At 67.3% G+C, this 56034-nt stretch carries 54 protein-coding genes and 1 tRNA gene (2 of these 55 cut by a window edge); 25 read left to right on the top strand and 30 right to left on the bottom strand.

Going from position 1 to position 56034, the window contains the following annotated elements:
- From ACTZWT_RS17155 to murJ, 8 genes are all read right to left on the bottom strand, one after another.
- Nucleotides 1–324, bottom strand: the beginning of a protein-coding gene (locus tag ACTZWT_RS17155) for an HAD family hydrolase (protein ID WP_444770878.1). Its footprint begins 330 nt before the window's first position; only the first 324 of its 654 coding nucleotides appear in the window; it begins with the start codon at nt 322–324; its stop codon lies beyond the left edge, outside the window.
- Nucleotides 325–506: 182 nt separating this feature from the next.
- Nucleotides 507–938, bottom strand: coding sequence for a Fur family transcriptional regulator (locus ACTZWT_RS17150; RefSeq protein ID WP_444770877.1), 432 nt, complete (start codon nt 936–938; stop codon nt 507–509).
- Nucleotides 939–999: 61 nt separating this feature from the next.
- A complete protein-coding gene (gene rimI, locus ACTZWT_RS17145; protein WP_444770876.1) occupies nt 1000–1485 on the bottom strand; it encodes a ribosomal protein S18-alanine N-acetyltransferase in 486 nt (161 codons plus the stop codon).
- Between the two features lie 24 nt (nt 1486–1509).
- Nucleotides 1510–2202, bottom strand: coding sequence for a tRNA (adenosine(37)-N6)-threonylcarbamoyltransferase complex dimerization subunit type 1 TsaB (tsaB, locus tag ACTZWT_RS17140; protein ID WP_444770875.1), 693 nt, complete (start codon nt 2200–2202; stop codon nt 1510–1512).
- Nucleotides 2203–2355: 153 nt separating this feature from the next.
- On the bottom strand, nt 2356–2922 hold the full coding sequence (locus ACTZWT_RS17135; RefSeq protein ID WP_444770874.1) for a NifU family protein: 567 nt from the start codon (nt 2920–2922) through the stop codon (nt 2356–2358).
- A 150-nt stretch (nt 2923–3072) separates the two neighbouring features.
- Nucleotides 3073–3567 carry a universal stress protein gene (locus tag ACTZWT_RS17130; protein WP_444770873.1) on the bottom strand — a complete coding sequence of 165 codons (495 nt, stop codon included), beginning with the start codon at nt 3565–3567 and terminating at the stop codon, nt 3073–3075.
- A 231-nt stretch (nt 3568–3798) separates the two neighbouring features.
- A complete protein-coding gene (trpS, locus tag ACTZWT_RS17125; RefSeq protein ID WP_444770872.1) occupies nt 3799–4851 on the bottom strand; it encodes a tryptophan--tRNA ligase in 1053 nt (350 codons plus the stop codon).
- Nucleotides 4852–4904: 53 nt separating this feature from the next.
- Entirely contained in the window at nt 4905–6461 is a 1557-nt protein-coding gene (murJ, locus tag ACTZWT_RS17120; protein WP_444770871.1) for a murein biosynthesis integral membrane protein MurJ, read from the bottom strand.
- Between the two features lie 427 nt (nt 6462–6888).
- Between murJ and ACTZWT_RS17115 the strand changes: the two genes are divergently transcribed.
- The gene (locus tag ACTZWT_RS17115; protein ID WP_444770870.1) at nt 6889–7890 is read left to right on the top strand and encodes an adenosine kinase; all 1002 of its coding nucleotides are present in this window, start codon (nt 6889–6891) and stop codon (nt 7888–7890) included.
- 223 nt (nt 7891–8113) lie between these two features.
- Here ACTZWT_RS17115 and ACTZWT_RS17110 read toward each other — a convergent pair whose 3' ends face one another.
- Together ACTZWT_RS17110 and ACTZWT_RS17105 are read right to left on the bottom strand one after the other, a co-directional pair.
- Nucleotides 8114–9820 carry an AMP-binding protein gene (locus ACTZWT_RS17110; protein ID WP_444770869.1) on the bottom strand — a complete coding sequence of 569 codons (1707 nt, stop codon included), beginning with the start codon at nt 9818–9820 and terminating at the stop codon, nt 8114–8116.
- A gap of 120 nt (nt 9821–9940) precedes the next feature.
- Nucleotides 9941–11128, bottom strand: a complete 1188-nt coding sequence (locus tag ACTZWT_RS17105; protein ID WP_444770868.1) for a serine hydrolase domain-containing protein — start codon at nt 11126–11128, stop codon at nt 9941–9943.
- Nucleotides 11129–11426: 298 nt separating this feature from the next.
- On the opposite strand from ACTZWT_RS17105, the gene ACTZWT_RS17100 reads away from it, so the two are divergent.
- Nucleotides 11427–11753 (top strand): hypothetical protein, encoded by a 327-nt coding sequence (locus ACTZWT_RS17100; protein WP_444770867.1) that lies wholly within the window; start codon nt 11427–11429, stop codon nt 11751–11753.
- 158 nt (nt 11754–11911) lie between these two features.
- A complete protein-coding gene (locus tag ACTZWT_RS17095; RefSeq protein ID WP_444770866.1) occupies nt 11912–13405 on the top strand; it encodes an NAD-dependent succinate-semialdehyde dehydrogenase in 1494 nt (497 codons plus the stop codon).
- Between the two features lie 389 nt (nt 13406–13794).
- On the opposite strand, the gene ACTZWT_RS17090 is transcribed toward ACTZWT_RS17095, so the two are convergent.
- From ACTZWT_RS17090 to ACTZWT_RS17060, 7 genes are all read right to left on the bottom strand, one after another.
- Nucleotides 13795–14277, bottom strand: coding sequence for a type II toxin-antitoxin system VapC family toxin (locus ACTZWT_RS17090; RefSeq protein WP_444770865.1), 483 nt, complete (start codon nt 14275–14277; stop codon nt 13795–13797).
- Complete coding sequence (locus ACTZWT_RS17085; RefSeq protein ID WP_322514807.1) at nt 14274–14516, bottom strand: type II toxin-antitoxin system Phd/YefM family antitoxin; 243 nt, start codon at nt 14514–14516, stop codon at nt 14274–14276. The genes ACTZWT_RS17090 and ACTZWT_RS17085 overlap by 4 nt, the downstream gene beginning before the upstream one ends.
- A 101-nt stretch (nt 14517–14617) precedes the next feature.
- A complete protein-coding gene (locus ACTZWT_RS17080; RefSeq protein ID WP_444770864.1) occupies nt 14618–15337 on the bottom strand; it encodes an AprI/Inh family metalloprotease inhibitor in 720 nt (239 codons plus the stop codon).
- Between the two features lies 1 nt (nt 15338).
- A complete protein-coding gene (locus ACTZWT_RS17075; protein ID WP_444770863.1) occupies nt 15339–16325 on the bottom strand; it encodes a 2-hydroxyacid dehydrogenase in 987 nt (328 codons plus the stop codon).
- The gene (locus ACTZWT_RS17070; protein ID WP_444770862.1) at nt 16325–17149 is read right to left on the bottom strand and encodes an ABC transporter permease; all 825 of its coding nucleotides are present in this window, start codon (nt 17147–17149) and stop codon (nt 16325–16327) included. The genes ACTZWT_RS17075 and ACTZWT_RS17070 overlap by 1 nt, the downstream gene beginning before the upstream one ends.
- On the bottom strand, nt 17146–17952 hold the full coding sequence (locus tag ACTZWT_RS17065; protein ID WP_444770861.1) for an ABC transporter ATP-binding protein: 807 nt from the start codon (nt 17950–17952) through the stop codon (nt 17146–17148). Before ACTZWT_RS17065 ends, ACTZWT_RS17070 begins: the two co-directional genes overlap by 4 nt.
- Before the next feature lie 10 nt (nt 17953–17962).
- On the bottom strand, nt 17963–19087 hold the full coding sequence (locus ACTZWT_RS17060; RefSeq protein ID WP_444770860.1) for an ABC transporter substrate-binding protein: 1125 nt from the start codon (nt 19085–19087) through the stop codon (nt 17963–17965).
- Nucleotides 19088–19240: 153 nt separating this feature from the next.
- Here ACTZWT_RS17060 and ACTZWT_RS17055 point away from each other — a divergent pair, with 153 nt between their 5' ends.
- The 3 genes from ACTZWT_RS17055 (at nt 19241) to ACTZWT_RS17045 (ending at nt 22789) form a co-directional block, all read left to right on the top strand.
- The gene (locus ACTZWT_RS17055) at nt 19241–20053 is read left to right on the top strand and encodes a creatininase family protein (protein ID WP_444770859.1); all 813 of its coding nucleotides are present in this window, start codon (nt 19241–19243) and stop codon (nt 20051–20053) included.
- Nucleotides 20054–20179: 126 nt separating this feature from the next.
- Nucleotides 20180–20440, top strand: a complete 261-nt coding sequence (locus tag ACTZWT_RS17050) for a hypothetical protein (RefSeq protein WP_322514814.1) — start codon at nt 20180–20182, stop codon at nt 20438–20440.
- Between the two features lie 390 nt (nt 20441–20830).
- Nucleotides 20831–22789: a carbohydrate porin gene (locus tag ACTZWT_RS17045; protein WP_444770858.1), complete on the top strand. Its 1959-nt coding sequence runs from the start codon at nt 20831–20833 to the stop codon at nt 22787–22789.
- 119 nt (nt 22790–22908) lie between these two features.
- Here the strand turns inward: ACTZWT_RS17045 and ACTZWT_RS17040 are convergent, their stop codons facing one another.
- Nucleotides 22909–24540 (bottom strand): FMN-binding glutamate synthase family protein, encoded by a 1632-nt coding sequence (locus ACTZWT_RS17040; protein WP_444770857.1) that lies wholly within the window; start codon nt 24538–24540, stop codon nt 22909–22911.
- A 216-nt stretch (nt 24541–24756) separates the two neighbouring features.
- Between ACTZWT_RS17040 and ACTZWT_RS17035 the strand changes: the two genes are divergently transcribed.
- The 3 genes from ACTZWT_RS17035 to ACTZWT_RS17025 all read left to right on the top strand — a co-directional run bounded on the left by ACTZWT_RS17035 (nt 24757) and on the right by ACTZWT_RS17025 (nt 28146).
- On the top strand, nt 24757–25743 hold the full coding sequence (locus ACTZWT_RS17035) for an ATP-grasp domain-containing protein (protein ID WP_444770856.1): 987 nt from the start codon (nt 24757–24759) through the stop codon (nt 25741–25743).
- Nucleotides 25744–27060, top strand: a complete 1317-nt coding sequence (locus tag ACTZWT_RS17030; protein WP_444770855.1) for a bifunctional folylpolyglutamate synthase/dihydrofolate synthase — start codon at nt 25744–25746, stop codon at nt 27058–27060.
- 87 nt (nt 27061–27147) lie between these two features.
- A complete protein-coding gene (locus ACTZWT_RS17025) occupies nt 27148–28146 on the top strand; it encodes an NADP-dependent oxidoreductase (protein WP_444770854.1) in 999 nt (332 codons plus the stop codon).
- Nucleotides 28147–28317: 171 nt separating this feature from the next.
- Here the strand turns inward: ACTZWT_RS17025 and ACTZWT_RS17020 are convergent.
- The 3 genes from ACTZWT_RS17020 to ACTZWT_RS17010 all read right to left on the bottom strand — a co-directional run bounded on the left by ACTZWT_RS17020 (nt 28318) and on the right by ACTZWT_RS17010 (nt 31167).
- Nucleotides 28318–28394: transfer RNA gene (locus ACTZWT_RS17020), tRNA-Arg, on the bottom strand.
- A 237-nt stretch (nt 28395–28631) separates the two neighbouring features.
- A complete protein-coding gene (locus ACTZWT_RS17015) occupies nt 28632–30245 on the bottom strand; it encodes a phosphoenolpyruvate carboxykinase (protein WP_444770853.1) in 1614 nt (537 codons plus the stop codon).
- 187 nt (nt 30246–30432) lie between these two features.
- On the bottom strand, nt 30433–31167 hold the full coding sequence (locus ACTZWT_RS17010) for a HugZ family pyridoxamine 5'-phosphate oxidase (RefSeq protein WP_444770972.1): 735 nt from the start codon (nt 31165–31167) through the stop codon (nt 30433–30435).
- A gap of 212 nt (nt 31168–31379) precedes the next feature.
- Here ACTZWT_RS17010 and ACTZWT_RS17005 point away from each other — a divergent pair, with 212 nt between their 5' ends.
- From ACTZWT_RS17005 to ACTZWT_RS16985, 5 genes are all read left to right on the top strand, one after another.
- Entirely contained in the window at nt 31380–32081 is a 702-nt protein-coding gene (locus ACTZWT_RS17005; RefSeq protein WP_011439364.1) for a response regulator transcription factor, read from the top strand.
- Between the two features lie 223 nt (nt 32082–32304).
- The gene (locus ACTZWT_RS17000; RefSeq protein ID WP_444770971.1) at nt 32305–34035 is read left to right on the top strand and encodes a stimulus-sensing domain-containing protein; all 1731 of its coding nucleotides are present in this window, start codon (nt 32305–32307) and stop codon (nt 34033–34035) included.
- Nucleotides 34032–34559, top strand: a complete 528-nt coding sequence (locus ACTZWT_RS16995; RefSeq protein WP_444770852.1) for an HPr kinase/phosphorylase — start codon at nt 34032–34034, stop codon at nt 34557–34559. Before ACTZWT_RS17000 ends, ACTZWT_RS16995 begins: the two co-directional genes overlap by 4 nt.
- A 131-nt stretch (nt 34560–34690) precedes the next feature.
- A complete protein-coding gene (locus tag ACTZWT_RS16990; RefSeq protein WP_054160899.1) occupies nt 34691–35092 on the top strand; it encodes a PTS sugar transporter subunit IIA in 402 nt (133 codons plus the stop codon).
- Complete coding sequence (locus ACTZWT_RS16985; RefSeq protein WP_444770851.1) at nt 35089–35424, top strand: HPr family phosphocarrier protein; 336 nt, start codon at nt 35089–35091, stop codon at nt 35422–35424. Before ACTZWT_RS16990 ends, ACTZWT_RS16985 begins: the two co-directional genes overlap by 4 nt.
- 144 nt (nt 35425–35568) lie before the next feature.
- Here the strand turns inward: ACTZWT_RS16985 and ACTZWT_RS16980 are convergent, their stop codons facing one another.
- On the bottom strand, nt 35569–37113 hold the full coding sequence (locus ACTZWT_RS16980; protein WP_444770850.1) for a glycosyltransferase family 39 protein: 1545 nt from the start codon (nt 37111–37113) through the stop codon (nt 35569–35571).
- Nucleotides 37114–37256: 143 nt separating this feature from the next.
- Between ACTZWT_RS16980 and lepA the strand changes: the two genes are divergently transcribed.
- Nucleotides 37257–39068: a translation elongation factor 4 gene (lepA, locus tag ACTZWT_RS16975; RefSeq protein WP_444770849.1), complete on the top strand. Its 1812-nt coding sequence runs from the start codon at nt 37257–37259 to the stop codon at nt 39066–39068.
- A gap of 95 nt (nt 39069–39163) precedes the next feature.
- Here the strand turns inward: lepA and ACTZWT_RS16970 are convergent, their stop codons facing one another.
- On the bottom strand, nt 39164–39442 hold the full coding sequence (locus ACTZWT_RS16970) for a DUF2442 domain-containing protein (RefSeq protein WP_444770848.1): 279 nt from the start codon (nt 39440–39442) through the stop codon (nt 39164–39166).
- A complete protein-coding gene (locus ACTZWT_RS16965; protein WP_444770847.1) occupies nt 39429–39701 on the bottom strand; it encodes a DUF4160 domain-containing protein in 273 nt (90 codons plus the stop codon). Before ACTZWT_RS16965 ends, ACTZWT_RS16970 begins: the two co-directional genes overlap by 14 nt.
- Before the next feature lie 95 nt (nt 39702–39796).
- Here ACTZWT_RS16965 and ACTZWT_RS16960 point away from each other — a divergent pair, with 95 nt between their 5' ends.
- From ACTZWT_RS16960 to bchO, 5 genes are all read left to right on the top strand, one after another.
- Nucleotides 39797–40060, top strand: a complete 264-nt coding sequence (locus ACTZWT_RS16960; protein ID WP_444770846.1) for an antitoxin MazE-like protein — start codon at nt 39797–39799, stop codon at nt 40058–40060.
- A 34-nt stretch (nt 40061–40094) separates the two neighbouring features.
- Nucleotides 40095–40991: an alpha/beta fold hydrolase gene (locus ACTZWT_RS16955; RefSeq protein ID WP_444770845.1), complete on the top strand. Its 897-nt coding sequence runs from the start codon at nt 40095–40097 to the stop codon at nt 40989–40991.
- 206 nt (nt 40992–41197) lie between these two features.
- Complete coding sequence (aceK, locus tag ACTZWT_RS16950) at nt 41198–43018, top strand: bifunctional isocitrate dehydrogenase kinase/phosphatase (RefSeq protein WP_444770844.1); 1821 nt, start codon at nt 41198–41200, stop codon at nt 43016–43018.
- Between the two features lie 244 nt (nt 43019–43262).
- Nucleotides 43263–44009, top strand: coding sequence for a sulfate transporter family protein (locus tag ACTZWT_RS16945; RefSeq protein ID WP_444770843.1), 747 nt, complete (start codon nt 43263–43265; stop codon nt 44007–44009).
- A 583-nt stretch (nt 44010–44592) separates the two neighbouring features.
- Nucleotides 44593–45552: an alpha/beta fold hydrolase BchO gene (gene bchO, locus ACTZWT_RS16940; RefSeq protein WP_444770842.1), complete on the top strand. Its 960-nt coding sequence runs from the start codon at nt 44593–44595 to the stop codon at nt 45550–45552.
- Between the two features lie 30 nt (nt 45553–45582).
- Here bchO and cysK read toward each other — a convergent pair whose 3' ends face one another.
- Nucleotides 45583–46581, bottom strand: a complete 999-nt coding sequence (cysK, locus tag ACTZWT_RS16935; RefSeq protein ID WP_444770841.1) for a cysteine synthase A — start codon at nt 46579–46581, stop codon at nt 45583–45585.
- A 282-nt stretch (nt 46582–46863) separates the two neighbouring features.
- On the opposite strand from cysK, the gene ACTZWT_RS16930 reads away from it, so the two are divergent.
- The 3 genes from ACTZWT_RS16930 to ACTZWT_RS16920 all read left to right on the top strand — a co-directional run bounded on the left by ACTZWT_RS16930 (nt 46864) and on the right by ACTZWT_RS16920 (nt 49426).
- On the top strand, nt 46864–47421 hold the full coding sequence (locus tag ACTZWT_RS16930; protein WP_011439379.1) for an HNH endonuclease: 558 nt from the start codon (nt 46864–46866) through the stop codon (nt 47419–47421).
- Nucleotides 47422–48182: 761 nt separating this feature from the next.
- The gene (locus tag ACTZWT_RS16925; protein ID WP_444770840.1) at nt 48183–48770 is read left to right on the top strand and encodes a sigma-70 family RNA polymerase sigma factor; all 588 of its coding nucleotides are present in this window, start codon (nt 48183–48185) and stop codon (nt 48768–48770) included.
- Nucleotides 48767–49426 (top strand): ChrR family anti-sigma-E factor, encoded by a 660-nt coding sequence (locus ACTZWT_RS16920; RefSeq protein WP_444770839.1) that lies wholly within the window; start codon nt 48767–48769, stop codon nt 49424–49426. Before ACTZWT_RS16925 ends, ACTZWT_RS16920 begins: the two co-directional genes overlap by 4 nt.
- Before the next feature lie 61 nt (nt 49427–49487).
- Here the strand turns inward: ACTZWT_RS16920 and ACTZWT_RS16915 are convergent, their stop codons facing one another.
- Nucleotides 49488–50603: an AI-2E family transporter gene (locus ACTZWT_RS16915; protein WP_444770838.1), complete on the bottom strand. Its 1116-nt coding sequence runs from the start codon at nt 50601–50603 to the stop codon at nt 49488–49490.
- 469 nt (nt 50604–51072) lie between these two features.
- On the opposite strand from ACTZWT_RS16915, the gene ACTZWT_RS16910 reads away from it, so the two are divergent.
- Nucleotides 51073–52767, top strand: coding sequence for a methyl-accepting chemotaxis protein (locus tag ACTZWT_RS16910; protein WP_444770837.1), 1695 nt, complete (start codon nt 51073–51075; stop codon nt 52765–52767).
- Nucleotides 52768–52936: 169 nt separating this feature from the next.
- Nucleotides 52937–54010 carry a phospholipase gene (locus ACTZWT_RS16905; protein ID WP_444770836.1) on the top strand — a complete coding sequence of 358 codons (1074 nt, stop codon included), beginning with the start codon at nt 52937–52939 and terminating at the stop codon, nt 54008–54010.
- 2 nt (nt 54011–54012) lie between these two features.
- Here ACTZWT_RS16905 and ACTZWT_RS16900 read toward each other — a convergent pair whose 3' ends face one another.
- The 4 genes from ACTZWT_RS16900 to ACTZWT_RS16885 all read right to left on the bottom strand — a co-directional run.
- Nucleotides 54013–54480, bottom strand: coding sequence for a hypothetical protein (locus ACTZWT_RS16900; protein ID WP_444770835.1), 468 nt, complete (start codon nt 54478–54480; stop codon nt 54013–54015).
- 241 nt (nt 54481–54721) lie between these two features.
- On the bottom strand, nt 54722–55444 hold the full coding sequence (locus ACTZWT_RS16895) for an LrgB family protein (RefSeq protein ID WP_444770834.1): 723 nt from the start codon (nt 55442–55444) through the stop codon (nt 54722–54724).
- The gene (locus ACTZWT_RS16890) at nt 55441–55824 is read right to left on the bottom strand and encodes a CidA/LrgA family protein (protein ID WP_444770833.1); all 384 of its coding nucleotides are present in this window, start codon (nt 55822–55824) and stop codon (nt 55441–55443) included. The genes ACTZWT_RS16895 and ACTZWT_RS16890 overlap by 4 nt, the downstream gene beginning before the upstream one ends.
- Nucleotides 55825–55992: 168 nt before the next feature.
- On the bottom strand, nt 55993–56034 hold the final stretch of the coding sequence (locus tag ACTZWT_RS16885; RefSeq protein ID WP_444770832.1) for a hypothetical protein. 558 nt of this gene lie beyond the right edge of the window; 42 of the gene's 600 nt are visible here — the last part of the coding sequence; its start codon lies beyond the right edge, outside the window; it ends in the stop codon at nt 55993–55995.

The following is a 56034-nucleotide window of genomic DNA, read 5'->3' as shown; positions in this document are numbered from 1 at the left end:
GCCGCTGGAGGCGACGCAGACCGGCTGCACGATGCTGTCGAGCGCATCGTTGATGAAGGGAATCGGTTCGAGGCTTTCGGCGAAGCTGCGCAGCAGATCGGCAACTAACTGCACTTCGAGCTGGTCGTCGAAGGCGCGGCCGAGTTCGGCCTCGATCTCGCGCCTCGCCTCGCGGCCGGAGCGGCCGAGGAAGCGCTCGGCGACCTGTTCGGTGGTGATCGGATAGCCGTGGCGGGTCAGCGTCTGCGCATGGACGCGGCAGGAAATCACTTCGCTGTCGACCAGCACGCCGTCGCAATCGAAGATGACGAGGTCGTAAGTCAATCACGCCCTTTCGTTTCCACCGTCATGCCCGGGCTCGTCCCGGGCATCCACGCCTTTCAGCGCCGGCCAGGTTCAAAGACGTGGATGGCCGGGACAAGCCCGGCCATGACGAGTCGTTCACACAACTATTCGACCTCGTATTCGACCTCGAGCGAGGCTGACAGCGCGCGACGCCCGACGGCTCAGGCCTTGTCGTCGTCGAGCGGGACGCAGTACAGTTCGAGCCGGTGATCGACCAGCTTGTAGCCGAGCTTGCGGGCGATCTCGGCCTGCAACGTCTCGATCTCTTCGTTGGTGAACTCGATCACCTTGCCGTCGCGCAGATTGATCAGGTGATCGTGATGGCTGTCGCGCATCTGTTCGTAGCGGGCGCGGCCCTCGCGGAAATCGTGCCGCTCGATGATGCCGGCGTCCTCGAACAGCTTGACGGTGCGGTACACGGTCGAGATCGAGATCTTGTCGTCGACGGCGACGCAGCGGGTGTACAGCTCCTCGACGTCGGGATGATCGACCGACTCGGCGAGAACCCGCGCGATCACGCGCCGCTGTTCCGTCATGCGCATGCCGGTAGCGGCACAGCGGGCTTCGATTTCAGTGGCCTTCATATCGGACATCGGCGTCAACGCATTGTTGGAATTGGACGGAGCGACGAGCGGTTGTGCCATCGCGCGAAAACTAGGACAAGTCGCGACGCATTATCAATGCGTTCAATTGTTCGCCGTCGGGCTGGCGATAATAGCGCTCGCGGCGTCCGACGATCTCGAAACCGGCGCGCTGATACAAACGCCGCGCCGGCTGGTTGTTCTCCTCGACCTCCAGAAACACTTTGGCGACACCGTGGCCGGCGAGGTGACCGAGATGCGTCAGCAGCAATTCCCGCGACAAGCCGCGGCCACGGTAGCCGGCGGCCACAGCGACCGACAGGATCTCGGCTTCGTCGGCCCCGAATCGCGAGGCGATGAAGCCGATGATCTTACGTCCCATACGCAATCGGTGGACCAGCGTGTTGCGCTGGCTCAAAAGGTCGGCGAATTCCTCCTCGCTCCAGCCCGAATGAAACGACGCGGCATGGAGCTGCGCCAGCTTCGGGCTGTCGCGCAGCGTCGCGGGCTCGACGACGGCGTCGGCGTAACCCCAGAATTCGGCCAGCCAAGTCATCATTTGAGCAGCATCATTTGAGCAGCGTCATGCGGCGGGCTGCGCACGCGCCAGCGCATCGGCCTGCGGCTTCGCATCCGGCGCGCGCAGATAGAACGGCCGCGCCGGCGCGGCTTCGGGCGTCGCGGCGGCGCCGAGCCAGGCGACCCAGAAAATATCCGGGGCGGGCTGCTGATCGATCAGCGGCGCCGGCGGCGTCAGCGCCGGCCAGCGCGCGGCGAGCAGGCCCGCCGCATTGCCGACCAGCCGCGGCGCGCCGTGGCGGACGGTTTCCAGCGCTTCGCCGATCGGGCCGACGCGCGGCGACACCAGACGCGTGCCGTTGCCGCTGACGAGTTGGTAGTAGACCTGATCGTGCCGCGCATCGATCGCCGACAGGATCGGCGTGTCGTCGCGCTCGCTGACCAGCGGCGCGGCGAAGGCGGACAGCGTGGTGAGGCCGACGATCGGCTTGTCGGCGGCGAGCGCGATGCCGCGCGCGGCCGAGAGCCCGACCCGCAACCCGGTGAAACTACCAGGCCCGGTCGTCACCGCGATGCGGTCGAGATCGGCGAAGCCGATGCCGGAGGATTGCATCACGCGGCCGAGCAGCGGCATCAGCGCCTCGGCATGGCCGCGCTGCATCGGCTGCGATTCCCGGGCGAGCAGCCGGTTCGCGCCGGTGTCTAGCACCGCTGCGGCGCAGGCGTCGAGCGCGGTATCGATAGCGAGGATCAACATCCGGCGAGCATATCAGCAATGCAACGCGCGCGTCATGCCCTGACGGACACGATCGACAGAGATTCGCTGACAACGCCACGCATGGCGCGACGCAGCATGCTGCGTCGGGCCGGGCGGCGGTCGGATGCGGGATGGCGCGCGGGCGCGCGCCGCTCAGACCGGGCGGACTTCGACCACTTCTGGCACGAAGTGCTTCAGCAGGTTCTGGATGCCGTGCTGCAGCGTCGCGGTCGAGGACGGGCAGCCGGAGCAGGCGCCCTTCATGGCGAGATAGACGATGCCGTCCCTGAAGCCGCGGAAGGTGATGTCGCCGCCGTCATTGGCGACCGCCGGGCGCACCCGGGTCTCGATCAGATCCTTGATGATCTCGACGGTCTCGGCGTCGCGCTCGGCGAAGAACTCGTCGTCCTCGTCGCTCGCGTCGCCATCCGTCCTGCCGTCGGCCAGGATCGGCGCGCCGGACATGTAGTGCTCCATGATGGCGCCGAGGATCGCCGGCTTGAGATGCTGCCAGTCGCCGCCGTCCTTGGTGACGGTGACGAAATCCGAGCCGTAGAACACGCCGCTGACGCCGTCGACGTCGAACAGCCGCTCCGCCAGAGGCGAGCGCGCCGCCTGGCTGCGGTCGGTGAATTCCATCGTGCCGCTGTCGAGCACGACGCGGCCGGGGATGAATTTCAGGGTGGCGGGGTTCGGCGTGGGTTCGGTCTGGATGAACATGGGGATCTCCGTCGTCGCCGGTTCAAGGCCGGTGCGTAGGGGTGTGTCTAGCAGATGGCGTCGCGGAACGCACGATCAAGCCGGCAGGCCGCGGTGGAAGGCGATTGTCGCTTGAAAGCATTCAACTTTTCGAATTTCGGGTGGCGGCGGTCAGGTCAGCGCGTCGATGTCGTCGTCGGTCAGGCTCGACGCCACCACCACGACCGGAACCGGGAACGAGCCGAGATGGCGGACCATCGCGGTGACGATCGGGCCCGGGCCCTCCGGGCCGTCGCTCGCCGCCAGCACCAGCGTGGTGATGTCGACGTCGGCGTCGATCGCCTTGCGGACCTGGGCGATGGTCTCGCCCTCGCGGATCACCCGCTCCGGGGTGATGCCGGCGACGCCATTGGCGCGGCCGGAGGCGCGGTCGAGCGCCCGTTCGGCGATTTCGATCGCCTCGGCGCGCATCACATCGGCGACGCCGAGCCATTGCTGGTTCTGGTCGGGAATCTCGATCACCCGCAGCATCACCACGCCGCCGCCGACCCGCACCGCCCAGCGGCTGGCGTAATACACCGCGCGATCCCATTCGGCGGTGTCGTCGACCACGACCAGGCATTTCGGCTTGTGGCCGGATTCGTAACTGCGTCGCTGGCTGCTCATGGTTGTCCCCGATCCAAGGCGCGCGCCCGCCCAAACCCCGCCATGCTGCCACGGCGGCGCGGTGGCGGACAAGCGGGTGACGCTTTCCCGACGCCGTCATCCTGAGGCGCGAGCGCAGCGAGCCTCGAAGGATGCGGCTGCGCGCGAGGTGCCTGCGGCCATCCTTCGAGGCGCGCAAGGGCGCGCACCTCAGGATGACGGAGAGGGCGTAGCGGGCGGCGAAAGAACAGCTCAGCCCTTCTTCCGCACCATGCCCATGATGTCCTTGACCGCCGTCATGGTTTCGGCGGCGATCACGCGGGCGCGGTCGCTGCCGGATGCGAGCACGGAATCGACATAGCCGTGGTCGGCCGACAGCCGCTTCATTTCGCCGGCGATCGGCGACAGTTTCTCGACCGCGAGATCGACCAGATTCGACTTGAACGCCGAGAACTGCGCGCCGCCGAATTCGCTCAGCACCTGCGCCTTCGGCTTGCCGGCCAGCGCCGCATAGATGCCGACCAGATTGTCGGCCTCGGGGCGCGGCTCCAGGCCCTTCTCCTCGGTCGGCAGCGGCTCCGGATCGGTCTTGGCCTTGCGGATCTTCTGCGCGATCGCGTCGGCGTCGTCGGTGAGGTTGATGCGCGAGTAGTCGGATGGATCCGACTTCGACATCTTCTTGGTGCCGTCGCGCAGGCTCATCACCCGGGTCGCAGGACCCGTGATCACCGGCTCCGGCAGCGGGAAGTAAGCGTCGCCGAGGCCCTGCGCGGCGATCGAGGCGGCGAAGTCGTTGTTGAACTTCTGCGCGATGTCGCGGGTGAGCTCCAGATGCTGCTTCTGGTCCTCGCCGACCGGCACATGGGTGGCGCGGTAGACCAGAATGTCGGAGGCCATCAGCACCGGATAATCATATAGTCCAATCGAGGCGTTCTCGCGGTCCTTGCCGGCCTTCTCCTTGAACTGGGTCATGCGGTTGAGCCAGCCGAGCCGGGCAACGCAGTTGAACACCCAGGCGAGTTCGGCGTGTTCGGCGACCTGGCTCTGGTTGAAGATGATGTGCTTTTGCGGATCGATGCCGGCGGCGATGAACGCCGCGGTGACCTCGCGGGTGTTGCGACGCAGCTCGTCCGGGCCGCCCCAGACCGTCACCGGCACGGTGATGGCGTGCAGATCGACCACGCAATAGATGCAGTTGTGGGTCTCCTGCAGCTTCACGAAATTCACGATCGCGCCGAGGTAGTTGCCGAGATGCAGATTGCCGGTCGGCTGGACCCCGGAGAAAACCCGCTGCGTGATGGCCATTGGTCGTATTCCTGCGCGTACTGGGAAAGGCGCCGTGAAGTGGCACAAGCGCGCTAGCCGCGCAAGCTGCGCGGCCGCCGCAGCGCCCCGAGCGCCGCCGCCGGGCGCACCACGCCGAACAGCATCAGCAGCGCCGCATAGACGATCACGCCGCCGGCGATCAGCACGCCGAGCGCGGCGGCCTGTGCCAATGTCGAAGCCTGTGCGACCAGCGGCAGCACGAAGCCGGCTTTCAGCGCCAGCAGCCCGCCCATCACGCCGGCCGCGAGCCCGATCAGCGCGACGCGGCGCCGCGCCACCCGATCGATGGTGACGCCGAAGCGGCTCAGGCCGCGCCCGAGCAGCAGGGCTGCGTTGCTCCAGGCGCCGAGCACGATCGCGACGGCGACGCCGCTGGCGCCGAACGTCCGCCCGAGCAGCAGCGCGGCGGCGAGCGCCACCGCCAGGGCGACCAGCGTGGCGAGCAGCGGCGTGCGGGTATCCTCGCGGGCGAAGAACGCCGCGGACCAGTTTTTCGCCAGCACCTGCGCCGGCAGGCCGAGCGCCAGCAGCGCCAGCGCCTGCGCGGTGGCCGCGGTGTCGGCGGCCGTGAACGCGCCGTGCTCGAACAGCACCCGGACGATCGGCTCGCTCAGCACGATCAGCCCCAGCGTCGCCGGCAGCGCCACGCCGATCGCGAGTTCCAGCCCGCGCGAGGCGGCGTCCGACAACGCAGCCTGATCGCCGCCGCGCACCGCGCGCGCCAGTTCCGGCACCAGCACCGCGCCCATCGCCACGCCGACGATGCCGAGCGGCAGCTCGATCAGCCGGTTGGCGAAATACAGCCACGACACCGCGGCGGGCTGCGACGACGCCACGCTCGCGCCAATTACGATCAAGAGCTGCGGCCCGGAATTGGCGATCATGCCGGGGATCGCCCTGGCGAAGAAGGCGCGCATCGCGCCGTCGAACGACACCCGCAGCGGCGTCGCGAGGCGCTCGCCGCGGCCGTTGAGGACGAGGATGCCGAGCTGCAGCAGCCCGGCGATGCCGACGGTGGCGGACAGGATCCACGCCGAGACGATGTCGTCATCGCCGGCGAACAACAACACGGCGGTGACGGCGATCAGCGCGAGGTTGAACAGCAGCGGCGAGAACGCGGTGAGGCCGACTTTTCCCTGGGCGTTGAACAGCCCCATCATCACCGCGACCGGGCCGGCGAAGGCGAGATAGGGCAGCATCAGCCGCGCGTCGCGGGTCGCCATCACCAGCGTCGGATGGCCGATGAAGCCAGGCGCCAGCAGCGCGATCAACAGCGGCATGAAGACGCCGAGCAGCAGCGCCAGCACGAGCGTCGCCAGCGCCACGGTGCCGAGAAGCCGGCCGGCGAAGGCGGCGGCCGCGACCGCGCCGTTGTGCTCGCGGACCCGCAGCCAGGCCGGCACCAGCGCGGCATTCAGCGCGCCCTCGGTGAGCAGCCGCCGCGCCACATTGACGAGCTGGAACGCCAGCAAGAACGCATCCGCCACCGCCCCGGCGCCGAGCAGCGCCGCGACCAGCGCGTCGCGAACGAATCCCAGCAGGCGCGACGACAGCGTTCCGGCGGAGACGGTGAGAATCGGGCGGATCATCCCGGCCTTATAGCCGGATTGCGGGCGCAGGGGCCGGGCGCAGCGCGGTTGAGTGGTTGATTGGTAAAGGCGCGCGATAGCGGCGGCCCCGTTTTCAACTCGCAGCCCGTCATGGTGAGGAGGCGCCCGGCACCACCTCGCAGACCGGCACGGCCTGCCATGGGCGCCGTCTCGAACCATGAGGCTGACAGAAACGCGGCGTGCCCGCGGCCATCCTTCGAGACGCCCGGCTTCGCCCTGCGGGCTGCGCCGGTCTCCTCAGGATGACGAAGTGCAGGTGGCGGACCTGATCCGGGAACCGCGCTCGCTTGCCGCAGCGCCGCCGATCGTGATAGGTCGGCGCGCCTTTCGCGTGGCCGGCGATGCACCGGCCCCTGCCGCAGAACCGCGGTCCGATTCCCCCTCGCCGCAATGGAAACCAATCTCGATGAGCTCAGCCCAATACGACGTCCTCGCCATCGGCAACGCGCTGTTCGACGTGCTGGTGCGCACCGAGGACGACTTCCTGCTCCGCCACAAGATGACCAAGGGCGGCATGGCGCTGATCGACGAGGCGGGCGCGGCCGCGATCTACGCCGACATGGGCATGGCCACCGAGATCTCCGGCGGCTCCGCCGCCAACACCATCGTCGGGCTCGCCTCGTTCGGCGCGCGCACCGCCTATGTGGGCAAGATCAAGGACGACCAGATCGGCAAGCTCTACGCCCACGACATCCGCGCCGCCGGCGTCGCATTCGACACCCGGCCCGCGGCGGACGGACCGGCGACCGGCTGCTCCTACATTCTGGTGACGCCGGACGGCCAGCGCACCATGAACACGTTTCTCGGCGCGGCGCAGGATCTGCGGCCGTCCGATATCGACGAGGCGCAGATCGCCGCGGCGGCGATTACTTATCTCGAAGGCTATCTGTGGGATCCGCCGCAGGCCAAGGAAGCGTTCCTGAAAGCCTCGACGATCGCGCATGGCGCCGGCCGCAAGGTGGCGCTGACGCTGTCGGATGCGTTCTGCGTCGACCGCTATCGCGGCGAATTTCTGGAGCTGATGCGTAGCAAGACCGTGGACCTGATCTTCGCCAACGAGTCGGAGCTGCATGCGCTGTACCAGACCTCGGATTTCGACACCGCGCTGAAGGCGCTCGCACAGGACGTCGGGCTCGGCGTGGTCACCCGCAGCGAGAAGGGCTGCGCGGTGGTCGAGGGCGACGCCGTCACGCTGGTGCCGGCAGCTTCGATCGACCAGCTCGTCGACACCACCGGCGCCGGCGACCTGTTCGCCGCGGGCTTCCTGTTCGGCCTGGTGCGCGACGCCGGCTACGAGAACGCCGGCCGCCTCGGCGCGCTGGCGGCCGCCGAAGTGATCCAGCACATCGGCGCCCGGCCGCTTGTGTCGCTGAAAGAGCTGGCGCAGCAGCACGGGCTGCCGGTGTAGTTCGGCCAAGAGCGACGACACCATCTTCTGTCATTCCGGGGCGCGAGCGCAGCTCGCGAACCCGGAATCCATAATCACCGCCGCTGTTACTTCGGCACAGCGATGCGGTCGCCGGGCATCACCGCGAGGCCAGGGAGTATGGATTCCGGGTTCGCGCTTCGCGCGCCCCGGAATGACGTCGTGCTTGTTGTTACGTCCAGCACCCCCGCTTGGCAGCAACTCCTCACGCCGTCTTCGCCGCGACCAGCCCAAGCTTCTCTTCCACCTTCTCGCGCATCACGAATTTCTGGATCTTGCCGGTGACCGTCATCGGGAATTCGTCGACGAATTCGACGTAGCGCGGGATCTTGTTGTGGGCGATCTGGCCCTGGCAGAAGGCGCGGACCTCGTCGGCGGTCAGGGCTTCGCCCGGGCGGATGCGGACCCAGGCGCACAGCTCCTCGCCGTAACGCGGATCGGCGACGCCGAAGATCTGCACGTCCTGGATCTTCGGATGGCGATACAGGAATTCCTCGATCTCGCGCGGATACAGGTTCTCGCCGCCGCGGATCACCAGGTCCTTGATGCGGCCGACGATGTTGCAGAAGCCTTCCTCGTCGATCACCGCGAGATCGCCGGTGTGCATCCAGCCGGCGGCGTCGAGCACGTCGGCGGTCTTCTCCGCCTCGTCCCAGTAGCCGAGCATCACGCTGTAGCCGCGGGTGCAGAGTTCGCCGCGGGCGCCGCGCGGCACGATGCGGCCTTCGAGATCGACCACCTTAACTTCGACATGCGGATGGATGCGGCCCACCGTTGAAACGCGCCGCTCTTCCGGATCGTCGACGGCGCTCTGGAAGCTGACCGGGCTGGTCTCGGTCATGCCGTAGGCGATCGTCACCTCGCGCATGTTCATCGCATCAACGACGCGGCGCATCACTTCGACCGGGCACGGCGCGCCCGCCATGATGCCGGTCCGCAGCCACGACAGATCGAAACTCGCGAAGTCCGGGTGATCGAGCTCGGCGATGAACATCGTCGGCACGCCGTACAGCGCGGTGCACTTCTCCTGCGACGCCGTCTGCAGCGTCGCCAGCGGATCAAACCCCTCACCGGGATACACCATGGTGGCGCCACAGGTGACGGAGGCGAGATTGCCCATCACCATGCCGAAGCAGTGATACAAGGGCACCGGAATGCAGATGCGATCCGCTTCGGTGAGCTTCATCGCGCGGCCGACGAAGTAACCATTGTTGAGGATGTTGTGATGCGTCAGCGTCACGCCTTTGGGCGAGCCGGTGGTGCCGCTGGTGAACTGGATGTTGACCGCGTCGTCGAACTGCAGCTCGTCGGCCAGCCGGGCGATCGCCTCGCGATGGCGGTCGCCGCCCATCGCGGCCACTTCGTCGAACGCGATCGTGCCCGGGCATTTCGGGCCGCCGATCTGGATCACCGCGCGGAGCTGCGGCAGCCTGGCCGACTGCAGCGCGCCGGGCTGCGCGCGCGAAAGCTCCGGAAGCAACGTATTCAGCATCTCCAGATAGGCCGAGGTCCTGAACGCGGTGGCGGTGACCAAAGCCGCGCAGCCGACCTTGGCGAGGGCGAATTCGAGCTCGCTCAGCCGGTAGGCGGGATTGATGGTGACGAGGATCAGCCCGGCCTTGGCGGCGGCGAATTGCGTCAGCGTCCATTCCGGCCGGTTCATCGACCACACGCCGATGCGCGCGCCGCGCTCCAGCCCGAGCGCCAGAAAGCCCGCCGCCAGCGCATCGACACGCTGCGCGAATTCGCGCCAGCTCCAGCGCACGTCGTGGCTCGGCGACACCAGCGCCTCGCGGTCCGGCCAGCGCTGCGCCGCCAGATCGAGCGCCTGGCCGATGGTGATGCCGAGCAGCGGCGCGTCGGAGACGCCGCAGACATAGCTGGGAGCTTTATCGGGAGCTTTGTCGATCACGTCCTTGGTTTCCTCGCCGTGCACCGGACCTGATCGGCCGGCGTGTTTTTTTGGTTCGGATCGATGATCGCGCCGCCGGCGGGGCTTGTCGAGCCCCGCCGGCAAGTCGCGCGAGAGCCGTCAGGCCGCCTTCTGGCCGGCGACCAGCCCCTGATACACGCCGCGCTCGAAGCCGGCGAAGGCCTCGAGGCATTTGCCGTCCGCGAACGGCAGCACCTGCATCAGGATCACGCCGCAGACGTCGCGCGCCGGGTCGATCCAGTAATAGGTGTTGGCGAGGCCGGCCCAGGCGAGGCTGCCGGGGCTGCGGCCTTCCGGCGTGGCCTCGGTGTTGATCAGGAAGCTCAGCCCCCACTTCTTGTCCATGCCGGGATACAGATCGACGTCGTTGGTGGCGAAGGGAATCGCCGAACTCATCCGGGTGACGTTGAGGTCGCCGATGTGGTTCTGGCTCATCAGCGCGACGGTCTCGGGCTTCAGCACCTGACCGCCAGCGCCGCGGCCCTTGTTGAGGATCATCTGGGTGAACTTCAGATAGTCCGCCGCGGTGCCGTACAGCCCGCCGCCGCCCATGTGGAATTCGGGCTCCTGCGCGACCTCGAACGGAATCGGCGACAGCGAGCCGTCCTCGCCGCGGGCATGCACCGCGACCAGCCGCTGCCGTTGGGCGTCGCCGATCCTGAATCCGGTGTCGGTCATGCCGAGCGGCGCGAAGACGTGGTCGCGCAAGTAAGCGTCGAGCTTGACGCCGCTCGCCGCCTCGACCGCCTTGCCGGCGAAATCGATATTGATGCCGTATTCCCAGCGGGTGCCGGGATCGGACGCCAGCGGCGTCTTCAGCGCTGCTTCCTGACAGCCGATGATGCCGGGGATGCCGTGGCGCTCCATGTACTTCACCATGTCGGCATTCCACATGTCGTAGCAGAAGCCGGCGGTGTGGGTGAGCAGATGGCGCAGCGTGATCGGCGTCTTCGCCGGCCGCGTCTTCGGCGTGCCGTCGGCGTCGAAGCCGTCCAGCACCAGCGGCGCGGCGAGATCGGGCAGCACCTGGCCGATCGGCTCGTCGAGCGACAGCCTGCCCTGCTCGACCAGCTGCATCGCCGCCGCGGCGGTGATCGCCTTGGTCATCGACGCGATCCAGAACACGCTGTCGGTCGTCATCGGCTGCGGCTTCGACAGATCGCGCTTGCCGAACGCGCCCTGATAGATCACTTCGCTGGAGTTGCCCGCGAGCGCGACCACGCCGGGAATCTCCCCGCGCTCGCACATCTGCCGCAACGACTGATCGATGTTGGCTCCGTCCTGCATTTGATCCTCCCGGTTGTTGTTTTGTTAACGGGGGCATTGTTCCGCCCAAACTCCGGATAGGCAAGGCGGCAGATCGACGGAGCGACATCGTCGCGCAGTCGTGAAGCGCTACACTGCAGCGCGGCGGCGCCACAGACGCGGCGGCGGGTTCGGCGAATTGGTGACCGTTCGATGGCCACGGAACGATCGGCGCGGATCGACGTTCAAAATCCGGCCGCAGTTGGTTGAACCTCGCATCAATCTGCGGCGTCACAATCCCACAACTACAAACGCAGGCCGTGCAGCCCCGGAGAGTTCGATGATCCCAACCTGGAGTGCGTGGAAGCGCTATCCCCGTGACGGCCGGGGCAATATCGAAGCGCCGGTCGGCCCCGGCGTTTACGAGATCCGCAATGCCGACGACGGATCGCTGTTCGGCTTCGCCGCGGCCGACAATCTCGCGGTGGCGCTCGGCCAGCTGCAGGTGCAGCCGAAACGGCTCGGGGGCTGGTTCGGCCGCCGCACGTCGGCGCCGACGCCGGATCTGGAATATCGCGTCTGCGCCACCGCGACGCGTGCCGACGCCCGGACCGCCGCCGAGCATATGATCGAACGGCGCGAGACCTGGTTCAGCCGCGCTGCCTGAATCCTGCTTCGCACTGCGGCGCGAACGCCGCCGCCGCAGTGCTGCAATGACGCCGGGTCCGTGCCAACCGCGCGAGATGCTCCTATACTTCCTCACAGGCCGGGACCCGCTTCGCTCGCAGGCTCCCGCGCGCCGACGTCAAATCTCGAGGAAGACCGATGTCCCCAACTGCCGCCGCCCGCCCGTCCGATGCCGCCTCGTCGCTGCGCGACCGCCTGAAAGACCCGTCACTGCTGCGCGAGCAGTGCTTCATCGACGGCGCCTGGACCGGCACCGGGTCGATCGCCGTGACTAATCCGGCCAATGGCCAGGAGATCGGGCGGATTCCCGGCCTGACGGCGGACGATGCGACCGCGGCGATCGAAGCCGCCGAGCGCGCGTTCCCGGCGTGGGCCAAGCTGACGGCGAAGCAGCGCTCCAACATCATGCGCAAATGGTTCGAGCTGATCGTCGCCAATCGCGAGGATCTGGCGCTGATCCTGACCACCGAACAGGGCAAGCCGCTGACCGAGGCGCTCGGCGAGGTCGATATCGGCGCCGCCTATGTCGAATTCTTCGCCGAGGAGGCCCGCCGGGTCTATGGCGAAACCATTCCGACGCAGCGCCCCGACGCCCGGCTGATCGCGATCAGGCAGCCGATCGGCGTCTGCGCGGCGATCACGCCGTGGAACTTCCCCAACTCGATGATCACCCGCAAGGTTTCGCCGGCGCTGGCCGCCGGCTGCACCGTGGTGCTGAAGCCGGCCGAAGAGACGCCGTTCTCGGCGCTGGCGCTCGCTGTGCTGGCCGAGAAGGCCGGCGTGCCGAAAGGCGTGTTCAACATCGTCACCGGCGACGCGCCGCCGATCGGCAAGGTGTTCTGCGAGCATCCGGCGGTGCGCTTCGTCGGCTTCACCGGCTCGACCGAGGTCGGCAAGATCCTTTACCGGCAGGCCGCCGTGGGCGTGAAGAAGCTCGGTCTGGAGCTCGGCGGTAACGCTCCGTTCATCGTGTTCGACGATGCCGACCTCGACGCCGCGGTCGAGGGCGCGATGGTGTCGAAATATCGCAACATGGGCCAGACCTGCGTCTGCGCCAACCGGCTCTACGTCCAGGACGGCGTCTACGACGCCTTCGTCGAGAAGCTCGCCGCCAAGGTGAGGGCGATGACGATCGGCGACGGCACCGAGCCGGGCGTGACGCAGGGCCCGCTGATCAACGAAGCCGCGGTCGAGAAGACCGAAAAGCACATCGCGGATGCGGTGTCGAACGGCGCGAAGGTGATCACCGGCGGCAAGCGCCACGCGCTCGGCGGCACCTTCTTCGAGCCGACCGTGCTGGCCGATGTGCGCCCCGACGCGCTGGTCGCCCATGAGGAGACGTTCGGCCCGCTGGCCCCGGTGTTCCGCTTCAAGACCGAGGACGAAGTCATCAAGCTGGCGAACAATTCGCCGTTCGGCCTCGCCAGTTACTTCTATGCGCGCGATCTCGGCCGGGTGTGGCGCGTCGCCGAGGCGCTGGAGTCGGGCATGGTCGGCGTCAATTCCGGCCTGATCACCACCGAAGTCGCTCCCTTCGGCGGCGTCAAGGAATCGGGGCTGGGCCGCGAAGGCTCGCATCACGGCATGGACGAATATGTCGAGATCAAATACGTGATGATGGCGGGGATCTGAGCGAACTAACCACTCGCCCCGCCGGCATCCTGAATTTGCTCCGCCGGCATTCTGAGCCGCCGTCATCCTGAGGTGCGCGCCCTTGCGCGCCTCGAAGGATGGGATGCACGTGGTTGGCGCTGGTGCTTGCGGCCATCCTTCGAGGCCCGTTCGTCCGCGCATGTGCGCGGACGAACAGGCTCCTCAGGATGACGCCGACCGCGTCGTGTTGACTAATCAAGATGCCAGCACTTCGTCATGCCCGGCCTTGTGCCGGGCATCCACGTCTTGGACCTCACCTCATGCAAGACGTGGATGGCCGGGACGAGCCCGGCCATGACGGTGTTGTTAGTAAGAGAAATGATTGAGCCTGCAGCGCTCATGGTTCGAGACGGCGCTGCGCGACTCACTCACCATGAGGGCGTTGGCGGCTCAGATTCCGGAAGCCCGTCGACCGGATTGAAGCAGCTCACGCCGAGCGGGCGGAAATGACTGATGTTGGCCGTCAACACGGAGAGCGCATGGGCTCGCGCGGACGCTGCGATCAGCACATCGGCGAAGCCGGGATGGACGCCGTTCGCGATCGCCTGGTCTTCGATCGCGCCGGCAATCCGCGCCGTCGCCGCATCGATCGGCAGCAGCCGGTCGCCATAGAGGTCGATCAGTTCGCGCAACCATGCGGACAACGCTTGCGCCCGTGCCGTGCCGCCGGCGTGGGCGAGCTTGCGGCATCCGCGCTCGATCTCGGCCACCGTGATGACCGACAAATGCAGCCGCTCGGCCTCGCCCTGCGCGATCATCCACCGCGCCGTTTGCTCGGCCACCGCTGGGCGATCCGGCGCAAACGCCGACACGATCGAGGTATCGACCAGGAAGCCGGACGGATCGCTCACAGGTCGATCTCGCGGCCCGGTGACGGATTGCGCTCGATCTCTTCAGGAAGGCCCGGAAAGCCCATCAGGAATTCGCCAAAACCCCTGCGGGCCGGGTAGAGCCGCCGTGCGACATCGACGGGGACCACCACGGCAGCCGCCTTGCCGTGCCGCGTGATGGTCACCGGCTCGCCGGCCTCGGCGGCTTCGACCACCGCCGACAGCGTCGCCTTGGCTTCCCTGAGGTTGATCGTTTTCATCGGCGATCTCCGCATGTAGTCTCCTGTGACTACATAATGAAGAACACCAATTCTGCAAGGCCTTACGCACCACCCACGCGCCGGCCTTTGGCCCGCCGCGGTCACTGCCGCAGCATGATCAGCGGGTCGGCGCTGTCGGGGGTCTTGCGCCATTGCGCGTTGTCGTCGGCCTCGAACCGCCAGATCTCGCCGGACGGCGCGATCAGCATCAGTGCGCCGCGCTCCAGCCGCCACATCGTCGGGCCGAAACTCGCGACCGGTGGATCGCAGCGCGGCTTGAGAAAGGCCTCGAAATTGTCCGGCGTGGTCGCCTCGTTGTTGGTCAGCGTCAGGCCGCAGACGACGCGGCCGCTGCCGCGGACCATCGACCAGTCGCCGATCATCTGGTCCATCGATTTGGCGAGCGAGCGCGCCGCGACGAGATTCTGCAGGATGTAGACGCCCTCATTGGCGCGCAGGCCTTCGAAGATGCCGCTCTCGACCTCGGTGAAATCGATCACCGGCGCGCCGGCGGCGCTCTGCAACCGGACGATGTCGAGGCCCTTTACGGTCCAGGATGCGATATCGCTGGTGAAAGGCAGCGCGGCGGCGCAGCCGGGCTCGAGGTCGAGCTTCATGCCCGGCACGCCCCCTTGAAGCCCCCCCTGCTGTCCTTGCGGAGCGGCCTCCGGCTTCAGCGTCACCACGCAGGTCCTGCTGCGCTCGGTGGTCGACAGCTCCCACTGCCCGACCATCGCCTTGGTCAGCGCCGCGGCGTCCTGCGCCGGCGCCGGCGCGGCGCTCAACAGCAACAGCATGGCGGCGGCGACGCAGCGTCTCATCTCAGCGGCCCTTCACCGGGGTTTCGGGGATCGGCGTCAGCGGCGGCTTGCCGTCGAACCACGCCTGGAGATTGTCGACCACGAGCTGATCCATCGCATTGCGGGTCACCACCGAGGCCGAGCCGATATGCGGCAGCAGGATCACGTTCTGCAGCGCGCGCAACTCTTGCGGGACATTCGGCTCGTCGGCGAACACGTCGAGGCCGGCGGCGAGGATCGTGCCGGATTGCAGCGCCGCGATCAGCGCCGGCTCGTCGACCACCGAGCCGCGCGCGACGTTGATCAGCACGCCGCGCGGACCGAGCGCGGCCAGCACCTCGGCGTTGATCAGCTTCGATGTCGAGGCGCCGCCAGGGATGATCACGATCAGCGCGTCGACCTCCGTCGCCATCGCGATCAGGTCGGGATAATGCTTGTAGTTCACGCCCGGCGCCGGCTTGCGCGAATGATACACCACCGGCACCAGCGAGGCGTCGAGCCGCCGCGCGATCGCCTGCCCGATCCGCCCCATGCCGACCATGCCGACGGTGCGGTCGCGCAGCGAGCCCTTGCTGAGCGGATAGGCCTGCGTCGCCCACAGCCCGGAGCGGACGTGGGCGTCGGCGCGGACGAATTCGCGCAATGTCGCGATCAGCAGGCCGAGCGCGGTGTCGGCGACTTCCTCGGTGAGCACGTCGGGCGTGTTGGTGACGACGACGCCGTGCTGCGCCGCCCAAGAGGAATCGATGTGGTCGTAGCCGACGCCGAACGAGGCGATGATCTCGAGCTTCGGATAGCGCGCCAGCATCGCCGCCCGGCTCGGCACCAGGCCGGTGACCGCGACGCCGCGAATCCTGGCCCGAACGTCGTCGCCGAGGCGGTCGAGATCGGCCGGCTGCTCGCATCGGTGCAGGACGTAACGCTGCGGAAAGCCCTCGTTCACCACCGGCTTGTTCGGCCCGTAGATCAGCAGATCGATGGCGTCCGCCGAGCCCGTTTCCCCCGCCATTATTGTTCCTTTCCGAGCGCGCTTTCGTGCCAGCGCCGCAGCAGCAGATGCGACAGCAGCGCCAGCGCCGCATAGATGACAATGCCCGCCGCCGAGAGCAACAGCAAGGCGGCGAACATGCGGGGAATGTTGAGCCGGTAGCCGGACTCCGCGATCCGGTAGGCGAGGCCGGAGCCGGCGCCGGCGGAGCCCGCCGCGATCTCCGCCACCACGGCGCCGATCAGCGACAGCCCGCCGGCGATGCGCAGGCCGCCGAGGATGTAGGGCAGCGCCGCCGGCAGCTTCAGCCGCAGCAGCGTCTGCCAGCGCGAGGCGCCGTACAGCCGGAACAGCCCGGCGAGATTGCGATCGACCGAGTTGAGCCCGAGCGTGGTGTTGGCGAGCACCGGAAAGAACGCGACGATGAAGGCGCAGGCCACGACGGCGGTCTCCTGCGGCAGATAGATCAGCAGCAGCGGCGCGATCGCGATCACCGGGGTCACCTGCAGCACCACCGCATAGGGAAACAGCGAGTACTCCACCCAGCGGGACTGGTTGAACAGCAGCGCCAGCGCGATGCCGCCGACCGCGGCTACGAGAAAGCCCTGCAGCGTGGTCGCCAGCGTGGCGAGCAGCGAGGCCGACAGCACCGGCCAATCGGCCACCAGCGTCTGCGCCACCAGCCCCGGACCCGGCAGGATATAAGGCGGGATCTGATTGAGCCGCACCACCAGATCCCACGCCGCGACGCCGGCGGCGAGCACCACGACCGGCAGCAGCACGCGCAGCAGGCGCGCCGCGCCGAGGCGGACGGGCTGCAATTCGGTCGGCTCGGATTCGCTCATGCGCGCACCTTCGATGCGCCGGTCTCGGCGAGCGCCCGCGAGACCTCGCGGCATTGCGCGGCGTAGTCCGCCGAGGTGCGGAATTCCTCGTTGCGCGGCTCGGGCGCCGCGATCCGGAAATCCGCCGCGATCGTTCCCGGCCGCGGCGACATCACCACGACGCGCTGTGCCAGATACACCGACTCGAACACCGAATGCGTCACGAACAGCACGGTCTTGCCGAGTTCGCGCCACAGCGCCAGGAGATCGTCGTTGAGCCGGAAGCGGGTGATTTCGTCGAGCGCGGCGAACGGCTCGTCCATGAGCAGGATGTCCGGATCGGTCACCAGCGCGCGCGCCAGCGACGCCCGCATCTTCATGCCGCCGGACAGTTCACGCGGATAGGCCTCGGCGAAATCCGACAGATCGACCCGCGCCAGCGCCGCGTCGACGCGGCGGGCGATCTCGGCGGACGGCGCGCGCGCGAGCTTCAGCGGCAGGCCGACATTGCCGCGCACGCTGGTCCACGGCATCAGCGTCGGCTCCTGAAACACGAAGCCGATCGAATGCCCGCGCTGCGACGACGCCGCGGCGACCTCGATGCGGCCGGCGGACGGCTGCGCAAGCCCGGCGATCAGCCGCAACGCGGTCGACTTGCCGCAGCCGGACGGCCCAAGCAGCGCAACGAACTCGCCACGGCCGATGTCGAGATCGATCGGCCCGAGCGCCGGCACGCCGTTGCGATAGGCCTTGGTCACCGCACGCAGCCGGATCGCGGGCGCCAAGGCCGGGCGGGCTGGATCGGACAATGAGGCGACGGCCATCGCGGCGGCGCTACTTCTTCGGCCGCAGATCGACGCCGACGCCCTTGTTGGTGAATTGCAGCGTATAGGCCTGGCGGAAATCCAGATCGCGCTTGATCACGCCGGCGCGCGACATCTTGTCGAAGAAGCTGGCGTAGCGCGCGTCGCTCATCGCGCCGATGCCGCTCTTCACCGCGTCGCCGGAATCGACGATGCCGTGTTCCTTCATCTTGTCGACGCAATAGGCCAGCATCTCGTCGGTCATCTCCGGATTGAGCGACTTGATCATCGCGTTGCCGGCCGAATTGTCGCCGTAGAGGTAGTTGTACCAGCCGATCATCGAGGCATCGACGAAACGCTGGACCATCTCGGGATTCTTGTCGATCAGGTCGCGCCGGGTCTCGATCAGCGTCGAATAGCCGTCGAGGCCGTAATCGGCGAGCAGCAGGACGTTCGGCTTGAACTTCGCCTTCTGCTCGATCACGAACGGCTCGGAAGTGACGTAGCCCTGCATCGCCGAGTTGCGGTCGATGATGAAGGGCTGCGGATTCGAGGTGTAGGGCTTCACCCTGGCTTCGCTGAAGCCGTATTCGGATTTCAGCCACTGGAAGTAGCTGGCGATGCCCTCCTTGGAGACGAACAGCGTCAGCCGCTTCAGATCCTCGAGCTTCTCGACCCTGGATTCCGGATGGCTCAGGAACACCTGCGGGTCGCGCTGGAAGATGGCGGCGATCGCCACCACCGGGACATTGTTGGCGACCGCGTCGAACGATTGCAGCGTATTGGCGGTCATGAAGAAATCGAGCTTGCCGGCGAGCAGCAGCGCGCGGTTGTTGACGTTGGGACCGCCCGGCACGATCGTCACGTCGAGGCCGTAGGCCTTGTAGGTGCCGTCGGCGACCGCCTGGAAGAAACCGCCGTGCTCGCCCTCGGCGACCCAGTTGGTGCCGAACGAGACCTTGTCGAAGCCGCCCTCCGGAACCTTTCGCACCGGCTGCAGCTTCGGCGGCGGCGGCTTCTTCGGCGGCGGAGGCGGCGGGGCGGGCTTTTCGACCGGCTTGGCCGGAGCCGGCGGCGGCGAGGCCATGGCCGGAAACGCCAGCGACGCTGCCACGACGGCCCCGGTTAACGCTCGCAGCAGGAAGGCGGGGGTCATGATTGGACTCCGTCGTTCGTTTTGGCCCATGATGGGAGCAGCGGGGCGGCGCGGTTGGGTCCGGTCGAGGATAGATAGCGAAACAATGCGGGCATTTGAACCATTGATGCGGGCGGACGCCGCACGCCCGGAACGCGCCCGAGTCACGAATTCATGACCACGCTTCCTCCCCGCGACTGGACCGAGATCCGCTGGCCGGAGATCGGCGATGCCGATCCGGCGCGCTGGATCGCGGTGCTGCCGCTCGCCGCCACCGAACAGCACGGCCCGCATCTGCCGCTCGGCACCGATGTGATCATCGCCCAAGCCTATCTGGCGCGGGTGCACGAGCTGTTACCGGCGGAGCTGCCGGCGACGTTCCTGCCGCTGCAGCCGGTCGGGCTGTCGAGCGAGCATCTGTCGTTTCCCGGCACGCTGACGCTGTCGACCGAAACGGCATTGCGGCTGTGGACCGAGATCGGCGACAGCGTTGCGCAGGCCGGCGTGCGCAAGCTGGTGATGGTGACCAGCCATGGCGGCAACAGCGCGGCGATGGGGCTGGTGGCGCAGGAGCTGCGGGCGCGGCACGGCATGCTGGCGGTGACGACCGGATGGGCGCGGTTCGGCCTGCCCGACGGGCTGTTCGCGGCCGACGAGCTGCGCCACGGCATCCATGGCGGCGCGGTCGAGACCTCGATCATGCTGGCGCACGCGCCGCACCTTGTCCGCACCGATCGGATCGCCGATTTCCGCCCGGCCACGCTGGCGATGGAGCAGGACTTCCGCTTTCTGTCGGCGCAGCGGCCGGCGCCGTTCGCCTGGGCGGCGCAGGATCTGCACCCGAGCGGCGCGATCGGCGATGCGACGGCCGCCACCGCCGACAAGGGCCGGCAGGCGCTCGACCACGGCGCCCGCGCCTTCTGCGAGCTGCTGGCCGATGTCGACCGCTTCGACCTCGCAGCACTCGGCGCCGCGCCGCAGGCCTGATCCACGTCCTTCCAGAGTGACCTGGCGCACACGCGCCGCAGCGCCGGCCGAACCGCGCCCTCGATCGCACCGACCACCCTGCATGCGGACCACGACGGGCCGCCTCGCACAGGATGGAGTTGTCAGATGTCGTTCAACAGCAAATTCGCCGCCCTCGCCCTCACCGCGATCGTCGCCGCCGGCGCGCTCGCCACCTCGACCCAGGCGCAGGCCAAGGGTCCCGGCCCGGCCTTCGGCGTCGCCGCCGGCCTGTTCGGCGCCGCGGTGGTCGGCAGCGCGATCGCCGCCGGCAGCCCGTATTACGTGGCCGGCTATCGCCACTGCGTCTGGGTGCCGCAATACAACTACTACGGCGCCTATATCGGCCGGGTCCGGGCCTGCGACTGAGCCGATCCACACGCGTGGAGTTGCGTCCGGCACGGGCGCCTCATCCACCCCGTGTCGGAGGCAGACCCGCCCGGCCGTCCCCCCGGGCGGGTCACTTCGTCGATGCACGACCAACAGTTGCATTCGGATTCCGCGCATCGCGATACCGGATATCTTGGCCGCCCCGTCACACGGGCGTAAAGATCGCGCGGCTAGAGGTCTTCCGGTAAGCGACGACCGCGTGCCCGGCACGGCGGCATGCGCTCGACGCAAACCGGCAAATCAGCCAAACCGTTCCTGGATTTCGTCAGCTTGCGATCCATCAGCGAAGCTGTCCGGCGACTCGCGCGGCCAAGACCGCGCGATATTCATGTGAAGTCTGCAATGATCCATCAGCGACGCTGCGCGACCATGCGCCCAATCGTGACGACCGCGCTGATGCTCGGCGGCCTGGCTCTGCCGCAGGCCGCCTCCGCGGCCGACGCGCTGAAGGCATTGCCCTCCCCGGCCACTAACTGGAGCGGCTTCTATGTCGGCGCCCATGCCGGCTACCTCCGCGGCCACGCCGACGCGGGTTTGCAGGATCCGACCTTCGCGGCGAGCCAGAGCAACGGCTCCGGCGGCGTCACCGCCGGCGCGCAGGCCGGCTACAATGTTCTGACGCGGTCCGGCGTGCTGCTCGGCGTCGAGGCCGACATCTCGTTTCCGAGCTATCTGCCGGCCAATGCGGTGCTGTCGGAATTCGACAATGACGCCTCGACGGCGCAGCAGCACATCGACTTCTACGGCACGCTGCGGGCCCGGCTCGGCGTCACCGCGGGGCGATGGCTCGGCTACGTCACCGGCGGCCTCGCCTATGAGCACGAGCGCTATCTGACCGAACCGGGCGCCGGCAAGGTGCTGAACGGCCGGATCGGCTGGGCCGCGGGCGCGGGCCTGGAATACGGCTTCACGCCGAACTGGAGCGCCCGGATCGAATATCTCTACAGCGACTTCGGCAACGACTCGGTGACGCTGCCGACCGGCGCCCGCTACGACACACAGCTCAAGCTCCAGACGCTGCGCGTCGGCGTCAACCGCCGGATCGACTGGCTCGGCGCGGGCGACACCGCTCCGTTCGCGGCGGTCGCCGATCCGGACTCCGACCGCTGGGAAATCCACGGCCAGACCACCGTGGTCGGCCAGGGCTATCCGTCGTTCCGCGCGCCCTATAGCGGCGCCAATAGTCTCACGCCGAACGCCCAGTTCAAATCGACCTGGAGCTCCGGCCTGTTCGCCAATGTCCGGCTGTGGGACGGCGGCGAATTGTACCTCGGCCCGGAATTCCTGCAGGGCTTCGGGCTCAGCGACACCGTCGGCGTCGCCGGCTTCCCCAATGGCGAGGGGCAGAAGTCCGGCTTCGCCTACCCGCATATCAGCCCGTCGCGGTTCTATCTGCGCCAGACCTTCGGCCTCGGTGGCGAGCAGGAGCAGCTCGCCTCCAGCGCGTCGCAGCTCTCCGGCAAGGCGGACATCTCGCGGCTGACGCTGCAGGTCGGGCGCTTCAGCGTGGTCGACGCGTTCGACGGCAATGCCTACGCGCACGATCCGCGCCGCGACTTCATGAACTGGTCGATCTGGGCCTCCGGCGCGTTCGACTACGCCGCCGACAAGCTCGGCCTCACCTACGGCGCCACCGCCGAACTGAACCAGAAGCAATGGGCGATCCGCGCCGGCTACTTCCTGATGGACGCCGAATCCAACTCGAACAATTTCGACATGAAGCTGTTCGCACGCGGCCAATATGTCGCCGAGTTGGAGACGCGCTACACGCTGTTCGGCCAGCCCGGCAAGCTGCGCACGCTGGCGTTCCTCAACAGCGTCTATGCCGGCAGCTATCGCGAGACGCTGGATAATCCGCTGCTGAACCTCGACATCAGCCAGACGAGGCGCGGCCGCATCAAATACGGCTACGCGCTCAATCTCGAACAGGCGCTGAGCGACGACATCGGCCTGTTCGGGCGCTGGAGCTGGAACGACGGCAAGAACGAGATCATGGCGTTCACCGACATCGACGACAGCCTGTCCGGCGGCGTCTCGATCCGGGGCCTGCGCTGGGGCCGGCCGGACGACGTCATCGGCATCGCCGGCGCGACCAACGGGCTGTCGCGCGACCACCGCGATTTTCTCGCCGCCGGCGGGCTCGGCCCGCTGATCGGCGACGGCGCGCTGAACTATCGCCGCGAGAATCTGCTCGAGACCTACTACGCCTACGCGATCAACCGCGCCTGGACCGCGACGGCCGACTACCAGTTCATCGTCAACCCGGCCTACAACGCCGACCGCGGCCCGGTCTCGGTGTTCACCGCGAGGCTGCACGGCGAGTTTTAGGGGCACCCGTCGCTCATCCTTCGAGGCTCGCTGCGCTCGCACCTCAGGATGACGGGGGTGATTGTCGCGCGCTCAGGATGACGGCCGAGGATCCTTCGCTTTCCTCGCACTGACGAGCATTACACCGCCGCCGCGAAGGTCTCCGCGCGCGCTATCGCCCAGGCGTGCTTGAAGCGGGGGTCGTCGGTGCCGTCGAGCAATTCGCCCGGCCGCAGCGTCGGGTAGAGCTGCGCCAGCGACACCACGTCGGACGACGTGGTCCGCTGCGAAAAATGGATCGGGCGGATGTCCTGCGGATGATCGAGCCCGGCGGCGGCGATCAGCTCGGCCAGCGCGTGCAGCGTGGCGTGGTGATAATTGTAGACGCGGTCGATCTTGTCGGTCACCACCAGCGCGCGATAGCGCGACGGCTCCTGCGTCGTCACGCCGGTCGGGCAGCGGTCGGTGTGGCAGCTCAGCGACTGGATGCAGCCGAGCGCGAACATGAAGCCGCGGCCCGAATTGCACCAGTCGGCGCCGAGCGCCATCGCGCGGGCCATGTCGAACGCCGTGGCGATCTTGCCGGCGGCGGCGATCCGGACGCGGTCGCGCGCGCCGATGCCGATCAGCGCGTTGTGCACGAAGTTGACGCCCTCGCGCATCGGCATGCCGAGATGGTCCATGAACTCCAGCGGCGCGGCCCCGGTGCCGCCCTCCTTGCCGTCGACGACGATGAAGTCCGGATAGATGCCGGTCGCCAGCATCGCCTTGCAGATCGCGAGAAACTCCCAGGTGTGGCCGATGCACAGCTTGAAGCCGGCCGGCTTGCCGCCCGACAGCCGACGCATCTCGGCGATGAAGCGCAGCATCTCGATCGGCGTCGAAAACGCCTTGTGATAGGGCGGCGAGATGCAGTCCTCGTCCATCGCCACGCCGCGGATGCGAGAAATCTCCTCGGAGACTTTCGCCGCCGGCAGCACGCCGCCATGGCCCGGCTTGGCGCCCTGGCTGATTTTCAGCTCCACCATCTTGATCTGGTCGTCGCCGGCGACGCGCGCGAAGGCCTCGGGATCGAACTGGCCGTCGCGGGTGCGGCAGCCGAAGTAACCGGAGCCGATTTCCCAGATCAGGTCGCCGCCGTTCTCCTGATGGTAGGGGCTGACGCCGCCCTCGCCGGTGTCGTGGGCGAAGCCGCCCTTCTTGGCGCCGGCATTCAGCGCCCGAATAGCATTCGGACTGAGCGCGCCGAAACTCATCGCAGAGATGTTGAACACCGAGGCCGAATAGGGCTTGCTGCAATCCGGCCCGCCGATCGTGACGCGGAACTGTTCCTCGGCATGCCGCCGCGGCGCGACCGAATGATGCATCCATTCATAGCCCTGATCGTAGACGTCCCTCTGGGTGCCGAACGGCCGCTTGTCGAGCACCATCTTGGCGCGCTGATAGATCAGGGCGCGGGTGTCGCGGCTGAACGGCTTGCCGTCCTTCTCGCTCTCGAAGAAATACTGCCGCATCTCCGGGCGGATTTCCTCGAGCAGGAACCGCAGATGCGCCGAGATCGGATAGTTGCGCAGCACCGCGTGGTTCTTCTGCAACAGATCGCGGATTCCGAGCAGCGTCAGCGCGGCGAATATCAATGCCAGCGTCAGCAACAGGCCGAACAGCTTGGTGTGATAATCGGCGATCGCGATCGAGGCGAACAGCGCGGTGAGCACCGCACAGATCGTCAGCGCGATGTAGCGCGGCGAGAAAGGAAGCAGGATCGTTTCCATGAATTCCCCGCGAGCCGGACGAAGGGCTCCAGCCTGTTTGTCGTCCGCCGCGAAGCGGACCGTGGCCGCGCCCGCGGGCGCGGGCGAAGTGCGCGTTGTATAGCACGCCGATCGCGGCGCGATAACGGCGGCCGCACGGCTGGATCACACCTCGGTGATCCGCTAGGTTGCGGCCACGAGTCGTTCGGAAACCGCCGCGCGACGAGCGGGGCCCTCATGCCACAGTTGCAGGCTTTTCGACGCGGCAGACCGGGGTTCTATCCCGACCAGGCGATCTACGCCGAATATGCCTGCGCCCGGCTCGGCCTTTCGTTCCGCGAACTGGACGGCGGCACCGGCCTGCTGTTCGGCATCGCCTCGGCGTCCCGTGAAATCTGCTTCGGAGGCGGGCGCTGCTCGTATTATCCGCAGAACGACGCCACCGCGTCGTCGCTGGCGACCGACAAATATCTTGCCAATGCGCTGCTGCAGCGCGCCGGGCTGGCGACGCTCGGCGGGCGCTACTTCTTCCTGCACGAGCGGCACCGCGCGCTGCGTCCGCCCGGGCATGAACGCGGCGACGCGCAGGACTATCTCGAAGCCCTCGGCGGCCGCGCCTTCGCCAAGCCGCTGACCGGATCGCGCGGCGACTTCGCGCGGCCGATCGCGAGCGCCGCGGCGCTGACGTCGTATCTCGACGAGGTCGCGCGCAGCTACGATTCCGTGCTGATCCAGCCTATCGCATCCGGCCATGAATATCGCGTCTTCGTGGTCGACGGCGAGGCGCTCTACACCGCGCGGAAGCGACCGCCGTTCGTGATCGGGGACGGCGTTCACAGCCTGCGCGATCTGCTGCGCGATCACGATCGCGCGCTGCGCGAGCGTGGCCTCTCGGACGCGGCCACCGACGATGCCGCATTCGACACGGTGCCGGCGGACGGCGAACTGCGCGAGATCGAGGGGCGGATGAATCTCAGCGCCGGCGGCGCGATGACGATGGAGGGCGCCGGCGCGCGGGCGATCGCGGCGGCCACGGCGGCGGTGCGCGCGCTCGGGCTGCGGCTCGGCGCGGTCGATCTGTTCGTCGATCCGGAGCGGCGCGACGTCGTGCAAGTGATCGAGGTGAATTCCAATCCGGCGATCCGTTTTCTGGAAAGCTGCGGCCGCGACGATCTGATTCTCGCGATCTGGCGGCATACGTTCACGACGACGGGACTGTTGTAGATGTTCGACCTGCCGAAATACGGCGAAGGGATCTGTCTGGCGCGGCTCGCAGCGCTGCTCGAACGGCTCGGCATCGACCGCGCCCGGCTGCAGCGCGTCGCGATTGCGGTGTGCGGCTCCAACGGCAAGGGCTCGACGGCGGCGTTCACGGCGAGCATCGGCCGTGCCTACGGCCTGCGCACCGGGCTGTTCACCTCGCCGCATCTGATGCGCTTCAACGAGCGCTTCCAGATCGACGGCGTGCCGATCCCCGACGCTGACTTGACGCCGCTGCTCGAACGCGTGGCGACCGCGGTGGCCGAGATCTCGGCCGCGCGCGGCGAGCAATTCGGCGCGTTCGAGGCGCAGTTCGCGCTGGCCTGCGTGTACTTCCAGCAGCAGCATTGCGATCTCGTGGTGTGCGAGGCCGGGATCGGCGGCCGCTACGATCCGGTCCGGCTGCTCGGCGCGCGCGTGAGCTGCGTCACCTCGGTCGATCTCGAACATGTCGGCCTGCTCGGCGGCTCGCTGGAACTGATCGCCTCCGACAAGAGCGACGCCTGCGCGGCGGGCGGCACCATCGTGTATGGCGAGAACTGCCGGCCGTTGCGCGATCACCTCGACGAGTACATCCGCAATCGCGACATCGCCGCGCTGTATGTGCGCGACGAGATCGGCGTCGAAGCCGAGGCCCTGGTCGACGCCAAGCAGCGCTTCGATCTGCGGCTCGGCGACACCGACTACATGGCGCTAGAAACCACGCTGCTCGGCGCGTTCCAGATCAACAATGCGGCGATCGCCGCGACGCTGTTCGCGTCGTGGCTGAAGCAACCGCAGCCGGCACGCGATTCCGCGCGACTCGACGCCGCGATCCGCAACGGGCTGTCCGAGGCCCGCTGGCCGGGGCGGCTGGAGGCGATCAGCACGCAACCGCTGACGGTGATCGATGTCGGCCACACCCCCGACGGCATCCGCCAGGCGCTCGCCGGACTCCACGCCGCGCATGGCGACAGCGGCTGGATCCTGGTGCTCGGCGTGTCGCGCGACAAGGCGGCGGGCGAGATCGTGTCGGCACTGGCGCCGATGTTCGACACCATCGTCTGCAGCGCCGCGCATCACAAGGGCGCGCCGGCCGAAGTGATCGCCGAGGCCGCGCGCGCGGCCAATCCGCGCGCCGGGATTCATACGGCTGCGACCGTCGCCGATGCGGTGCAACAGGCGCGCGCGCTGGCCGAGCGGCTCGGCGCGCGGATCTACGTCGCCGGCGGGCTGTTTCTCGCGATCGAATTCGCCACGGTGCTGCGCGGCGGCCGCGCCGAGGAGCTGCGGTTCTTCTGACGCCCGATTTGAACGTTGCGCATGGCGGCGGCGCCGATTAGCGTCCGCCGCCAACCCGACAACAACACTGCAATCAGGGAGAGACATATGACCGCCGTCAACCGCCAGGTGCTGCTGATCGAGAAGCCGAAGGAGAAGCTCGGGCCCGAGCATTTCCGCATGGCGGAAGCAGCGGTGCCGGAGCCGAAGGACGGCGAGGCGCTGGTGCGCGTGCGCTACATCTCGCTCGACGCCGCCAACCGCGCATGGATGCAGGGCGCGACCTATCGGGCCGCGGTCGAGACCGACAGCGTGATGCCCGGCGGCGGCATCGCCGAAGTGGTGAGTTCGAAGGCCGAAGGACTGTCGCCCGGCGACATCGTGTTCGGCGACACCGGCTGGCAGGACTACGCGGCGCTGCCGGCCAAGCATCTCACCAAATTGCCGAAGGTCGAGCCGCTGACGCATCTGCTCAGCGTCTACGGCATCGCCGGCCTCACCGCCTATTTCGGCCTGCTCGACATCGGCAAGCCGCGCGCCGGCGAAACCGTGGTGGTGTCGGCCGCGGCCGGATCAGTGGGCTCGATCGTCGGCCAGATTGCCAAGATCAAGGGCTGCCGCGTCGTCGGCATCGCCGGCGGCAAGGCGAAGTGCGACTGGCTGGTGAACGAGCTCGGCTTCGATGCCGCCGTCGACTACAAGGACGGCGCGCTGTTCAAGGCGCTGCGCGCCGCGGCCCCCAAAGGCATCGACGTGTATTTCGACAATGTCGGCGGCGACATTCTCGAAGCGTGCCTGGCGCAGATGAATCTCAAGGGCCGGATCGCCTGCTGCGGCGCGGTCTCGCAATACGACCGCACGCCGTCCGCCACCGGCCCGCGCGGCATCCCCGGCCTGATCGTGGTGAAGCGGCTGATCATGCAGGGCTTCATCGTGATGGACTACATGGACCAGCGCGACGAGGCGGTCGCCAAGCTGCAGGGCTGGGTCGAAAGCGGCAAGCTCAAGGTGCAGGAAGACGTCATCGACGGGCTGGAGAACACCCCGGCCGCGCTGATCGGCCTGCTGGCGGGGGAGAACAGGGGCAAGCGGATGGTGCGGGTGTGAGCTGAGGCTTGCACCGAGCTATCAACCCGTCATGGCCGGGCTCCGTCCCGACCATCTACGTTTTCGGCCTCCGCCAGCGCTGCAGCGCGTGGATGCCCGGGACGAGCCCGGGCATGACGAGTCATATTGAAACGGCTTGTCTCGAAAACGAGTCGGGCGCGCAGGGCGCGTTGGCGATCCCGGGATGACTCGAACATCCGACCTACGGTTTAGGAAACCGCCGCTCTATCCGGCTGAGCTACGGGACCGGCCGGCCGCGGCGTGCCGCGGGCGTCGGGAATCCACATAGCAGAGGGGGCGGCGGATCGCCACCCCCCGGAAACAGCGATCGGGCAGCGGCAAGACGTCCGGAATGCTCGGCGTCCGGAATGATTGCGCCCAGAATGCTCGGCGCGAGGGTGCGGCTCCCAAACGAAAAGGGCGGCCCCGCGGGACCGCCCTTCGTCACTCTCATCGCGGCGGCGAACTCACCGCCGCAGTGAAGCTTACTCGGCCGCCATCTTGACGTCGGGCGCGGCGGCGAGGACTTCGGCGTCGACCTGCGCTTCGAACTTGGCGAAGTTCTTCTGGAACATGCCGACCAGTTTTCGCGCGGTGGCGTCGAACGCGGCCTTGTCGGCCCAGGTCTTGACCGGCTCGAGCAGTTCGCTCGGCACGCCCGGCAGCGCGGTCGGGACCGCGAAGCCGAAATACGGGTCGGTGCGGAATTCGGCGTTGCGCAAGGAGCCGTCGAGCGCCGCGGTCAACAGCGCGCGCGTCACCTTGATCGGCATGCGGTGGCCGGTGCCGTAGATGCCGCCGGTCCAGCCGGTGTTGACCAGCCAGCAATCGACATCATGCTTGGCGATCAGCTCGCGCAGCATGTTGCCGTAGACCGACGGATCGCGCGGCAGGAACGGCGAGCCGAAGCAGGTCGAGAATTCCGGCTCGGGCTCGGTGACGCCACGCTCGGTGCCGGCGACCTTGGCGGTGTAGCCGGACAGGAAGTGATACATCGCCTGCGCCGGGGTCAGCTTGGCGATCGGCGGCATCACGCCGAAGGCGTCGGCGGCGAGCATCACCACGTTCTTCGGCTGGCCGGCGCGGCCGGTCAGCGACGCGTTCGGGATCGATTCCAGCGGATAGGCGGACCGGGTGTTCTCGGTCTTGGAGCCGTCGTCGAAATCCGGCTTGCGGGTGACTTCGTCGAGCACGACGTTTTCGAGCACCGCGCCGAACCGCGACGACGCGGCGAAGATCTCGGGCTCGGCCTCGGGCGACAGCTTGATGCACTTGGCGTAGCAGCCGCCTTCGAAGTTGAAGACGCCGTCCTTGCCCCAGCCGTGCTCGTCGTCGCCGATCAAAGTGCGGTTCGGGTCGGCCGACAGCGTGGTCTTGCCGGTGCCGGACAGGCCGAAGAAGATCGCGGTGTCGCCCTGCGGGCCGACATTGGCCGAGCAGTGCATCGGCAGCACGCCCTTCTCGGGCAGATAGTAGTTCAGCGTGGTGAACACGCTCTTCTTCATTTCGCCGGCGTATTGGGTGCCGCCGATCAGCACGATCTTGCGGGCGAAGTCGATCGCCACGACGTTCTCGGAGCGGCAGCCGTGGCGCTTGGGATCGGCGCGGAAGCTCGGCAGATCGATCAGCGTCAGCTCGGGAACGAAGCTCTCGAGCGCGGCGCGGTCGGGACGGCGCAGCAGCGTGCGGATGAACAGCGAATGCCAGGCCAGCTCGGTGAACACGCGAGTCTTGATCTGGAACGACGGATCGGCGCCGCCGTACAGATCCTGCGCGAACAGCGTCATGCCTTCGGCGTGCTTCAGGAAGTCCTGATACAGCGTCTCGAACTGATCGGCGGTGATCGACTGGTTGCCGCCCCACCACATCGTGGTCTCGGTGGTGGCGTCGCGGACCGTGAATTTGTCCTTCGGGCTGCGGCCGGTGAACTCGCCGGTGTCGGCGCAGAGCGCACCGTCGGCCGACAGCACGGCTTCGCCGTTCTTCAGCGCATGCTCGTAGAGCTGCGGAGCGGCGAAATTCCAGTACACGCCGTTGAGATTTTTAAGTCCGAATTTGTCGGCGCCATGAGCACCGTTATGCACGCCCGTCTCTTGCACGAATGAATCCTCCTCGAGTCCGCGTTGTCCCGATCGCGCGATTGCCGCCAATGCGCTTCAGCCCGCGGTAAACGACAATATATACCGCCTAGGTCCAGTGGGGCGACTGAATAGTGGCGAACCTCGGCTTTGCCAACCCGGGCGGCAGTATTTGGTTTACCGCCGGAAGACATTGCGCTGGCTCAAGTCATGCGGCGTCCCGGGCGATGTCTGCCATGCGTTTGAGCATGTGCCGCAGCGCCGCTGCGGTCGTCACCCGCTCCGGAAACCGCAACCGCAGTGTGGTCCGGGCGGCCTGCAGATCGATCCCCTCGGGGTCGATCCCGGTACAGCGCCAGTCGGCCGACGCGGCGCCGAGCAGCCGGGTCGCATAAAGATTCATCGTGCCCAAATGATCCGCATTCATGTGCTCGACCGCGGAAGCCTCGGACTCCAGCAGATCCTCTGCGCCGCCGAGATCGGTCAGATAGTCCGGCGGCGCGAGATCGACGATGCGGCCGAAGCCCGCGACCAGATGCGCGCCGCTGCTTTCGATCCGGAACAGCGAGAAATCGGTAAAATCGATATAGTCGGCCGCGCCGGGGTGGGCGGCGAGATAGCGCCGGCGGAACTGCGGAACGTCGGCCGGATCGGCCTCGGCGGCGACGCCGAGCAGCATGATCCGGGCGCCCTCCAGCGGGTCGCCCTCGGCGCGCTCGTCGAGCATCAGCGACACCCGCGGGTCGGCCAGCAGGTTCCGGGTGTGCACAGCCAGGCGGGAAATCAGCAGGATCGGCGAGCCGTCCGGCGCGCTGGCGAGGTTGACCAGCGAGCAATAGGGATCGCCGCTGCCGCGCAGCAGGGTGGCCAGCGCCCCCTCCCGACGGCGGCGGAGGAGCGACTTGGCGACCAATCCCGCATCGAATTCGGCCGTCGGCTGCATGGGGAAAATTCCGTCAATTGACTGCCGGATGGGGCTTTGATGCCCAGAAACCGGGCTTATATCACGCCTGATTGCGTCGCGTTCCCGAGATTTGGCAACCGGCCACATTTCAGCCCAGCTTGCATTGCTCGTTGACTGTGCTTTTTGGGCAACCTGAACCACGGATCGCCGAATCGTTCGCGGTCTCGCCACGCCGTTTCGGAAAGAGCTACATGCCAACAATCGCCCTGGTCGACGACGACCGCAACATCCTCACATCCGTTTCGATCGCTCTGGAAGCCGAGGGCTACCGGATCATGACCTACACGGATGGCGCGTCTGCGCTCGACGGATTCCGCACCTCGCCGCCCGACCTCGCCATCCTCGATATCAAGATGCCGCGGATGGACGGCATGGAAACGCTGCGGCGGCTGCGGCAGAAATCCGACCTGCCGGTGATCTTCCTCACCTCGAAGGACGAGGAGATCGACGAATTGTTCGGCCTCAAGATGGGCGCCGACGATTTCATCCGCAAACCGTTCTCGCAGCGTCTGCTGGTCGAGCGCGTCAAGGCGGTGCTGCGGCGGTCGGCGCCGAAGGATCCGGCTGCTGCGCCGAAGGAGACCGACGCCAAGGCGCTGGATCGCGGCCTGCTGCGGATGGATCCGGAGCGTCACACCTGCACCTGGAAGAACGAGCCGGTGACGCTGACCGTCACCGAATTCCTGATCCTGCAGGCGCTGGCGACCCGTCCCGGCGTGGTGAAGAGCCGCAACGCGCTGATGGACGCCGCCTATGACGACCAGGTCTATGTCGACGACCGCACCATCGACAGCCACATCAAGCGGCTGCGCAAGAAGTTCAAGGTGGTCGACGACGATTTCGAGATGATCGAGACGCTCTACGGCGTCGGCTATCGTTTCAAGGAAACCTGAACGGCGCACCGGCCCGCAGGCGCATCGGCGCCTGACGGCGCCGCCGCATTGCGATATGCTGGCGCATGATCCCGAAAAAGGGGATACCGGTTTTCGGAGAAGATCATGCGCCGACGAGAATTGCTCATCGCCAATCATCGGGCAGGCTTGGCCATTGCTGGATCGCACCGCGGCTGATCAGGAAGTCCGCGACGGGGACGACGCCGCCGCGCCGGACGAGGCTGTGGCGCAGGCCCGGCCATGGTCGCGGCCGCTCGCCTGGGTGCGGCGCGCCGGGCAGTTCTTCTTCACCCTGAGCTTCTCCAGCCTGACGCGGCGGATCCTGTCGCTCAACCTCGCCGGCCTGATGGCGCTGTCGGCGAGCATTCTGTATTTGTCGCAGTTCCGGGCCGGCCTGATCGACGCCCGCGCGCAGAGCCTGCTGGTACAGGCGGAAATCATCGCCGGCGCGATCGCCGCCTCGGCCACCGTCGAAACCAACACCATCACCATCGACCCGGACCGGCTGCTCGATCTCAAGCCCGGCGAGACCTACGGCCCGCCGGACGAATTCGCGGTGCTCGATTTCCCGATCAATCCCGAGCGCGTCGCGCCGGTGCTGCGGCGGCTGATCTCGCCGACCAAGACGCGGGCGCGGATCTATGACCGCGATGGCGTGCTGATCCTCGACAGCCGCAGCCTGTACGGCCGCGGCGACGTGATGCGCTTCGAACTGCCGCCGCCGACCGCGGAAAAGCCCGGCATCGTCGAACGCGCGATGATCGCGGTCCGCACCTGGTTCAATCGCGGCGACCTGCCGCTGTATCGCGAACTCGGGCCCGAAAACGGCAACGGCTACCAGGAGGTCGCCGATTCGCTGAAGGGCCAGAAGAATTCGATGGTGCGGATCAACGAGCGCGGCGAAGTGATCGTCTCGGTCGCGGTGCCGGTGCAGCGCTTCCGCGCCATCCACGGCGCGCTGATGCTGTCGACCCAGGGCGACGACATCGACCAGATGGTGACCGCCGAGCGGCTGGCGATCCTGAAGATCTTCGGGCTCGCGGCGATGGTGATGTTCGTGCTGTCGGTGCTGCTGGCCTCGACCATCGCGGGCCCGGTGCGCAGGCTCGCCGACGCCGCCGAGCGGGTCCGGCGCCGCATCCGCGCCCGCGTCGAAATTCCCGACTTCACCACAAGGCGCGACGAGATCGGGCATCTGTCCGGCGCGCTGCGCGAAATGACGGATTCGCTGTACAACCGCATCGAGGCGATCGAGGCGTTCGCCGCCGACGTCAGCCACGAATTGAAGAATCCGCTGACCTCGCTGCGCTCCGCGGTCGAAACATTGCCGCTGGCGAAGAACGACAAGAGCCGCGCCCGCCTGCTCGCGGTGATCGAGCACGACGTGAAGCGGCTCGACCGGCTGATCTCGGACATCTCGGATGCCAGCCGCCTCGACGCCGAATTGCAGCGTCAGGACGCCGCCCCGGTCGATCTGCGCCGGCTGCTGACGACGCTGACGCTGGTCGCCAACGAAACCCGCCTCGGCAATATCGCGATGGTCGAGGTGCGGTTCGAGGGGCCGGCGAACGATTCGTTCTCGGTGCCCGGCCATGATTCGCGGCTCGGCCAGGTGATCTCCAATTTGCTGTCCAACGCGCAGTCGTTCTCGCGCGAGGGCGGCCGCGTCCAGATCGTCTGCCGCCGACGCAAGACCGAGATCGAGATCGTGGTCGACGACGAGGGCCCGGGTATCCGCGACGACGCCTTCGACAAGATCTTCGAGCGCTTCTACACCGACCGGCCGCATCAGGGCTTCGGCCAGAATTCCGGGCTCGGCTTGTCGATCTCCAAGCAGATCGTCGAGGCCCATGGCGGCAAGATCCGCGCCGAGAACCGCCCCGGCCCGCGCGACGCCGACGGCGAGCCGACGGTCTCAGGGGCGCGCTTCGTGGTCCGGCTGCCCTCGACATGAGTGCGGCGGGCGCGCCAAGCGTTCACGCCTCGGCCGTCAAGGTCGGCGACCGGGCGTTGCTGATCCGCGGCCCCTCCGGCTCCGGCAAGTCCCGCCTCGCCTTCGGGCTGATCGTCGCAGGACGGGCGCGACAGATCCCCCCGGTGGAACTGATCGGCGACGATCGTGTCTTTCTGGAGCAGCGCGACGGCCGGCTCTGGGTTCGCCCGGTCCCGGAAATCGCCGGAATGATCGAGGTCAGGGGCCTCGGCCTCCGCCGCGTTCCGACTGCGCCGGAGGCTATGGTCGGCCTGGTCGTCGACCTCGCCGCAGATGATGCCGCGCGCCTTCCGGAAGCCGTATCGATGAGTGTGACAGTGCAGGGCGTCGAATTGCCGCGGGTACCGGTAGGCGAAGCCTACGATCCGCTACCTCTGGTGGTGGCAGCGTTCACCACCACCGATGCCGTTACCGCTGCCACACAGTTGGACGATTGCTGGAAGGATTTTTGTAACCATATGAGCCACACAATCGTCACTGAATAGACCGGCCCCGGTTCCCGATTTGCCCCTGTCTTCGAGGGAGAATCGCGAGAACCCCCTTGCATAGGGGCTCTGGATGGTCAAAGTGACCCGTTCGCGCGGTGCACCCACGAAGCGCCCGCGAGGAGTTTCCGATGATTGGTCTAGTACTTGTGACCCACGGGCGCCTTGCCGACGAGTTCAAGGCAGCGCTGGAACACGTGATGGGGCCACAAAAGCAAATCGAAGCCGTCACGATCGGCGCCGAGGATGACGCCGACCTGTGTCGCAGCGACATCATCGAGGCGGTGAATCGCGTCGACAGCGGCGACGGCGTTGCGATTCTGACCGACATGTTCGGCGGGACGCCGTCGAATCTCGCAATCTCCTGCATGAGCCGCCCGAAGGTCGAAGTGCTCGCCGGGATCAATCTGCCTATGCTGGTGAAACTGGCGAAAGTTCGCGAGGAGCGCACCTTGCCCGATGCGATCGCCCTGGCCCAGGAAGCCGGGCGCAAATATGTCACCATCGCCAGCCGGGTGCTGGCCGGCAAATGACCGCAGACGCGCCCCAGACCGCGCCGGACGGACACCCGGACACAGTCGCTGGCACCGCCGGAAAAATCTCCCGCGAGATTCCCGTCATCAACAAGCGCGGCCTGCACGCCCGGGCCTCCGCCAAATTCGTGCAGATGGCCGAGAAGTTCCAGGCCGACGTCACCGTGACGCGCAACGGCGAGACCGTCGGCGGCACCTCGATCATGGGCCTGATGATGCTGGCCGCCGGGATCGGCACCACCGTCACCGTGTCGGCGACCGGCCCCGAGGCGCAGCAGGCCGTCGAGGCGCTGGCCGAACTGATGGGCAGCAAGTTCGGCGAAGAAGAATAGTCCTCAGGCCTGCAATCTCGCGTTCCGCGACGACATCCTCTGCGTCGTCATCCTGAGGCGCTCGCCCGCAGGGCGAGCCTCGAAGGATGCGGACACGGAGACTGCGCACGCCGCCGATCCTTCGAGGCTCGCTGCGCTCGCGCCTCAGGACTTCGCCGCGGCGCCCGCCTCCGGCAGCACCAGGAAGAACACGTCCTTCACCGTGCCGCCGGCGATTCCGAGCAGCGGCCGGCTGAGCCACACCTTGCTGCGCAGGATCTGCGGCTGCGCCGCCACGATCTGCTCGGCGATCGCCAGACAGGCCTGATCCGCCGCCGGGCACACCAGGGCCGCGCCGCGCGCGGCGGCCTCGGCTTTCAGCGTAGCCAGATCGGCGGTCGCGAAGGCGCGGCTGTCGGTGCGCAGATAATACGCGGTGTTCTGCGCCAGCACGGTTTCGCCCGCCACCAGCGCGATCGGCCTGTCGGTGTGGCGCTGCCAGACCCGCGCGATGTCGTCGGCGAGCAGGGAGGCGTATTCGAACGGCTCCGGCGGGCTGCTGCTGTGGATCGCCACTGCCACGCCCGGCGCCGCGGCCAGGATCGTCAGCGCCAGCGCCGCAGCCGCGATCAGCATCCGGCGCAGCGCGTCGCGGCCGACCGCGATCAGCGGCGACGACAGCAGCACGACCGGCAGCAGCGTCCAGGCCGGCATCGTCCACAGCGGCACGATGCGGATGCCGCTGAGAAGCGCCAGCGGCGCGGGGGCCACGATCATCAGCACCTGGATCGTCACGATCAGCCGGCGCTGCGGATCGGCCGGCCAGACGCTCTCGGCCAGCGCGGCGCGCGACGGCCGCAGCAGCACCCAGGTGGCGATCAACGCCAGCGCCGCATAGCCGACGCAGCCGGCGAGATAGCGCAGCGTGTCGAGCGCATTGTGCCCGAGGCCGTCAGATTCCCGCGCGGCCGCGTAAGCAAAGGTCGGGAAGCGGTGATCGACCAGCCAGGCGACATGCGGCGCCAGCACCGCCGCGCCCGCGATGATCATCAGCCACGGCGCCGGGGAGGCGAAGAACCGCGCACGCCGCGGGTCCAGCAGCGCGCCGAGCCCGAGCGCGCCGACCAGCACGATCGACCAGTATTTGCCCAGCATCGACGCGCCGGCGAACACCCCCGCCAGCGTCGGCCACAGCAGGCCGCGGGCCTCGAAGGCGCGCAGGAAGCAATGGATGGTCAGCGCCCACAGCGGCAGCAGCACCGCATTGGCGTTGTATTTCAGCGCGATGAAATTGAAGAACGGGATCAGCGTCAGCGTCGCCAGCCCGAATAGCGCCTTCTCGGCCGTCATATAGCGCCGCATCGTCCGCCAGGCGATGTACAGCGTCACCGCGATGTTGACGGTGGCGAGCAGATGGAACGTCAGGTCCGAGACCGGGACCACGCTGAACCACCCGCGGGCGACGAAGGCCGAGAACGGCGGGTGCTTGTCATAGCCGAACGCCAGATGCTGCGACCAGGCGTAGAGCTCGGCTTCGTCGGCGTGCAGGTCGCGCGGCCAGGTGGCGATGGTGCGGTAGGCGGTCCAGATCGCCGCATAGACCGCCAGCGACAGGATGACGGTACGCTCCTGCCGTTTGGGATCGAGCAAGGCATCGATCCAGCGCTCGATCAGCGACAGGCGGCCGCGGGACGTGGCAATCGAGGTCATCCGGACCCTGGGTTCGAGGCATGCGCGGCGGACATCAGCCGGTTCGGCCCGCCCCGTCAAGCACGCCAAAAGCGGCGGTTTTTCGGGCGGTTGCGGGCGCCCTTCGCCTTGCCGCGCCGGAGTCCCGGTGCTATCTCGCGACCATGACCACCGCCCCCATCGACAACATCCGCAACTTCTCCATCGTCGCCCATATCGACCATGGCAAGTCGACGCTCGCCGACCGGCTGATCCAGATCACCGGCGGGATGTCCGACCGCGAAATGGCCGGCAAGGAGCAGGTGCTCGATTCGATGGACATCGAGCGCGAGCGCGGCATCACCATCAAGGCGCAGACCGTGCGCCTGAACTACCGCGCCAAGGACGGCAAGGACTACATCTTCAACCTGATGGACACGCCCGGCCACGTCGACTTCGCCTACGAGGTGTCGCGGTCGCTGGCGGCCTGCGAGGGCTCGCTGCTGGTGGTTGACGCCTCGCAGGGCGTCGAGGCCCAGACGCTGGCCAACGTCTATCACGCGCTCGACGCCGGCCACGAGATCGTGCCGGTGCTCAACAAGGTCGATCTGCCCGCCGCCGAGCCGGAGAAGATCAAGCAGCAGATAGAGGACGTGATCGGGCTCGATGCCTCCGACGCGGTGATGATCTCGGCGAAAACCGGCCTCGGCGTGCCCGACGTGCTGGAAGCGATCGTGACGCGGCTGCCGCCGCCGAAGGGCGACCGCTCGGCCCCGCTCAAGGCGCTGCTGGTCGACAGCTGGTACGACGTCTATCTCGGCGTCGTGGTGCTGGTGCGGATCGTCGACGGCGTGATGAAGAAGGGCCAGCGCATCCGGATGATGGGCACCAACGCGGCCTATGATCTGGAGCGCGTCGGCTATTTCACGCCGAAGATGACCACGGTGGACGAACTCGGCCCCGGCGAGATCGGCTTCATCACCGCCGGCATCAAGGAAGTCGCCGACACCCGCGTCGGCGACACGATTACGGACGACAGGAAGCCGATCACCGACATGCTGCCGGGCTTCAAGCCGGCGATTCCGGTGGTGTTCTGCGGCCTGTTCCCGGTCGACGCCGACGACTTCGAAACGCTGCGCGCCGCGATGGGCAAACTCAGGCTCAACGACGCCAGCTTCTCGTTTGAAATGGAAACCTCGGCCGCGCTCGGCTTCGGCTTCCGCTGCGGCTTCCTGGGCCTGCTGCATCTGGAGATCATCCAGGAGCGGCTCAGCCGCGAATTCGATCTCAACCTGATCGCGACCGCGCCCTCCGTCATCTACAAGATGACGCTGACCGACGGCACCCAGATGGAGATCCACAACCCGGTCGACATGCCGGACGTGGTCAAGATCGCCGAGATCGAGGAGCCGTGGATCGAGGCGACGATTCTCACGCCCGACGAGTATCTCGGCTCGGTGCTGAAGCTGTGCCAGGACCGCCGCGGCAATCAGAAGGAGCTGACTTACGTCGGCGCCCGCGCGATGGTGAAGTACGACCTGCCGCTCAACGAAGTGGTGTTCGATTTCTACGACCGCCTCAAGAGCGTGTCGAAAGGCTACGCCTCGTTCGACTATCACCTCACCGAGTACAAGCCGGCCGATCTGGTGAAGATGCAGATCCTCGTCAATGCCGAGCCGGTCGACGCGCTGTCGATGCTGGTGCACAGAACGCGCGCCGAAGGCCGCGGCCGCGCCATGGTGGAGAAGATGAAAGAGTTGATCCCGCCGCACATGTTCGTCATCCCGATCCAGGCGGCGATCGGCGGCAAGATCATCGCCCGCGAAACCGTCCGCGCCCTGCGCAAGGACGTCACCGCCAAATGCTACGGCGGCGACATCACCCGCAAACGCAAACTTCTGGAAAAGCAGAAGGAGGGCAAGAAGAAGATGCGCCAGTTCGGCAAGGTCGACATCCCGCAAGAGGCGTTTATTGCGGCGTTGAAGGTGGATAGTTGATCGAGTGACCTCAAAGGTCGAAGGGAAGGCTGGTCGAAAGCGCGCGACCGCCGGACACGGCGCGACCCCACCCCCTATGGATGGCAATCAGCCTGCTACTCCGCCGCATTCCCGACCGGTCGCAATTCTCCCGCCGCCTGCATCTCGCGATGCAGCGCGATCGGGTCCCAGTCGTAGCCGTTCGGCCAGGTCGGCACACCATTCTCGACGAAGACGCGGTTGAAGTAAGCGGGGTCCTTGAGCGGCTCGAGCATTGGTCCGGATTCGCCGAGGATGAAGCCGAGATCGTGCTCTCCGACGGTATCGTCGGAAAACTCCAGTTTCAGCCGGTGACCGCCCAGCGCGGTCGCACGCCGCACTTTAATCAACATCATCGTCCGGACCCGCAATTCGTTCGAGCGTTTCGTGCCGTCGCGCCCGCTCCCAGTTCGCCAGCAACGCCCCACGCCGCAAGGTAACCCATCGTCGCGCAATCAGCATTGCGGTTGGTGGTAGTTTGCCCTGCAATAGACTGGCGTCCTCAATCGCCACCAACGCCTCATAGCCTTGATAGATCACATGGACATGAGGTGGGTTATGATCGCGATAATACATCGCGATGGCAATTCCGAGGAAATACGCGATCGTCGGCACGCCAGTCTCCGCTTCGGCAGCCTCACAATAAGACGCAATGGACAGAGGATGACAACCAGGAATTGAAAACGCCCCTAACGTGTTACGCTGCCGTCATGCCAACCGATCCAGATAAGCCCCCCTCCCAAACTGCCTGCGCCCACTTGGCATCGCTGCGGGAGCGGCTGCGGACGCAGGGCTTACGTCCGAATGTGCGCAGCGCGCCGGACATGCGTGATCCCCAGTTTCTGGCCGATCTCCGCCGCGGAGCCGCGATGATGGCGCGGCATCCGGAGGATGATGCGATCGATGATGGGATCGAGGCGAATCGCGATCTCGAGGGCTGGGTGTGGGACGACGATTTCGACGAATCCCCTTAGCGCTTCACCTTAGCCGCAACGACGCTTTCCGCACTTGCTGCTATCCGGCGGTGATTCGACACGTCGCAAGGTGATTCGCATGGCAACGCTCACTCGCTTGTTCGCTCCAGGTATCGTCGCACTCCTGCTCACCGCAACCTCGGCCCTCGCCGATCCGGTTGCGCCGGTCGGCAAGGCGATCGGCCGGGACCCGCAGGGCCGCGCCATCTATCAGGTCAACGCCAACGGTATCTCAATCGGTTACAAGCTGATCGGTAGCGGCGCGCCGATGGTGATGATCATGGGGCTCGGCGGGACCGCCGAGAACTGGCCGCCGCAGGTCGTCGATGCGCTGTCGAAGAACTATCAGCTGATCCTGCCGGACAATCGCGGCATGGGCCACACCACCGCCAACGACACGCCCTTCAGCTACCCGCTGTTCGCCGCCGACGTGATCGGCCTGCTCGACGCGCTTGGCGTCAAGCGTAGCCACGTGCTCGGCTATTCGATGGGCAGCACGATTACCCAGCAATTGCTGCTGCAATATCCCGATCGATTCAACAAGGCGCTGATCCACGCCACCTCGACCGATGGCAGCAACGTCGCCAAGGCGCTGCACGGAAGGGTGCCGTCCGATCCGATCGTGGCCCGGCAGGTCGAAGCCACCACGCACTGGAAGACCCCGCTGGACAAGCTGCCGTCGATCGCCAACCAGGTGATGCTCGTGGTCGGCACCGCCGACAATGTGGTCGGCACTGAAAGTTCCAAGACGCTGGCTTCGGCCATTCCGGGAGCGTGGCTGGTGCAGTTCAAGGGCGCGACGCACCATCTGATGTACGAAGCACCGGACGGGTTTTCGGCCGCCGCTCTGACCTTCTTCGAGACCGACGAGACGGTTACCGTAAAGCCGCAGCCCGATGCCTCGGTGGTCCCGCCAGCCGGACGACCCTGAGCGGGACACGATCCGGCGACGTCGATCGCCGTCATGCGCAGAGCTGACCGCCGCGCCACAGGCCGGAGGCCCGCGCGGGGGGCCTTGCCGGGAGACGGACAGCGGCAAGACGATCTGCCTGTCTCGAGGAAGGCAAGCGCCGGCCCGAGCCGGCATTTGCTCCAGATCACGCCGCCGCGCCCGAATCCGCCGCATCATCCCCGGCGATGACCGCCAGCCGCCACCCTCTCGCCGCCTCCGATATCGAGGCCGCCACACGGATCGCCGAGCCGGATTTCGACCTGCTCGACGCGCTGGTCCGGACCGACGATCCGGACGACCAGGCCCATACGCTGGCGCGCGTGGTGCTGGCGGCGTTCGACAATTACTATGCGGTGTCGCGGCGGATTCCGGCGCTCGCCAAGGCGGCGTTCGAGGCGCGCGACTGGACCGCGACGGTGCGGCTGTCGAGGATCCGGATCGGGCTCTATACCGCCTGCATCGATCAGCTGGTGCCGCTGCTGAAAGCCGGCCTGCCCGAACTCGCCAATGACGAGCAGGTCTGGGTGCGCGCCGAGGCCGAGCTGCTGGCGGCGATCGCCGGCCGCTACGAGGCCGATTTCGCGTTCGCGTTCTGGCAGTCGCTGCGCCGCAAGCTGGTCAGCGACGAATGGCGGCCGGTGTCCTACGATACCGGCCCGGCGGCGCGGCCGCCGGCCTCTGTCGCCGCGGTGGTCTGGACCATCGCCGCCACGCTGCCGATCCGGCCGGAGGTGATCCGCGACGTGCTCGACGCTGCGGGCTTCAACGTGCCGTGGCGCGATCTCGACGGCGACGCCGCGCTCGCCGCCGCCGCGATCGAGGCGGCGCTGGAGCCGCTCGGCCCACGCGCCGGCGAAACCGCAAAGATCGAGATCGCCGACTCCGGCTTTTTCCGCAATCGCGGCGCCTGCCTGATCGGCCGGATCCGGCTGCGCGACCGCGGCGACATGCCGCCGCGCAACATCCCGTTGCTGATCGCGCTGCTCAACGAGGACGACGGGCTCGTCGTCGACGCGGTGCTGTGCGACGCCGACGAGCTGCAATTCGCGTTCTCGTCGACGCTGGCGAATTATCACGCCACCAATCCGCGCTATCACGAGCTGGCGCGGCTGCTCTACGAGCTGATGCCGAAGCGGCCGCTCGGCACGCAATATTCCTGCATCGGCTTTCATCACCTCGGCAAGGTCGCGGTGATGAACGAGATCCTCGCCGAGCACCGCAAGAGCAAGGAAAAGCTGGACACCGCGCCGGGCTTCAAGGGCACGGTGGCGATCGCGTTCACGATGCCGTCCTCGGCCTATGTGCTGAAGATCATCCGCGACCATCCGACCGACGACTACAAGTTCGACTATTTCGACGGCCTCGACGCGGTGCTGCGCAAGTACAATCTGGTGCACGAGATCGACCGCGCCGGCTCGATGCTCGACAACATCATCTATTCGAACGTCAAGCTCGCCCGCACGATGTTCGCGCCCGATCTGCTCGACGAGCTGCTCGAGGCCGGCATCGACACCGTGACGCTGGAGCGCGACGCGCTGGTGTTCCGGCATCTGATCGTGCAGATCAAGCTGACGCCGCTGCCGCTGTATCTCGCCACGGCTGCGGCCGCCGACGCCCGCGCCGCGGTGATCAATCTCGGCGACTGCATCAAGAACAACGCCGCCGCCGACATCTTCAACAAGGACCTCGACGGCCGCAATTACGGCGTCAGCCGGATCCGCAAGGTGTATCTGTTCGACTACGACGCGGTCGAGCCGCTGACCGACGTGAAGGTCCGCGGCAACGCGTTCGCCCCGGTGCCGGAGTTCGAGGACGGCGTGGTGTTCCGTCCGGCCGACATGCTGGAGGGGCTGCGGATCGACGAGCCCGGCCTGCGCCGCGCCTTCCGCGACGCCCATCCGGAACTGATGCAGCCGGAGTACTGGGAAGCCATGCAGCGCGCGCTGCGTGAGGGCCGGGTGCCGAAAGTCATGAACTACCCGGCGTCGCGGCGGCTGCGGCGATAGCTGCGCGAATCGGACCGTGCCCGGGATGGGGCTGCGGCCAATGAAGTCGGGCACTTTCGTTTCAACGCGTCATGCCCGGCCTTGTGCCGGGCATCCACGTTCTCGCAGCAGGGCCGCAAGAGATGCGTGGATGGCCGGGATGAGGGATTCAGTGTGGAGAGGCCGCCGGGACCACCCCGCCCTTGCCGAACCCCGTCGCCCCCTCTACCTGTTTCAGGCCGATTTCCGGACGAGGACACCGCCCATGCTCGACGCCGCCATCAAGGCGCTGACCCAGATTCTGTCGCCGCCGATGCGCTCGATCCTGTGGCGCTCGATCGGCTTCGCGCTGGCGCTGATCGCGGTGGCGGCGATCGGGCTGCAGCGGCTGCTGAGCTGGCTGGCCTCGTCGAGCGAGTTGTGGGCCGAGGCCGCGCTGGGCGGCTTTCAGACCCCGCTCAACATCCTGTCCTGGGTATTCTCGATCGCCGCCGGTCTCGGCATCGTGGTCGGCGCGGTGTTCCTGATGCCGGCGGTGACCTCGCTGGTGGCCGGCATCTTCGTCGACGAGGCCGCCGAACATGTCGAGCGCGAATATTATCCGCACGACGAGCCGGGCGTCGCGCTGCCGGTCGGCGTGGCGCTGATCGAGACCATCAAGACCGCGCTGCTGACGATTCTGGTCTATCTGGTGGCGCTGCCGTTCCTGCTGTTCGCCGGCGCCGGCGTCATCGTGTTCTTCGTCGCCACCGGCTGGCTGCTCGGCCGGGAATATTTCGAACTCGCGGCGATGCGCTTCCGACCCGCCGCCGAGGCCAAGGCGATGCGGCGCGACAACGCCACCACGGTGTTCATCGCCGGGCTGGTGATCGCCGCCTTCGTGTCGATCCCGATCGTCAATCTGGCGACGCCGCTGTTCGGCATGGCCTTCATGGTGCATCTGCACAAGCGGTTGTCCGGCTCGCGGCCGGAACTGATCGCGCCCGACCAGGGTCGCATCACGGCGGGTTGAGGCGAGGGCGCGCCGCCTAGTCCGCGCGGCGTCGCTTACTCGGCGCGGTCGTCGCGGCGCCAGCGGCGCCTGACGGCGTAGGCGACTTCCTGCGCCGCGCCGCCGAAGATCATCAGCAGAAAATTGGCCAGATGAGACATCTTCATCGCTTCACTCCCGTTCGGGACGCGTCGCCGCGATTCGCCGCGACTGCCGTTGCGACTCACCCTGACTGTTAGTTCAGGGCCTGCACTGAATTGAATATTGGAATGATTTGCAGGACCGCGAAGGGAAATCTGCGGTATTCATGCCGATTTCACGTGTGTCGCGGCGTGCTGACAGATTTGGTCAACGCGATCGAGCAGCGTTGTGACGCTACGCGCCCGAACTGTCGCGCAGTGCTGACACAGGGTGTCAATCCAACGCAACGTGCTCACGAGTATGAGCATAGCGCAGCGTCCGCGCGCCGGAGACTGACCCGGCTGATGCCATAAGCGAGTACCACTTTCGCAGATAACACAATCCCGCCCGGAACCGGGCGTTCGCCACGTATTTGACAGGGTGCGCCGGCGATGATGCCATCGGCGCAACAAGGGACAGGGCGATGATGCGTGCGCTCAACGACAACAACCCTCCGCCCCGCACGCCGCGGGCCGCGCTGCTTGCCAGACCACGCTGGGACGTCGAAGGCCGCGACTGGCCCAATCGCGACGCCAGTCAGTTCGTGCACGCCGCCGGGCTGCGCTGGCACCTGCAGCAGATGGGCTGCGGTCCGGTGCTGCTGCTGATTCACGGCACCAGCGCGGCGACGCATTCCTGGCGCACGCTGGCGCCGCTGCTGGCGGAGCACTTCACCGTCGTCGCGCCCGATCTGCCGGGCCACGGCTTCACCCAGACGCCGGCGCCGGCGCGCATGACGCTCGATGCGATGGCGCAGGATCTCGCCGCGCTGCTGCGCGGGCTCGGCCACCAGCCGGTTCTGGTCGCCGGCCATTCGGCCGGCGCCGCGCTGCTGGCGCGGATGTGCCTCGACGGCAGCATCGCGCCGGCCGGCGTCGTGGCGCTCAACGGCGCGCTGCTGCCGATCGGCGGCGCGGCGGGTCGGTTCATGCTGCCGTTGGCGCGGCTGCTGGCGTCGAGCACGATGGTGCCGCGGCTGATGGCGCGGTTCGCGCGCAATCCGGGCATGGTCGAGCGGATGCTGGTGGATACCGGCTCGTCGATCGAGCCGGACGGCATCGACTATTATCGCCGGCTGGTCGGCAGCCCCGGCCATGTCGCCGCGGCGCTGCGGATGATGGCGAGCTGGCGGCTCGAGCGCACGGCGCAGGAGCTGCCGCAACTGGCGACCCGGCTGCTGCTGATCGCCGGCAGCAACGACAAGACCATCGCGGCCAGCAATTCGGCGCAAGTGCAGCGCATGGTGCCGGGCGCGCGGATCGAGCTGATGCCGGGGCTCGGCCATCTGGCGCATGAGGAGCGGCCGCACGACGTCCGCGACATCATGGTCGAATTCGCCCGCGACGCCGGCCTGCTGCCGCGATTGCTCGCGGCGGCAGAGTGACGGCGTGACGACGCCGGTTGTGGGCGGCGGCTAGACGCCTTCGAACAGAGCGGTCGACAGATAGCGCTCCGAGAACGACGGCACGATCGCCACGATGGTCTTGCCGGCGTTCTCCGGGCGCTTGCCGAGCTCGATCGCGGCCGCAATCGCGGCGCCCGACGAGATACCGCCGGGGATGCCTTCATGCCGCGCCAGCGCCCGCGAGGTCTCGATCGCAACCGGTCCCGACACCTTGATGATTTCGTCGATCACCGAACGGTCGAGAATGTCCGGCACGAAGCCGGCGCCGATGCCCTGGATCTTGTGCGGGCCGGGCGCGCCGCCGGACAGCACCGGGCTCTCCTCCGGCTCGACCGCGACCACCTTCAGCGAGGCTTTCCGCGGCTTCAGCACCTGGCCGACGCCGGTGATGGTGCCGCCGGTGCCGACGCCGGCGACGAAGATGTCGATCTCGCCGTTGGTGTCGTTCCAGATCTCCTCGGCGGTGGTGCGGCGGTGAACCTCGGGGTTGGCGAGGTTCTTGAACTGCTGCGGCATCACCGCATTCGGGGTCGAGGCGATCAGCTCCTCGGCCTTGGCGATCGCGCCCTTCATGCCCTTTGCGGCTTCGGTCAGCACCAGCTCGGCGCCGAGGAAGGCCAGCATCTTGCGGCGCTCGATCGACATCGATTCCGGCATCACCAGCTTCAGCCGGTAGCCCTTGGCGGCCGCCACATAGGCCAGCGCGATGCCGGTATTGCCCGAGGTCGGCTCGATCAGGATGGTGTCGGGCTTGATGATGCCCTCGCGCTCCATCGCGGCGATCATCGCCGCGCCGATGCGGTCCTTCACGCTGGAGGCCGGATTGAAATATTCGAGCTTGGCCAGGATCGTCGCCTTGACGCCGTTCTGCCCCGGCAGCCGGTTCAGCCGCACCAGCGGGGTATCGCCATAGGCATCGGCGACCGAATCATACACCCGGCCGCGGCCGGGCTGATGGGCGGGCGCTGCGGCGGTGGATTTGAGCGATGCGGTTGCTGCGCTGGACATGGTCGCCTCCGGGAACTGAACGGTCGAAATCGGGATTATCTGCTACGCATCTGATAGAAGCAGCCCGCGGACGTCAACGCGCCCGGTAAATATGGAACAATCGCCTTCATTCGCGAGCGTTCCGGCACATCCATTCTCCCGAATTCGCCGCATTTGGTCGGAATTCCCCGCGTCGGCGAGCTTCCTTTCCCGGTTGCCCTTCACAACGGCGTCACGCTGGCTGTAGTATCCCTTCCGCATGCTGCTTCGCAGCGTCGATCGGTCGGGGGTCAGGAGCGTTTCTTGAACGCGCATGTCTCGCATGGCGGTTGGCCGGTGCTGGTGTTGAACGCGGATTTCCGGCCGCTCAGCTACTATCCGCTATCGCTTTGGTCGTGGCAGGACGCGATCAAGGCGGTGTTCCTCGATCGCGTCAACATCGTGGCGCATTACGACCGCGCGATTCACAGCCCGAACCTCGAGATCCAGCTTCCCAGCGTGGTCTCGCTGAAATCCTTCGTGAAGCCGTCGACGCATCCGGCCTTCACGCGGTTCAACGTGTTCCTGCGCGACCGCTTCTCCTGCCAGTATTGCGGCGCACCTGAGGACCTCACCTTCGACCACATCATCCCGCGCTCCAAGGGCGGCCAGACGACGTGGGAGAACGTGGTGGCGGCGTGCTCGCCGTGCAATCTGCGCAAGGGCAACATGACGCCGGCCCAGGCCAGGATGTTTCCGCGCCAGACCGCCTTCGCGCCGACGGTCCACCAGCTGCATCGCAACGGCCGGCTGTTCCCGCCGAACTATCTGCACGAGAGCTGGCTCGATTATTTATATTGGGACACCGAGCTCGATCCGTAGCGAACTGATCGGCGGCAGGAGAAGTCGGGATGGACTCGCCGAGTCGCGAGCATCATTGGCAGAGCGTCTATGTCGGCAAAAGCGCCGTGGGACAGCGACCAGATCTTTCAGTTCGTGACCTTGCGGCGACGGCGCTGATCGACCTCGCCGGCCGTTGCCGAAGAAGCCCGCCGGCATCGCCGACGGGCTTCGGGGTCGTGATCATTCCGTCGCCCACGATCGATCGACCTCTGCGGCGCGGCGATCAGCCGAGCAGCGCGTAGGGCACCAGCGGGGCGAGCGTCATCAGCAGAGCGGCTCCGACCGCAGCCGTTTCCATTCCGTTCAACTTGCGAAACACCGACATTTTCGAACCTCGCGTTGGTTGCTAGTGCCCTGTTTACGAAGCGCGTCGCGGGCCGGATCACCGACGTCGTATCACAGCCGCGTGAGTTCGCGCGTGATCGATTTGCGCCGTCCGCGTGATGGCGTCGCACCGCTGTCGCTTTTTTCAGCCGCCGCAGTGATCCAGATCGCGCGTCCGCACGTATCAAGATGCAAATCCACCGTTTCCTTGTAGCGATCGCCGCGCCATGCATGTCCAGACCACAGATGCCGACAGCGCGCGTCACTACCAGCTTACTACTCGCGGCCAATTCGTCGCCGGCGCGACACAAGGCGCGCTGTGCCTTGCGCAATCGGACGCTAGGCTGCCGCGTTCGGACAGGACGTCATGCCGCGTCGCTGTCGATCGTGCCTTGCCCGGGAATGGACTGGTCGTCATGGATCAACCGCGACGCGACCCGCATGCCGTTTCTCGAGAATTGTCCGATTGCATCGTGCGGATCGCCACCGATCACGACGAGGCCGCGTTCGACGCGTTGTTCAGGCACTACGCGCCGCGGCTGAAATCCTACTTCACAAGGCGCGGCGGCGATCCGGCGACGGCGGAGGAGATCACCCAGGAGACCATGGTCTCGGTCTGGAAAAACGCCACACAATTCGATCCGACGAAGGCCTCGGCGACGACCTGGATCTTCACCATCGCGCGCAATCTCGGCATCGACCGGCTGCGGCGGGCGAAGCGGCCGTCGTTCGATCCACACGACCCGGCGTTCGTTCCCGACGAGGAGGCACCCCCGGACCGCCAGTTCGAGCGCGCCGAAGTGCAGCGAAGGGTTCGCGACGTGATGAACACGCTGTCGTCCAACGAGAAGAGCGTCCTGACGTTGTCGTTCTACGAAGACCAATCCCACGGCGAGATCGCCCAACGGCTCGGGCTGCCGGTCGGGACGGTGAAGTCGCGAATCCGGCTGGCGTTCGGCAAGCTGCGCGCCGCGCTCGACCCGCAAACGGGAGCCGGACGATGACGGTGCGGTATCACATCGGCGACGATCTGCTGCTGAGCTATGCCGCCGGCACGCTGGACGAAGCGTCGAGCCTGCTGGTCGCCACCCATCTCGCGCTGTGCCCGGCCTGCCGCGCCCGTGCTGCGGCGGCGGACGACCTCGGCGGCGCGCTGTTCGACGCCTTGCCGGAAGCCGAGCTGTCGCCCGGGCTGCACGATGCGGTGCTGGCGCAATTGCGCGGCGAGCCGGCCGCCGCTCCGGCGCCGGCGAGACCGCTGCGTCCACGCTCCGGCATCGTCATCCCGGAGCCGCTGCGCGGCTATCTCGGCGGCGACCTCGACACTTTGCGTTGGACTGTGCTGGCGCCTCGGGTGCAGCAGATCGCGATCGACCTTCCGAACTGCCGGCCGCGCGCGCGGCTGTTGCGATTTCAGCCGGGCACGGGGGTGCCGGCGCACGGTCATGCCGGCCGTGAGCTGACGCTGGTGCTGAGCGGCAGCCTGTGCGACCGCGACACGGTCCTGGCGCGCGGCGACGTCGCCGAGACCGACGAGTACACCGAGCACCAGCCCCACGCCGGGCCGGATGGCGACTGCATCTGCCTCGCCGTCACCGACGCGCCGCTGAGGTTCAAGGGCGTATTCGCCCGCCTGCTGCAGCCCTGGTTCGGTATTTGAGCCCAGATTCTGCTCGGGCGCCGGAGGGTGCCCGGCGCGGGGCCCGGGCTCCGCGAGACCGCTACGGCGCGTCGCTGCTCGGCACCTCGCCGTTGCTCGGCACGCCGCCGGTGGTCGCCTCGCCGGCGCTGGCGGCAGCTTCGCGCGATGTGGAGTAGATATCCCACACCGCGATGAACATCGCCGCGATCACCGGGCCGATGACGAAGCCGTTGAGGCCGAACACCTGCAGGCCGCCAAGCGTCGAGATCAGCACCACGTAGTCAGGCATCCGGGTGTCCTTGCCGACCAGCACCGGGCGCAACACATTGTCGACCATGCCGATCACCAGCGCCCCATAGGCGATCAGCAGGATGCCCTGCCACATCGACCCAGTGGCGATCAGATACACCGCCACCGGCGCCCACACCAGGCCGGCGCCGACCGCAGGAAGCAGCGACACGAACGCCATCACCACCGCCCACAGCAGCGCCCCGCCGATGCCCAGAACATAGAACGCCAGCCCGCCGAGAGCGCCCTGGATGAGCGCGATCAGCATGTTGCCCTTCACGGTGGCGCGGATCACCACGGTGAATTTGTTCAGCAGCAGGTTCTGCTGATCGACCGACAGCGGCAGCCCGCGGCGGATCCGGCCGGCGATCAGGTCGCCGTCGCGCAGCAGGAAGAACAGCAGATACAACATCACGAACAGGTTGACGGTGAAATCGACCGTGCTCTGGCCGATCGTCAGCGCCTGGCCGGCGAAATACTGGCTGCCGCGCATCAGCGCCGAACTCAGCCGCTGCTGCAACTCGGCGACGCTGCCGATGCCGAACCGCTCGAGCAGGTCGTTGATCCAGCTGGGAGGCTGCTCGATGAAGTTCCGCAGGTTGTTGAGCAAAGCGAGATTGCCGGATTCGATCTTGCCGTAGACGCCGGCGGCCTCCTTCGCCAGCGCAGTGCCGATCGCCGAAAACGGCAACAGCACCAGCAGGACGATGACCGTCACCCCGACCACCGCGGCGAGGTTGCGGCGGAAGCCGAGGGCGCGGTTGAGCTGCCGGTACAGCGGCGCGAACAGGATCGCGATCACCACGCCCCACAGCACCGCGCCGTAGAACGGCAGCAGGATCCAGACGAACGCAATCGAAGCGGCCGCCAGCAGGAACAGGAAGAACTTGTTGTCAGCCGCGCGCATTCAGAAATCCCCGTTGCCGTCGCGGAAGCCAACGATCGAGGCGGCCGATGGCTCCCGCGCCGCCCGCAGCCGCCAAAACGGGTGCGTGGCTGACGGAGTGCGCAGACCTGTCGCCCGGCTCGCTCCACCAAGGCATGAGACTGCAGCGGCTCTCCCGATCGCGACATCCCCGTCGCGGCATCCTTTCATCGCAGGGTAGGACATTGGACGGCGGTTGGAAATCCTTTGCCGCGCAGGCGGCGGGGCGGCGGTCTGCCGATGACTACCCCGTCGACCGCGCGCATCACGACGAACGTCTCACCGTAGTGGTACGAGGATGATCATTAACGATGCAACAAGTTCCATCCCGCAACGTGCTGCTCAACAAGGCCATGCTTCGGACCAGCTCCGAGGTGTCGGGCGGAGCGGCGGCCCTCTGCCTGCACATCACCACAACATCCCGGGCGCCTCAATCGGCAGGACGTTTTCCATGTTTGCAAGGCTCTCCATTCGCACCAAAATCACGACGCTCGTCGCGGCTCTGTTGATCGCCATGTCCGGCCTGGGCGGGATCGGGCTGCTGAAAATGCAGGGGATCAACGCCGCCACGGTCGAGATCACCAGCAACTGGCTGCCGACCGTCACGACCCTCGGCGATATGCGGGCCGAAGTCATCAGCTATCGGATGAAGCTGCGAAACCATCTGCTGGAGACGAACCCCAGCCGCATGGCCGACATCGAAAAGCAACTGGCCGACAACGAAGAGCGGATCAAGAAGGCCCAGAACGGCTACGAGCCGCTGATCTCGTCGCCGGAGGAGCGGCAGATCTACGAAACATGGGTCAGCGAATGGGCGAAATACCGGGCCATTGTCCCGAAGCTGCTCGAGCTGTCGCGCAACAGCCATAACGGGCAGATCTCGATCGAGGGCGTGGAGATGCTCTCCAGCACCTTCAATCCGATCGGTGCTCGTATGGACGAGGCGATGAGCAAGGACATCGCGCTCAACAACAACGGCGCCAAGCATGCGAGCGGAGTCGCCACATCGACCTACACCTCGGCCTTCTTCATCGTGGTGTCGATCCTCGGCCTGGCGATCCTGGTCGGCATCGGCGCGAGCGTCATGGTGATCCGCGACATCGCGCAGGCCATCGCCTCTATCATCAAGCCGATGCAGTCGCTCGGCCAGGGCGACCTTTCCGCCGAGGTGCCGCATCGCGGCGCGAAGACCGAGATCGGCGCGATGGCCGATGCGCTGCAGGTCTTCAAGGAAGCTCTGATCGCCAAGAAGGCCGCCGACGAAGCCGCGGCGCATGAAGCCGAGGCCAAGATCGCCCGCGCCCAGCGCGTCGATACGGCGACCCGCAAATTCGAATCCGCGATCGGCCAGATCGTCGAGACGGTGTCGTCGGCGTCGACCGAGCTGGAAGCTTCGGCCAGCACGCTGACCGCGACCGCCGGTCACGCCCAGGAGCTGACCACCGCGGTTGCGGCGGCGTCGGAGGAAGCCTCGACCAACGTGCAATCGGTGGCGTCCGCGACCGAAGAGATGGCGTCGTCGGTGAACGAGATCAGCCGACAGGTTCAGGAATCGGCGCGGATCGCCAATGATGCGGTCGACCAGGCCCGCAAAACCAACGACAGCGTCGGCATGCTGTCGGCGGCCGCGGCGCGGATCGGCGACGTCGTCGAACTGATCAACACCATCGCCGGCCAGACCAATTTGCTGGCGCTGAACGCCACCATCGAGGCGGCGCGCGCCGGCGAGGCCGGCCGCGGCTTCGCTGTGGTTGCCAGCGAGGTCAAGGCGCTGGCCGAACAGACCGCGAAAGCGACCGGCGAGATCGGTCAGCAGATCACCGGCATCCAGGCCGCGACCGATCAGTCGGTGTCGGCCATCAGGGAGATCGGCCTGACCATCGGCCGGATGTCGGAAATCGCCTCGACGATCGCCTCGGCGGTGGAAGAACAGGGCGCCGCGACCCAGGAGATCTCGCGCAACGTGCAGCAGGCCGCACAGGGCACGCAGCAGGTCTCTTCCAACATCACCGACGTCCAGCGCGGCGCGACCGAAACCGGCTCAGCGTCGTCGCAGGTTCTCTCCGCGGCGAAATCGCTGTCGCAGGACAGCAGCCGCCTCAAGGAAGAGGTCGCCACCTTCCTGGAGACGGTGCGCGCGGCCTGAACGGCCGCTGCTTCCGCAACGGCGAGAAGCCTCGAGACAGGATGCGCCGCGCGATGCCCTCGCGCGGCGTTTTGCCGTGCGCGGGTTCGATCCGGCTTGCTTTGGTCCGGAGGATCGCCACTCTCTGCTGATGACGGCCGAGCCGCCGGTTCATTCGGAGAGACTTGCGATGAGCGATGCCGTGATCGACGACATCGTGGCGCTGCTGCCGCCGCTGCTGCGGTCGATCGAGGCACTGGGCTTCGTCGCGCGCTATCTGCACCCGCCGGATTTCGGCGAGGTGATGCGGCTCGCCGGCGCCCCCGACACCGAGCTGCGCGCCGAGCTGCCGCGGCTCGTGGCATGGCCGGATTCGTTTGCGCATCTGCGCGAGCCGTTGCGGACCGCGGCGGATCATGCGCTCGCGGCGTTCGCCGGGCTGCGCGCGGTCGACCGCGGAGAAGGCGACCTCGTCTCGGTGTTCCGGGCGCTGCGCCACCTGCCGCAGGCGCTCGAGGCGCTGTATCCGCTGGCGGCCAACCTGCCGCCGGTGTCGGGCCTCTATCTCGATCCGGCGCTGCGCGAGGACGACGCCGTGCTCGCCCGGCTGGCGCAGCCGAAGCATCCCGACAGCGGCGTATTCCATCACGACAACGCGCCCGACAACCGCGGCGGGTTCTCGTTCTACGTGCCGGAGGACTACACGCCGGCGCGCGGCTGGCCGCTGGTGGTGGCGCTGCATGGCGGCAGCGGCCATGGCCGGCTGTTCCTGTGGAGCTGGCTGCGCGACGCCCGCAGCCGCGGCGCAATCGTGGTCGCGCCGACCGCGATCGGGCCGACCTGGGCGCTGATGGGTGAGGACGCCGACACGCCGAATCTGGCGCGCATCGTCGCGTTCATCCGCTCGCGATGGTCGGTCGATCCGCAGCGGCTGCTGGTCACCGGGCTGAGCGACGGCGGCACGTTCTGCTACGTCACCGGGCTGGAGCGCGCCTCGCCCTTCACGCATCTGGCGCCGATCGCCGCGAGCTTCCATCCGCTGCTGGCCGGCATGGCGGCTCCGGAGCGGCTGCGCGGCCTGCCGATCCAGATCGTGCATGGGCGGCACGACTGGATGTTTCCGGTCGAACTGGCGCGGCAGGCGCAGCAGGCGCTGGTCGCCGCCGGCGCCGATGTCAGCTATCGCGAGATCGCGGACCTCAGCCACACTTATCCGCGCGAGATCAACGCCGCATTGCTGGACTGGCTGAACGGGACAGGCTGAGCCTACGCCCGGCGCAGCCGCAGCATTGCGGACTTCGCCAATTCGGTCGCGTCACCGCGATCGGCATAGAGCGCCAGCAGCAGCAGCACGAAGCCGGCGTGAAAAAGCGCGGCGCCGACCGCCACATGCGCCATCTGCCAGATCACGACGGGCGCCGCGCACATCAGCGCGGGCGCGGTCACATAGGCGAGCGTCAATGCCGGAGAGGTCGGATAGCCGAGCCGCCACACCGCCACGCCGAGCGCAAACAAAGCGAGCAGCGCCTTCACGCCGGCCATGAAGCGCAGCAGCATCACCAGTTCGGGGTCGGACAGCGCCACGGCGCTGGCGCTGGCCTCCGGCGACGACGCCAGCAGCGCGACGGCGATCGCCGAGACCACAGCGAGTAGCGCGATGGCGCGGCGCGTCGCCGATGCGTGGACGCGACGCGGAGCAGCGGCGGACGTCGGCAAGGCTGAAGCGTCGGTCATGGTCCAGCTCCCTGCGGCAGCAAGATCACAAATTAGCGCGTTGCCGGGGCGTGTTCAAATCACAACCTGCAGAACCAGACACGCCGGTCATCGCCCGGCTCGTCCGGGCGACCCCGTATTCCAGAGTGCCTGCGATCATCATCAGCGCTCTGCAATACTGGGCCCTCCGCTTTCGCGGAGGGTGACGGCCGAGGATGGTGCGGCGTTGCGGCAAAACGCCGACTGCGAGCAATCGCCCGAACTATCTCACCAGCAGCGTCACCAGCACCGGGACCAGCAGCGCGGTGATCAGCGCGTTGAGGCTCATGGCGATGCCGGCGAACACGCCGGCGATGGCGTCGACCTGGAAGGCGCGGGCGGTGCCGATGCCGTGCGAGGCCAGCCCGACCGCAAAGCCGCGGGCGCGGAAATCGCGGATGCCGAGCGCGTTCATCAGCGGCGTCACCACGATCGCGCCCATGATGCCGGTGAGGATCACCGCGACCGCGGTCAGCGACGGATCGGCGTGCAGCGATTCGCTGATGCCCATCGCGACGCCGGCGGTGACCGATTTCGGCGCCAGTGACAGCACCACCGTTTCGGGCAATCCCGCGAGCTGCGCCAGCACCACCACCGAAACGATCGCGGCGACGCAGCCGACCACCAGCGCGATCGCCATCGGCACGATCGCGGCGATTACCCGATGGCGGTTCTCGTACAGCGGCACCGCCAGCGCCACGGTCGCCGGGCCGAGCAGGAAGTGCACGAACTGCGCGCCGCCGAAATAGGTCGTGTAGGAGGTGCCGGTCAGCCACAGGAAGGCGCCGATGATCCACATCGCGTGCAGCACCGGGTTCATCAGCGGATTGCGCCCGGTCGCCAGCGACACAGCGTCGGTCGCGGCGTAGACGAGCAGCGTCACCGTCAGCCACAGCAGCGGCGTCTGCGACAGATAGACCCACAGCGCGAACGGGTCGGCGCTCATCGCGTGCCCCACATCGACAGCAGCCGGGCGGTGACGATGAAGGTCGCGACCGTCACCAGCAGCGTGATCAGCACCGAGCCGGCCAGCACCAGCGCGATCGCAACGCCGTGCGCCGCGATCATGTCGAGCTGCTGCACCACGCCGACGCCGGCCGGCACGAACAGCAGCGACAGATGCGCCAGCATCCCCTTCGAGGCGTTCTCGACGCCATCATTGCGCAGCGGCCCGACCGCCAGCCAGCGCAGCCGGTCGCGCGCCAGCAACAGCAGCAGCAACAGCACCAGCCCGATCACCGGGCCGGGCAACGGCAGCGCCAGCGCGCGCACCGCGACCTCGGCGACGAGCTGGCACAGCAGGATCAGGCCGAGACTTGCGATCATGCGTCACCCCATCCGAAACCTCAGGCGGGTCGGATGGGCCGTTTCGGCGGGCGCGTCAATCGTCGAGCCGCGTCAGGCGGCGGTTCGGCTGGACGGGCGCAGCGCCATCAGCGTCGCCGACATCGTGGCGACCAGATGCTCGGCGCCGTCGCGCAGCGCGATCGCCGATCAGCCCTTCAGCCGCTTGTTGCATTCGCTCCAGTAGCCGCC

This window comes from Rhodopseudomonas sp. NSM, from assembly GCF_052445935.1.
Lineage (GTDB): Bacteria > Pseudomonadota > Alphaproteobacteria > Rhizobiales > Xanthobacteraceae > Rhodopseudomonas.
The sequence above is the reverse complement of the archived record's forward strand: the minus strand, read 5'-3'. Positions and strand labels throughout refer to the sequence as shown.

Coding starts and splice junctions, on each gene's coding strand:
- ACTZWT_RS16960 (WP_444770846.1), top strand. CDS start 39,797: ATGCCAACCGATCCAGATAAGCCCCCCTCCCAAACTGCCTGCGCCCAC.
- ACTZWT_RS16910 (WP_444770837.1), top strand. CDS start 51,073: ATGTTTGCAAGGCTCTCCATTCGCACCAAAATCACGACGCTCGTCGCG.
- ACTZWT_RS17040 (WP_444770857.1), bottom strand. CDS start 24,540: ATGGAAACGATCCTGCTTCCTTTCTCGCCGCGCTACATCGCGCTGACG.
- ACTZWT_RS17010 (WP_444770972.1), bottom strand. CDS start 31,167: ATGCAGCCGACGGCCGAATTCGATGCGGGATTGGTCGCCAAGTCGCTC.
- ACTZWT_RS16890 (WP_444770833.1), bottom strand. CDS start 55,824: ATGATCGCAAGTCTCGGCCTGATCCTGCTGTGCCAGCTCGTCGCCGAG.
- ACTZWT_RS17005 (WP_011439364.1), top strand. CDS start 31,380: ATGCCAACAATCGCCCTGGTCGACGACGACCGCAACATCCTCACATCC.
- bchO (WP_444770842.1), top strand. CDS start 44,593: ATGATGCGTGCGCTCAACGACAACAACCCTCCGCCCCGCACGCCGCGG.
- ACTZWT_RS17150 (WP_444770877.1), bottom strand. CDS start 938: ATGTCCGATATGAAGGCCACTGAAATCGAAGCCCGCTGTGCCGCTACC.
- ACTZWT_RS17065 (WP_444770861.1), bottom strand. CDS start 17,952: ATGGCCGTCGCCTCATTGTCCGATCCAGCCCGCCCGGCCTTGGCGCCC.
- ACTZWT_RS16905 (WP_444770836.1), top strand. CDS start 52,937: ATGAGCGATGCCGTGATCGACGACATCGTGGCGCTGCTGCCGCCGCTG.
- murJ (WP_444770871.1), bottom strand. CDS start 6,461: ATGATCCGCCCGATTCTCACCGTCTCCGCCGGAACGCTGTCGTCGCGC.
- lepA (WP_444770849.1), top strand. CDS start 37,257: ATGACCACCGCCCCCATCGACAACATCCGCAACTTCTCCATCGTCGCC.
- ACTZWT_RS16995 (WP_444770852.1), top strand. CDS start 34,032: ATGAGTGCGGCGGGCGCGCCAAGCGTTCACGCCTCGGCCGTCAAGGTC.
- ACTZWT_RS16915 (WP_444770838.1), bottom strand. CDS start 50,603: ATGCGCGCGGCTGACAACAAGTTCTTCCTGTTCCTGCTGGCGGCCGCT.
- ACTZWT_RS17035 (WP_444770856.1), top strand. CDS start 24,757: ATGCCACAGTTGCAGGCTTTTCGACGCGGCAGACCGGGGTTCTATCCC.
- ACTZWT_RS17115 (WP_444770870.1), top strand. CDS start 6,889: ATGAGCTCAGCCCAATACGACGTCCTCGCCATCGGCAACGCGCTGTTC.
- aceK (WP_444770844.1), top strand. CDS start 41,198: ATGACCGCCAGCCGCCACCCTCTCGCCGCCTCCGATATCGAGGCCGCC.
- ACTZWT_RS17100 (WP_444770867.1), top strand. CDS start 11,427: ATGATCCCAACCTGGAGTGCGTGGAAGCGCTATCCCCGTGACGGCCGG.
- rimI (WP_444770876.1), bottom strand. CDS start 1,485: ATGATGACTTGGCTGGCCGAATTCTGGGGTTACGCCGACGCCGTCGTC.
- ACTZWT_RS17080 (WP_444770864.1), bottom strand. CDS start 15,337: ATGAGACGCTGCGTCGCCGCCGCCATGCTGTTGCTGTTGAGCGCCGCG.
- ACTZWT_RS16895 (WP_444770834.1), bottom strand. CDS start 55,444: ATGAGCGCCGACCCGTTCGCGCTGTGGGTCTATCTGTCGCAGACGCCG.
- ACTZWT_RS16980 (WP_444770850.1), bottom strand. CDS start 37,113: ATGACCTCGATTGCCACGTCCCGCGGCCGCCTGTCGCTGATCGAGCGC.
- ACTZWT_RS17130 (WP_444770873.1), bottom strand. CDS start 3,567: ATGAGCAGCCAGCGACGCAGTTACGAATCCGGCCACAAGCCGAAATGC.
- cysK (WP_444770841.1), bottom strand. CDS start 46,581: ATGTCCAGCGCAGCAACCGCATCGCTCAAATCCACCGCCGCAGCGCCC.
- tsaB (WP_444770875.1), bottom strand. CDS start 2,202: ATGTTGATCCTCGCTATCGATACCGCGCTCGACGCCTGCGCCGCAGCG.
- trpS (WP_444770872.1), bottom strand. CDS start 4,851: ATGGCCATCACGCAGCGGGTTTTCTCCGGGGTCCAGCCGACCGGCAAT.
- ACTZWT_RS17135 (WP_444770874.1), bottom strand. CDS start 2,922: ATGTTCATCCAGACCGAACCCACGCCGAACCCCGCCACCCTGAAATTC.
- ACTZWT_RS17085 (WP_322514807.1), bottom strand. CDS start 14,516: ATGAAAACGATCAACCTCAGGGAAGCCAAGGCGACGCTGTCGGCGGTG.
- ACTZWT_RS17095 (WP_444770866.1), top strand. CDS start 11,912: ATGTCCCCAACTGCCGCCGCCCGCCCGTCCGATGCCGCCTCGTCGCTG.
- ACTZWT_RS17105 (WP_444770868.1), bottom strand. CDS start 11,128: ATGCAGGACGGAGCCAACATCGATCAGTCGTTGCGGCAGATGTGCGAG.
- ACTZWT_RS17060 (WP_444770860.1), bottom strand. CDS start 19,087: ATGACCCCCGCCTTCCTGCTGCGAGCGTTAACCGGGGCCGTCGTGGCA.
- ACTZWT_RS17070 (WP_444770862.1), bottom strand. CDS start 17,149: ATGAGCGAATCCGAGCCGACCGAATTGCAGCCCGTCCGCCTCGGCGCG.
- ACTZWT_RS16900 (WP_444770835.1), bottom strand. CDS start 54,480: ATGACCGACGCTTCAGCCTTGCCGACGTCCGCCGCTGCTCCGCGTCGC.
- ACTZWT_RS16970 (WP_444770848.1), bottom strand. CDS start 39,442: ATGATGTTGATTAAAGTGCGGCGTGCGACCGCGCTGGGCGGTCACCGG.
- ACTZWT_RS17075 (WP_444770863.1), bottom strand. CDS start 16,325: ATGGCGGGGGAAACGGGCTCGGCGGACGCCATCGATCTGCTGATCTAC.
- ACTZWT_RS16920 (WP_444770839.1), top strand. CDS start 48,767: ATGACGGTGCGGTATCACATCGGCGACGATCTGCTGCTGAGCTATGCC.
- ACTZWT_RS17050 (WP_322514814.1), top strand. CDS start 20,180: ATGTCGTTCAACAGCAAATTCGCCGCCCTCGCCCTCACCGCGATCGTC.
- ACTZWT_RS16990 (WP_054160899.1), top strand. CDS start 34,691: ATGATTGGTCTAGTACTTGTGACCCACGGGCGCCTTGCCGACGAGTTC.
- ACTZWT_RS17045 (WP_444770858.1), top strand. CDS start 20,831: ATGCGCCCAATCGTGACGACCGCGCTGATGCTCGGCGGCCTGGCTCTG.
- ACTZWT_RS17025 (WP_444770854.1), top strand. CDS start 27,148: ATGACCGCCGTCAACCGCCAGGTGCTGCTGATCGAGAAGCCGAAGGAG.
- ACTZWT_RS17030 (WP_444770855.1), top strand. CDS start 25,744: ATGTTCGACCTGCCGAAATACGGCGAAGGGATCTGTCTGGCGCGGCTC.
- ACTZWT_RS16985 (WP_444770851.1), top strand. CDS start 35,089: ATGACCGCAGACGCGCCCCAGACCGCGCCGGACGGACACCCGGACACA.
- ACTZWT_RS17055 (WP_444770859.1), top strand. CDS start 19,241: ATGACCACGCTTCCTCCCCGCGACTGGACCGAGATCCGCTGGCCGGAG.
- ACTZWT_RS16925 (WP_444770840.1), top strand. CDS start 48,183: ATGGATCAACCGCGACGCGACCCGCATGCCGTTTCTCGAGAATTGTCC.
- ACTZWT_RS16945 (WP_444770843.1), top strand. CDS start 43,263: ATGCTCGACGCCGCCATCAAGGCGCTGACCCAGATTCTGTCGCCGCCG.